Here is a 56,493-nt window from a genome sequence, read left to right as displayed (position 1 = left end):
GGCCGTAGCGGTAGCAGTCCTGGTCGCCCTGCTTCTGGAGCGTGAGCGGCTGGCCCAGCAGGCCGCCGACCTCCTGCGTCGTCATCCCCGCGCGCAGCACCTTGATGCCGTGCGGGGTGACGACGGAGAAGGACGTTCCGTTTGCACGCCAAAGAGCGAAGAAGCCCAGGGCCAGCACCACGGGCACCGCCGCGGCCACGAACCAGGTGAAGGTGAAGCGGTGGGACTTCTTCCGGGACCCTTCACGGAAGGCCGTGAACAGGGCGTCCGGAGAGGTGTCCGCCGGGGCACCGCTCTCGGCGGCGGGAAGTGGGGGATTGGGAACGCTCACCCTTCTTGAATGCCGCCAGTGCCGGACGGATTCAAGCGGTGGACTGCCGGAGAGTCCACAGCCCGCCCGGTTCGACGTCCACTGCCTGGGTCGTCCGGGGTGGGATACGCCCGGATGTCCGGTTCCGGTCCAGGCGTGCGAGTTCACAATCGGCGTGTTGCGGGACTGCTAGACGGGCACCACCAGAGGCTCATCTCGAGGAGTCACACAACATGGCGAAGCGCGCCGCTGCGAAGGGCACCCAGCAGAAGGTCGTGGACCGGGACGTGGTGCCCCCGGGCACGGAGGTGCCGGACAGCGACCTGTTCTTCAACCGGGAGCTGTCGTGGCTGGCCTTCAACGACCGGGTGCTGCAGCTGGCCGAGTCGCCCGAGGTGCCGCTGATGGAGCGGCTGAAGTTCATCTCCATCTACGCGCGCAACCTGGATGAGTTCTTCATGATCCGCGTGGCGCGGCTGCACGAGCAGATCGCCGCGCGCGTGGGCCGCCTGGTGCCGGACGGCGCGTCCCCGGGCGACACGCTGGACAAGCTGCACACGGGCATCCTGGACCAGGGCCGCCGCCACGCGGACTGCTTCGAGAAGGTCCTGCGCCCCGCGCTCGCGGAGAAGGGGCTGCGCATCCTGTCCATGAAGGAACTGGACGCGGATCAACGCGCGCAGGTGGATCAGCGCTTCCGCGAGCAGATCTTCCCCGTGCTCACGCCGCTGGCCATCGGGTTGGGGCGGCACTTCCCGTACATCTCCAACCTGTCCCTGAGCCTCGCGGTGCTGCTGCGGGACCCGGTGGCGGAGGAGGAGAGCGTGGCGCGGGTGAAGGTGCCCAAGGAGATATTGCCCCGCTTCGTGCCGCTCAAGGGGGGCACGCTCTTCGTGCCGCTGGAGGAGATCATCGCGCAGCACCTGGGGGACCTGTTCCCCGGGATGGAGGTCCTCAACTGGAGCTTGTTCCGCGTGACGCGGGACGCGGACTACACCGTGTCCGAGGACGCGGAGGACCTGCTCAAGGCGGTGGAGACGGAGCTCAGCCAGCGCCGCTTCGGGGACGTCATCCGGCTGGAGATCCAGGCGGGGATGAACGCGAAGCTGCTGGAGCCGCTGGTGGAGGCGCTGTCGCTGGAGCCCCGGCAGATCTACGAGGAGCACGGCCTGTTGGACCTGGCGGACGTGATGTCGCTGGCGATGACGCCGGGCTTCACGGAGCTGCGCGACCCGCCGTGGACGCCGGTGACGCAGGCGCGGCTGCGCACGGACAACGAGTCCGCGGACGGCGGCGGCACGGTGATGTCCGCGATGCGCCGGGGCGACCTGCTGGTGCACCACCCCTACGAGTCCTTCGCCAGCTCGGTGGAGCGCTTCGTCAGCGAGGCGGTGGAGGACCCGGACGTGCTGGCGCTGAAGCAGACGGTGTACCGCACGTCGGACAGTTCTCCGCTGGTGCCCGCGCTCATCCGCGCCACGGAGCATGGCAAGCAGGCGGTGTGCATGGTGGAGCTGAAGGCGCGCTTCGACGAGCGCACCAACATCCGCTGGGCGAACGCGCTGGAAGAGGCGGGCGTGCACGTCGTGTATGGGATTCCCAGCCTGAAGACGCACGCGAAGGCCATCCTCATCGTGCGGCGCGAGGGTGACCGGGTGCGGCACTACGTGCACATCGGCACGGGCAACTACAACCCGAAGACGGCGCGGCTCTACACGGACCTGGGGTTGTTCACCACGGATCCGGACATTGGCGCGGACGTGGCGGACGTCTTCAACTTCCTCACCGGCTTTGGCCGGCCGCGCTCGTTCCGCAAGCTGCTGGTGGCGCCGCTGACCATGCGGGAGGGGCTGCTGGAGGAGATCAAGAAGACGCAGGCGGCGCACACGCCAGAGGCGCCCGCGCGCATCCTGATGAAGATGAACGCGCTGGTGGATCCGGGCATCATCCGCGCGCTCTACGACGCATCCCGCGCGGGCGTTCGCGTGGACCTCAACGTGCGAGGCATCTGCTGCCTGCGGCCGGGGGTGCCCGGCGTGTCGGAGCACATCCGGGTGGTGTCCAACCTGGGCCGCTTCCTGGAGCACCCGCGCATCTACGCCTTCGAGCGGGGCGCCACGTCGCGCTGCTACATCGGGTCCGCGGACCTGATGCCGCGCAACCTGGACCACCGCGTGGAGATATTGGCGCCCGTGGAGGACCCGGCCCTGGCCGCGCAGGTGAAGGACGTGGTGGAGCGCTGCATGGTGGACACCAGCGGCGCGTGGGAGCTGGGCGCGGACGGCACGTGGCGGCGGCGCACCGCCGCCACGCCCAACGACAAGCGCTCCGCCCAGGGGGAGCTCATGGAGCGGGCCATCCGCATGATGCAGGTGCAGAGCGGACGGCCCGTGGGCTGAAGCCCCCGGGCCCGGTCAACGGCTCAAATCTCGTGGTTCACGAGGTTGAACACCGCCACGCGGTGCGACTCGGGGAACAGCACGATGAACAGGTGGTTCCAGTCGTGCGCGCCCGGGGCCACCAGGTCGCTGGAGTAGAAGTAGCGGATCTGCACCTGCTCCGTGCCGTTGCCCAGCTCCGTGAGCAGGTGCGGGTCCAGCGCGTCGAAGTAGAAGAGCGTGTCGGACAGCGTGCTGAACGGCACCGTGCCCCGGTCCGTCCAACGGATGCGGCTCTGCTCGCGCGGGTCCTGCATCATCGCGAACACCGACTCCACCGCGTCCGACAGCGTCGGCGTCTGCGGGGACGACCACGGGAAGGCGTACACGTCCAGCGTGCCGTCGCACCAGTTGTAGTACGCGTCACACTGCTCGTTGCCCGCCTCCATGTCCGCCTCCAGCAGCGGCGTCGGGCCCTCCCACTCCAGCTCGATCTGGCTCAGCTTCGACTCCACCGTGCGCACGGACTGGGTGGACTCGGGCGCCGGCGTGGGCTCCCGGGCCGGCTCGGACGGCGCGTTATTGCACGCACCCAGGAACAGCGCGGAGGCCAGCACGGACCACTTCAGGGTGTTTCGCGACATGTCGGCAACCTCGGGGGATGAAGCGAGGGAGCCCGCCTCTGCCACAGCCCGCTCCCCTCCCTCAAGCGACAACATGTTCCACGTGCGCGCGCCACCACACCGTGACCTCCGGGCTGCTGGAAATCTTCAGCCCCGCTCCCCCAGGACGCTGCGCGCGGCGTCCTCGCGGCGGTGGGCCTCCACCTCCGGGACCTCCTCCCAGCGAATCCACCCGGCGCGCGCCGCGTGCCGCGCGGCGGCCACCGTGTCGTCCACCGCGACCAGCTCGCTGCCCGCGTCCCGCACGTCCCGGGCAATGGCCTCCAGCTCCTGGCCGCGCTTGGAGCGCCCCGTCACGTTGCGGATGTAGACGCAGCGGATGCGGCCCGGGTACTCGCGCACGATGGTGCGGTAGTGCTCCGCGTCCTCCTGGCCACTGTCGCCAATCAGCACGAAGGGCAGGTGCGACAGCGTCTCCAGCACGCCGCGGATCTTGTCCAGCTTGTGCCCATGTCCCCCGCCCGGCGCGAAGCCGTGCCGTGAGAGGCCCCAGTCGCGAAGCAGCAGCGGACCAATGGGGATGCGGTGGATGGAGAGGAACTCGTCCAGGTGCTCGTAGAGGTTCCACGGGCTGCTGGACACGTAGAAGATGGGGTTGTCCGCCTGGCCGCTCGCGCCCGCCTGGAGCGCCGCGTAGAACGCGTCCACGCCCGGGAAGGGCAGCCGCCCCCGGTGCTCCGTGAGGAACAGCGCCCACGCGCGCTTGAGCGGATCCGTCACCCCCGTGGCGATGACCGTGTCGTCGATGTCGCTGATGACGCCCAGCTCCGCGCTCTTGCCCGCCACCCGCACCGGCGCGGACACGCGCGGCACCCCTTCGGCCTCCGGCGACAGGAGCTCCAGCTCCACCATGTGCCAGCCGGAGCGCACGCCCTCGGGCGGAGGCACCCACAGCTCCAGGAAGCCCTCCTCGTCCGTCACGCCCTCCCAGCGCTTGTCCCCCCAGCGCACCGCCACGTGCGCGCTGGCGATTTCACGCGTCATGTAGCGCTTGTAGGAGGCCACGGCGCTGCTCCACAGCGTGTGGCGCTGGCGCTGGGGCGTCACCTTGCGCTCCTCCAGCACGCGCGCCTTGATGACCACGCGCTCCGGGGTGCCGTAGCCCCGGTACGGCAGGATGCGCAGCGGCGGGGCGATGCCCAGCCCCTTGCGCACGCGGCGGCTCAACACGTCGTACTGGGCATCCGCCTTGACGGCGAAACGGAACAGCAGCGGGTACAGGTCGGGCATGGCGGGTGCGGGCGAGTCTACCGTTCCCTCCGTCAATCGTGGCGGCCCAACGTCCGGTCCAGGTTGTACGCGGCGCTGATGAGCGACAGGTGCGTGAGCGCCTGCGGGAAGTTGCCCAGGGCCTCGCCGGACAGGCCCGTCTGCTCCGCGTAGAGCCCCAGGTGGTTCGCGTAGCCCTGCATCCGCTCGAAGATGAGCCGCGCCTCGTCCAGCAGGTCCGGCCGCACGGTGCTCGCGCGCGTCATCGCCTCCACCAGCCAGAAGCTGCACAGGTTGAAGGTGCCTTCGCTGCCCTCGATGCCATCCAGCTTCTGGTCCGCCTGGTAGCGGAACACCAGGCCGTCCGAGGTCAGGCCTCCATTCCGGGGCGGCTTGCGGATGACGTCCAGCGTGGAGAGCATCCGCGGATCCACCGGCGACAGGAAGAACACCAGCGGCATCAGGAGGTTCGCCGCGTCCAGCGCGTCATTCCCGTAGGCCTGGATGAAGGCGCCCTTCTCCTGGCACCAGCCCCTGTCCATGATCTCCTCGAAGATGGCGTCGCGCGTCTTCAGCCACTTCGCCCGGTCCGCCGGCAGGCTGCGCTTGTCCGCGAGCCGGATGGCCCGGTCCACCGCCACCCAGCACATCAGCTTCGAATAGACGAAGTGCCGTCGCGAGCCGCGGATCTCCCAGATGCCCTCGTCCTCCATCTGCCAGTGGTCGCACACCCAATCCACCAGCCGCCGCAGGTGCCGCCAGAAGTCATAGGAGATGGGCGCCGCGTACTTGTTGGACAGGTACACGGAGTCCATCAGCTCGCCGTAGATGTCCAACTGCAGCTGGTGCGCCGCCGCGTTGCCGATGCGCACCGGCCGCGCGCCGCCATAGCCGCGCAGGTGCTTCAGCTGCTCCTCCGGCGGCACGGGGCTGCCATCCAGGCGGAACATCAGGGGCAGCGGCCCGTCCCCGTGGTCAGCGCAGCGCTTCTCCACCCAGCGCATGAAGGCGGCGGCCTCCTCGTTGAAGCCGATGCGGATGAACGCATAGACGGTGAAGGCCGCGTCGCGCAGCCAGCAGTAGCGGTAGTCCCAGTTGCGCGTGCCGCCCGCGGACTCCGGCAGGCTGCACGTGGGCGCCGCGATGATGGCCCCGGACGGCTCGAAGGTCATCAGCTTCAGCGCCAGCGCCGAGCGCTGCACCATCTCCCGCCACCGCCCCGTGTACTTGCACTTGGACAGCCAGTGGCGCCAGTAGTCCACCGTGTCGCGGAAGAGCTTCTCCGCGGAGTCGTGCGTGTGCAGGTGGTGGTGGCAGCCCTCCTTGCCCCCCTCGCGCAGGGTGAAGACCGCGGACTGGCTCTCCCGCAGCGTGAAGTGCGCGACGACGCCGCCCTTGTCCCGCTGGAGCGGCACGTTCGTCACCAGCTGCATGCTCAGGTTCTTGGACAGGAAGGCCGCGCCGCCCTCCACGATGTGCGTCTCGTGCTCGTCCCGGGCGTAGTTGAACGCCGGGAAGCACTCCATGCGGAAGGCCATCTCCCCGCGCACCACGCGGATGCGCCGCAACACCTCGCGCCCCTCCGCCTTCGCGCCCCTGCCCAGGGGCATCAGGTCGATGAGCTCTCCCACGCCGTTCGGCGTGTAGAAGCGCGTCACCAGCACGTTGGTGTCCGGCCAGTAGAACTGCCGCTTCTGGACGTGGTTCGGCACCGGGGACACGCGCCAGTACCCGCCCTTGTCGGGGTCCAGCAGCGCCGCGAAGAGGCTGGGGCTGTCGAAGTACGGAAAGCACAACCAGTCGATGGTGCCCTCGTAGCCCACCAGCGCCACCGTCCGCAGGTCTCCGATGATGCCGTGGTCCTCAATGGCCACGCCGCCCTTCAGGTCCGAGTGATGCAGGTTCACCGGGCATGCTCCTGGAATGAAATGACGTGCTTGATGCCGCCCTTCGCCTCCACGGCGTGCTTGAACTCCGACGGCGGGTGGCGCTGGGTGATGAGCGCCTCCACCCTCCCCGGCCACTTCGCGCGGAAGCGGGCCAGGTCCTCCAGCGCCTCACGGAAGTCGCTGTCCGCCGCGTTCACCGTGCCGAAAACCACCCGGTTGCCGAGCACGAGCTGCCCCAGCACCTGGTCTCCCCGCAGCTCGAGCGGCTCCTCGCGCCCGGGCACGCCGGTGAAGATGAGCACGCCGTTCTCCTCCAGCACCTGGAGCGAATCGAAGGCCACCTTCGCCGCCCCCGTCGCCTCGTAGATGACGCCCACGCCGCCCAGCTTCTGCTTCAGGGCCTCCACCGGCACCTCCTTCGAGGAGACGTACGGCGCGCCCACCGCCTCGGCCGCGGCGGCCTTCTCGTTGGGCTTGGGGCTGCGCGAGTACACCGTCACGTCGAAGCCCGCGCGCAGCAGCGCCATGGCGCCCAGCTGCGCCACCGGCCCCGCGCCCAGCACCAGCGCCTTGCCCGGGCTCACCTTCCACGGCAGGCGGGACTGGATGTGCGCCACCTGGCGCAGGCCCTTCTCCGCGATGGTGAGCGGCTCCGTGAGCACGGCCACGCCGCGCAGGCCGTCCTCCGCCTTGTGCAGGTAGGCCGCGTCCTCCACGAAGTGCTCCGAGCAGAAGCCGTGCACGCCCTGGATGCCGCGCTCCGTGTAGTCCCCCGTCACGCAGAAGTCCGGGTGCCCGTGACGGCACGCGGGGCAGCCCGCGTGCGGACAGGGCCTTCGCACCCGGGGCACCACCAGGTCCCCGGGCTTCAGCCCCTGCACGTGCGCGCCCACCTCCATCACCTCGCCCAGGCACTCGTGGCCCAGGATGAGGTGGTCCTCGCCCCTGGGCGGTGCGCCGTGGTGGCCCTCCAGGATGTCCTGGTCGGTGCCGCAGACGCCAATCTCCAGGGTGCGGACCTTGACCTGGGTGGGCACGTGCAGCCGCGGTTCGGGAACGTCGAGGACGCGCACCTCGCGCGAGGGGAACATGGCGGCCACGGCCTTCATGGGCTCAAGACTCCTTCCGGGCGAAGTGCTGCACGTCCCAGGACAAGGGGTGAGGACGTGGGACCCCTGCCGCAAGTGCCCGGCCGCCACCTCGTGCTTCGCCAGCCGGTCCGCCAGAGGGAAACGCCGCCGAAGCGCCCGGGCCGCCCGCCTGCCTGGAGGGCGGCACCCGCGGGCATGTGAAAGCACTGCCTCCCGGGGGCGCGCGGGTCTATAGAACCCGACCGTGCGTGCGCCCCCCGCCTCCCGACCCAGCCGCGCCACCGCCATCGGTGCCGCGGCCTTCCTGATGCTCGCCCTGCCCTTCCTGGTGCTGGGGGTGTTCTTCCTCGGTCAGAACGCGCGCATGGACCTGCGCTGCGAGCCCCAGGGCCCCTGTGTCCTCAGCCGCTCCAGCTGGCTGGGCGAGGAGGAGGTGGGCCGCTACGCGCCCCAGGACATCCTGGGCGTGGAGGTGGCCCGCAGCCGCAGCACCCGCAGGGGCGCCGCGCCCATCTTCCGGGCCCAGCTGCGGACGGCCTCGGGCGCCCAGCCGCTCGCCTTCCAGTGGACGGAGGACGAGGCGCGGGCCCAGGCCTTCGCGGACACCGTGCGGCGCTACCTGGCGGGTCCCCGCACGGACGCGCTCGCGGTGTTCCAGGACGACCGCCGGGCGGCGCTGGGCGTGGGCGGCGCCTTCACCGGCGTGGGCCTGGGCGCGCTCATCGCGGGCCTGTGGCTGTGCTCCCGCACGCTGGCGCACCGCGAGGCGGAGCGGGCCGCCACCCCCTGAAGCCCGGAAGACAGCCCCCGTTCGTTGGCGAGGCGAAAGAAGCAGCCGGCCCGCCGCCCGGGGCTTCACGGGCTGTCCTACAGTGAAAGGCGCTTGCCCGCTTCCAGGCCCCGCCTGTGCGACCGCGGGGTAGGTGAATAGGTTGTGGCGAATGTTTCGACGCCTCATCAAGCGGATGCGGGGCCTGCGTCAGGCGGCGCCCCACCTGCTGCGGCCCGCGAACGTGGACGCGGACCGGGCGAAGATCTCCATTGCCCAGCTGGATCACCACTACGCCAACAAGGTCGTGGCGCTGAAGGACGTGAACCTCAACGTCCGCTCGGGTGAGTTCGTCTGCCTGCTGGGCCCGTCCGGCTGCGGCAAGTCCACGCTGCTCTACGCGCTCGCGGGCCACGTGGCGCCCACCGGCGGCCGCGTGGCCATCGACGGCAAGCCCATCCACGGGCCCGGTCCGGACCGGCTGCTCATGTTCCAGGAGGCCGCGCTGTTTCCGTGGCTCACCGTGCGCGGCAACATCACCTTCGCGCTGGCCGCCCGGGGCGTGCCGCGCGCCGAGCGCCAGGCGCGGGCCAACGCCTTCATCCAGCGCGTGCGCCTGGAGGGCTTCGAGGACACGCTCCCCCACCAGCTCTCCGGCGGCATGAAGATGCGCGCCAGCCTCGCCCGGGCGCTCGCGGTGGACCCCACCGTGCTGCTCATGGATGAGCCCTTCGGCGCGCTGGACGCCCAGACGCGCGTGCACATGCAGGAGATGCTGCAGTCCATCTGGATGCGCTCCGGCAAGACGGTGGTGTTCGTCACCCACGACGTGCAGGAGGCGCTGATGCTGGGCACCCGCGTGGTGCTGATGGCGCCCCGGCCGGGCCGCGTGGTGGAGGACCTGGAGATCCACCTGCCCATGCCGCGCTCGCTGGAGGATCCATCCCTGGACGCCATGGCGCGCGACATCCGCCACCGCCTGCGCGCCGCGGAAGGGGCTGCCCAGGGCCCCCCGTCCGGGGAGCCCGCGCACCGCCGCACGCGCACGCCCCCCAGCCTGCCGCACGCCAGCGTCGTGACCGGCCGTTAGAAGGGACATCACCATGCTGAAGTGGGCGCAGAAGCTGGGGATGATCGCGCTGCTCTTCATCCTCTGGGAGGTGCTGTCGCGCTCGGGCGTGTGGAACAAGCACCTGTTCCCCGGGCCGGTGGAGGTGGTCCACACGCTCATCGCCATGGTCCGCGACGGACAGCTGGGGGGCGCCACGCTGCGCTCCCTGGGCCGGCTGACGCACGCCTACCTCATGTCCGTGGGCATCGGCGTCCCGCTGGGGCTGTGCATCGCGCGGCTGTCCTTCTTCCGCAACGCGGTGAAGCCGGTGGTGATGGGCCTGCAGGCCCTGCCCTCCATCTGCTGGCTGCCGCTGGCGCTGCTGTGGTTCGGCCTCAACGACCGCGCCATCCTCTTCGTGGTGGTGATGGGCAGCGTGCTGGGCATCGCCATCGCCACCGAGGACGCGGTCAACGGCCTGGACCCGCAGCTGGCCCGCGTGGCCCGCACCCTGGGCGTGCGCGGCCCGCGCTTCTACTTCGGCGTGCTCCTGCCCGGCGCGCTGCCCGGCATCGTCACCGGCCTCAAGCTGGGGTGGAGCTTCGCGTGGCGCGCGCTGCTCGCGGGCGAGCTGCTCTTCGTCTCCGGCGGCCTGGGCCAGCTGCTCACCATGGGCCGTGAGCTGATGGACGTGTCACAGGTGATGGCGGTGATGCTGGCCATCATCCTCATCGGCATCACGGTGGACCGCGTCCTCTTCCAGACGGTGGAGACGCGCCTGCGGCGCCGGTGGGGCCTGACGGCGTCCGTGTGAGCCTGGCAACGCTTGCGCCCTCGTGGGCATTGAAAACGGGCGGGGAATCACCATTAGCGTGACGCACATGTCTTCCGCGCGTCCTTGGTCCCTGCTCCTGGGTTTCTGCTGCGTCCTCCTGACGACGGTCACGTCCTGCAAGAAGGACACGGCCTCCGGCGCCAACGCGCCCCTGCGCGTGGCCTTCTTCCCCAACATCACGCACGCCCAGGCGCTGGTGGCGAACGCCGAGGGGCTCTTCGGCTCGCAGCCCGGCATGGGCCACGTGGAGGTGCGGCAGTTCAACGCGGGCCCCGCGGCCATGGAGGCGCTGGTGGCCGGCTCCGTGGACGTGGCCTACGTGGGCCCGGGCCCCGCCATCAACACCTACCTCAAGGCCGGCAAGGAGCTGCGCATCATCGCGGGCGCGGTGAACGGCGGCGCGGTGCTGGTGGTGAAGAACGCGAAGACGCCCCAGGAGCTCAAGGGCAAGAAGCTGGCCACGCCGCAGCTGGGCAACACGCAGGACATCGCCCTGCGCCACTGGCTGAAGGCCCAGAACCTGAGCATCGCCACCGACGCGGGCGGCGACGTGCAGGTGATTCCCATCAGCAACCCGGACATCCTCGCCCAGTACCTCCAGGGCGCCATCGAGGGCGCGTGGGTGCCCGAGCCCTGGGGCGCGCGCATGCTCGCCGAAGGGGGTGGCCACATCCTGGTGGACGAGCGCGACCTCTGGCCGGACAAGCGCTTCCCCACCACGGTGGTGGTGACGACGAAGAAGGTGCTGGAGACGCAGCGGTCGCGCATCGCGGCGCTCCTGCGCATCCACGTGGGGCTCACCGAGCGCTGGCGCGCGGATCCGCCCGCCTTCGCCACGTCCGTCAACGCCGCCTTCGGGCAGCTCACGCGCAAGCCCCTGCCGGCGCCCGTGCTCCAGGACGCGTTCTCCCGCCTGGAGCCGAGCCTGGACCCGGTGCCCGCCGCGCTGAAGACCTCGGCCGAGCACGCGAAGTCGCTGGGGTTCATCCCCAGCGATGACATCACGGGGCTCGTGGACCTGAGCGTCCTGGACGAGGTGCGCGGCGGAGCGAAGCCGAACTAGTCCTGCCTCTCCCCCTGGAGGGACAGGGCCACGTTGGCCGTGTCTTCCACCTGGAAGAGGGCCTGGACGTTCTGCCCCTTCTCCGGCTGCTTGAGGATGGTCAGGGCGGTCATGTCCAGCGGCACCACCGCCCCGGTGACATCATGCACGTACAGCATCATCCCGGACCGCTTCACCACCGGTCCGTTGACCTCTCGGACCCGATACGGGTCCAGGGTAATCTGCCGCACGGACTGGCCGGGGGAGATGAAGACCGGCGACGTACTGGGCACCGTGCTCACGACGTTCGAGGGACTGTGGCTCGCGAACTCGGTGTACTGCGACTGGTCGAGGGGGCCGCTGGCGCCCTTGCCCATCTCGGGTTCGCGCGCCAGGGTGGGGCCCGCGCACAACAAGAGGCCGAGCGTCGGCGCGGCCCACACCATGGTTCGCCAATGTCTGGTGAATCCGTGCATCATGGTGACACCTCCGTGTCACGGGGGCGCTGCCCCCGGGTCAGCTTCAACGTAGGGTGGCAGCACTGAATGTTCAGCGGCGGAACACGGACCGTGCGCGCGGTAGCATCCCCACAGTAGGGTGGGTGGAGCGCACGCGAGCCAAGGACCGCTCGCATACGAATACGAGGCACCTTTTGGCTGGACGTACCGACGAGCAGCACCGCATCGCCCTCTTCATCGACTTCGAGAACCTGGTCACCAACACCGGCATCAGCGCCAGCAACTTCGACTTGCAGCCCGCGCTGGACCAGTTGCTGGAGCAGGGCAAGGTCGTGTTCCGCCGCGCCTACTGTGACTGGTCTCGCTTCGCGGACGCGAAGCAGCGGCTGCACGACGTGGGCGTGGAGCTGGTGGACGTGCCCCCCTCCACCCGCGCCGGCAAGAACAGCGCGGACATGCGCCTGGTCATCGACGCGCTGGAGCTGTGCTACGCGCGCGAGCAGATCGACACCTTCGTCATCGGCTCCGGCGACAGCGACTTCTGCCCCCTGGCGTACAAGCTGCGTGAGAACGGCCGCACCGTCATTGGCCTGGCGGTGAAGGAGGCCAGCTCCCGCATGTTCGTGAACGCCTGCGACCAGTTCATCTACATGCGCCCCAAGGGCCGGGGCGAGTCCTCCCACAAGGACAAGGACCACGGCCGGGGCGCCCGCTCAGACGAGGGCAAGGGCGGCAAGCGCGGCGCCAAGGGCCACGAAGGCAAGGGGCACGAGACCAGGGCCCCCGGCAAGGAGGGCGCCGAGCCGAAGGGCGGCAAGCCCAAGGCGGAGGTGCCCGCCATCGCGCGCGAGGTGGTGCAGAGCCTGCTGCGCCGCGCGACGGGCCCGCTCAACCCGTCGCTCGTCAAGGAGACCATCGTCCGCAAGGAGCCCGACTTCGACGAGCGCGACCACGGCTTCTCCACCTTCGCGCGGCTGCTGGAGGCCCTGGAGCAGGAGGGGCTCCTGCGCCGCATCCAGCAGGGGCGCCAGGGCTACATCGTGGGCCCGGACTCGGACTTCGGCGCTCCGGCGCGCGAGGGCAAGGGCGCCAAGGGGCGCAACGCCAAGGCGCCCGCCCCGGTGGAGGAGGAAGAGGAAGAGGAGCTGGAGTCCTATCCGGACCCCGAGGACGAGGGGCTGTAGCCGCCCCTCGCCTGGGCTCGGCGAGCCGCCACTACGCCGCGCGCGGCGTGGTGGACTCGCAGAGGTGCTCCAGGAACTCCGGCAGCAGGCGGGCGGACATCACCCACAGCTTGCCGTCGCCCAGGTCCGCCAGGGACACGCGCTCCGCGTACTCCACGCAGGTGGCCTCCACGTAGTGGACGAACACCTTGCGGTCGCGCGCGCGGTACCACTCCGCCGCGTGGCCCAGCAGCGCCACGAACGCGTCCTGCACCTCCGGGCGCGCGTCGTCCTCCAGCGGCACCAGGCGCACGCCGTCCAGCACGTTGAAGAGGTTGAGGCCCGGCTGCGCGGACTCGAACACCGCGAAGGCCACGGCGCGGCCCTCGTGGCGGGCCACCACCAGCTCGCGCTCGCGGGACAGGCCCGCGTCACCCCAGCCGGTGCGCGTGGTCTCCAGGTCGAAGCGCTCCGGCACCAGGTCCAGCGCCTCCCGGTAGGCCTCCGGGCGGGTGTGGACGACGCGGGCGAAGAAGCTCGCGCGCTCCTCCTGGGTGGGCGTGCCCACCGCGATGTTCGCGGGCTTCGTCCAGGCGCTGTCCACCTCCCCCTCCATCAGGCGGAAGGGCACGAGGCACGTCTGGCCGGTGTGCGCGTACCAGGTGGCGAAGTCGAACTTCGTGTAGCGCACCCAGCGCACGTTGGCCTCGCAGTAGGCGAAGAACCACTTCACCTCGGGGTCCGCCTGGGTGGGCTCGTAGCCGCGCAGGTAGATGTCGCGCAGGGCCTCGCGCGCGGTGGAGCGGCTGCCCGGGGGCTGGTGCCGCGCCAGCTGGTGCGCCATCCAGCTGCCCGCGTAGGGCTTGAGCACGGACAGCGTGGCCTCCATGCCGTCCTCCGCGGGGCGCACCACGCGGTAGCCCAACAGCGGCGCCTCCTGGAGCTTGTCCTGCGTGCGGGAGAACTGGTCGCGCAGGCTGGTGAACTTCTCCGGCTCCTTGCCCGGGAGGCGGAAGTAGCCGGAGCGCTCGAAGAGCTTCCACGTCGCGTCGTTCCAGTCGCCCTCCACCTTCGTGGTGGGGTGGGCCTGGGTCTCCACCAGCGTGCGCCACGCGCGGGCCCCGTCCGCGTCCAGCGGCCGGACGCTCACGCCGCAGCGGCGGCCATGGGGCGTGCTGGAGATGTTGCGCACCTCCGCGCGCAGGCGCACCGGCGCGTGGCCCTCCAGCGAGACCTCCATCACCGGCAGGCGCAGGCCCGGGTACATCAGGTCCTCGCCGGGCTCGGTGAGGAAGGACAGGCCTTCGTAGGAGACATCCAGCAGGCCGCGGCGCACGTGCACCTGGGGCCAGAGCGGATGGTCGAACTCCAGCGTGCAGGACGCGCTGGCCTGCGTGCGGCGCAGCCAGCGGTGGCGGAAGCGCACGAGCGACGTGGGCGCCGGCATCAGCAACACGCCGCCCTCCACGCGCGCCGCGTCCGCGTCGAAGTGCACCACGCTGGAGTAGCCGAACGCCTCCAGGGTGAGGGGCCCCGGAGGAAGCGCGCCGTGCAGCTGCCAGCCGAACGCGTCCTGGAGCGGCTCGAAGAAGGCGCAGGTGACCTCCACCACGGCCTGGCCGTCGCGCGAGCGCAGGACTCCGCGGGCCTGGCGGGCGGCGAGCGCTTCACAGATGCGCGCCACGCGGTCCGCGCGGTCAATCTGCTCGCGCCACACGGGCCGCGTCTCCGGCGTGAGGAGCAGGCCGTTGTCGCGCAGCGACTCCAGGAGCCCCACGATGCGGCGGCCCGCGTCCAGCGGCGGCGCGACGAAGCGCAGGCTCACCTCCGGGCGTATGGCATTGACGCCAATCACCTCCGCGTCCAGCGCGGTGGCCCACCGCTCGCCTTCCCCCACCACCACGGACGCGGCCTGGCCCTTGCGGGGCACCGTGCGCGACTCCAGGTGCAGCGTCAGATGCTCCAGCGACAGCTGCACCAGACGCCCGGGGGAGAAGTCCGCGCCGAACGAGGCCGCCGCGCTGAGCGCCGTTCCCACCCGGTAGCCGAGGAGGGATTCACGGCCAGCGAGCACGTCGTGAGTGTCGGTGTGCATGGGGGGCTCCCTGAAGTGCTACGGGGCATGAATCTACGACGTCCGAAGAAACCGTGTTGTCCCTAAGTTACAGGCGACCCCGGGAACCCGGATTCCCGCACAGTGCAGATCATTCATCCCTTCTGCACTGGGACCTTCGGGCGGCGGCCCCGGCCACGCGTTGGACTGTCATGCATTGGTTTCTCACGGGCTGGGGATTTCCCGTCACGGACAGGAGCATGGCCTTCGGAGACAGGTGCAGGTGTGTCCCTCCCTCGGGTCGTGTGCAACCCGGAAAAGCAGGGCGATTCCGACACATGGAACACGAGGAACATGTCGCATGTCGTCTGGTGAGACATGACTTGCCTCGGAGGACAGAGGTCCGGGCGCACACCCGCCGGGGATGACTCGCGCCCCCGCGAGGCGTTATCCCGCAGGCCATGTCCTCCGACCTGTCCCGCCTCTGCCTCCACTGCGGCATGTGCTGTGACGGCACCCTCTTCACGCAGGTGCCGCTGCGGCCCGCCGAGGCGGACGCCCTGCGCCAGCGCGGCCTGTCGCTGGAGGTGAAGGAGGGCGGCGCGGTGGTGTTGCCCCAGCGCTGCGCCGCGTTGGAGGGTCTGTGCTGCACGGTGTACGCGGAGCGCCCGGAGGCCTGCCGGCGCTACCGCTGCCAACTCTTCAACGCGCTGGAGGAGGGGGAGGTGTCGCTGGAGGAGGCGAAGGGCGTGGTGGACGCCGCGCACGCGAAGGTGGACGCGGTGGTGGGCAATGTGGGTTCCGCTGAGGGTGGAAGGGGCTCCGCGATGCGTCAGGCGCGGGTGGCCGCGGCCTCGCTGGAGCTGCCCGCCGAGGCGCGCGAGTCCCTGGCGCACGCGGAGGTGTATCTCGACCGGCACTTCCGCGGTCGCTTCCGCCGCTCGGGGTGAAGGCGTGTACCCGGGGGCCTGGGTGGGGGCCTGGGTGACGCGGTGTCGCTCACAGCGGGCGTGGAGTCCACGGACGGGCTGCCGCTGGCGGGGTGAGTCACTCCGCCGCAGGCGAAGCACGCATGAGGAGGATGTTGCGAGCTCCGCACACGTCGCAGACGAGAAACCTCTCGAACCGTGTCGGGTCTTTTGAAGAGGCCTCATCGTGAACGGTGAGGAAGCCATCTGCCTTTTCCGGGCAGCGGACCCGCGCCTCCGGGTTCTCCGCGAGGAGCTTCCCTGCCTGGATCCAGGCCCTGCTCGTTTCAGAGATCATCGGGATTGCCGCCTCCGTTCAGCTTCTCCGCGTAGGCCTCCAGGTCCGCGTGCAACGGTTCCGCCGCCTTGACGGTCCCACTCCAGAGAGCATGGCCCGCGACGACGGACTTCGCATCATTGATGGACAGGCCATAGAGCGGAGTGAATCAATGACAGCGTCGTAGCTCTCATTGTTCATGATCAAGACCTCCGAAGGTTTGACCATTCCAGGTGGATTGAATCACCCAGGCGCAGCACCAGTCGGGCATCACTTCCTGCGGATGAGAAGTGGCAGGTCATCACCTTGCCCGAGACCGCCATGGAGATTGCGCCCTCATGGACAACGGTGATCAGCGGAGAGTCCATGACCTGGAGTGTCGTTTGTACCGACCGTTCGAAGAGATTGAACGAGAACCGCAGTCTGACGCCTCGGCGGTCCGTGACCTCGTAACACCAGTCGCCATCCTCGAGGGATCGTTCGACTGGGTCCGAGCTGAAGAACTCGAGAAGCTCCAGTTCGTCAGGAATCGAGAATATGTCGTTGCCCATCAAGCCCCCTTCGTCAGGATCCATTCCCAATGAGTTCCGCGGCAATCACTTTCAGACTGGGGAAGTCGAGCCCCGCCAGGGTGATACCGCCTGCCACCGCAGCGATGGACTCTGGAAGGCTCGTGATTCGGATGGGATTCGCTGGAGCAGCCACCAGTCGGTAGGGACCTCCATGTAGATCCGCGTCGAACGCGAACACGCCCCGCGCCGCCATCAACTGTCAGGTGTGATGGAACGGCGAGAGTGCCTGTGTTTCCGAGGAGCCATCCGTAAGCCCTGGCAACGCAAGGATTGCTTCAATCGCGTCGTAGTGAGCGTCCGTGTCCCGCAGGAACGCCTCGGGGGCATGGCCTCCACCCGCCGTACTGAAGAACCCGACATGGCCCGCGCCATCGCACGCGAGCCAGTCGTATTCGTATCCCTGGATTTCTCCTGCTGACTTCACTCCTCCACGCCGCCCTTCTGGGCACCGGTGGCGAGGTCGACCTCGAACGTCTGCATCGCTTCCTCCCGCATGTCCCAGTACTCACCGATGATGGAACGCTCCGTCACCTGGATGATCTTCATGCCATCCCATGACAGCCGCTTCGTCCGCCACCGCAGGCCTTCCGCGCCGTAGGCCACCAGCTCCGTGAAGTCCGCGAACACCACGATGCCCGCCGATGGCACGGCGCGGACATCCGTCACGGGCAGCGCCTGGACCGCCTCCCAGGCGCTGGGGTCCCGGACCGGGACGAGGTAGCCCGCGCCTCGTGACACGACGCAGAGCCTCTGCGGATCCGGCATGGCGAGGACGCGGCTGATTCCCGCACCCTTCACGTTTCCAAACGCGAACATCCCCAGCCAGGACGCACCGCCTGCGGGAGTGACGTGCGCCAGCAGGCCGTCCTGTCCCCCGGCGGTGTTGCCGGGGAAGAAATGCCGTGGGGACGTCTGGGTGCCGGGGCCTTCATCCAGCACCTCCCACAGGTAGTCGCCATGAAAGTCAGGGGTTGTTTTTTCACTCATGGCTTTACACTGGTTTGGTTCACACACGAGGCAGCCATATCGCTGGGTATCTTCAGCCGGATTCAAGGCAGGGCTTCATCCGGACCTGGCGACCATTACTATGTTTTTGAGACGCTCCAGGTCTTTGGACTTCCACCCCTGGTGCTCACAGGCCTTGACCACCTGACGTGCCGCCGCCACCAATCCCTCCATGAACACAGCGGAGGGCACGCGGCCTTCGAGAACCACCTGGGTCGCGTGCTGTCGCCGGCGTTGACACTTCAGCACAAACTCGCCGTTGCTCAGTGAAACATCGAATGACAACGGGCCATCCATGAACCGGCAGCACGCCGTGGCAGCATGCCCTGACTGAAGCCGTGTCAGCTCCTCCAACCACCACGCGAGCACAACGCGTCGTCCGGAAAGGAGCGGTCTTCTCCTCGGAGAAAAATCACACCCGAGTTCGTCCCCGACGCAGAGATAGCCAGGGTGTTGGGATTCACATGCACCGTGAGCATAGAAATCAGCCTCCTAGAAGACAGGGTACGCTGTCTTGAATACTTTGGCCTCTACAGCTACCCACATCTCAACCCTGAACCCAGAAGGGGTACTCGGCCGTGGTGCCCAGCACCTCCACCCGCCGCACCGCCCGGTGCGGCTTGATGAAGGTGCGTGTTACCGGTCGTAGAAGCTCACGGCCTACCACTGCACGAAATCTTCCCGCTCGTCGACTCCGTGCCCGTGGTGACAGGGCCCTGTCTGGAAAGGCCTTGCGGGGGTCCTTCGCTACTCGACCAGGGCGAACTCCACCCGGCCCAATTGCTCATCCGTGGAGACGACCTTCACGGTGACGGGCATGCCCACGGTGAAGGTCCGCGTCTTGCCCACCATGGACAGCTCACGGGTGTCCGGACGGTAGGGACCGCCGGCCAGTCCTTCCGCGGGCACCATGCCCTCCACCCACATGCCATCCAGTTGCGCGACGAGGCCAAAGGGCTTCACGCGCACGATGCGGGCGGGGAACTTCTGCCCGATGCGGGTGGACATGAAGCGCGCCTCCAACTCGTGGTGGCGGTCGCGCTCCGCGCGGTCGGCGGAGCGGGCGCGGACGTTGATGTGCTGGGAGAGCTTCTCAACCTCCGGGTCCTCGTGCACGAAGTCGCGCTTGCCGTGGAGGTACGCCTTGATGAGCCGGTGCACGGCGAGGTCCGCGTACCGGCGGATGGGCGAGGTGAAGTGCAGGTACAGGGGCGCGGCCAGCCCGAAGTGCGGCCCCGGCTTCACGGTGTAGCGGGACGGGCCCAGCGAGCGGCGCAGCACGGAGCGCAGCGCGGCCTCCGCCCTCGCGCCTGAAATCTGGCGGTCGAACGCGGCCAGGGCCAGCGGGGTGATCTGCGTGCCGAAGCCCGCCGCGAACCCCGAGTGCAGCGCGAACGCGTTCACGTCCGCCACGCGCTCCGGATCCGGCTGTTCGTGCACGCGGTACACGGTGGGCACGCCGCGGGTCATCAGCCAGGTGGCGATGGCCTCGTTGGCCGCGACCATGAAGCGCTCAATCATGTGGTGGGCGGAGGTGTCCTTCTCCCCGGCGAGTCCGGACACGGCGCCAGTGGCGGTATCGAAGGTGAAGCGGGCCTCGTCGCGGGACATGGTCATGCCGCCCCGGGCCGCGCGCGACACGGCGAGCCGCGCGGACGCCAGGCGGAACCAGGGCATGGCGTCGCGCACGGGCTCCATGGCGGGGGACACGACGTTGTCGTCGAGGAAGCCGGCGACCTCGTCGTAGTTCAGCCGCGCCCAGGAGCGGATGAGGCTTTCATAGACATCCGAGGCGGTGACGCGGCCGTCGGGGTCGATGCGCAACTCGACGGTGAGGCAGTGGCGCTCCTCGTTGGGGACGAGGCTGAGCCAGTGCGCGGACAGCTCCTCCGGGAGCATGGGGAGCACGCGGCCGGCCAGGTAGACGCTGGTGGCGCGGGCGCGGGCCTCCAGGTCCAGGAGGGTGCCCTCCTTCACGGACTCGCTCACGTCCGCGATGGACACGAGCAGGCGCACGGCGCCGTCCGGGCCGGCGGGCAGCACGGAGATGGCGTCGTCGATGTCGCGGGTGGACGGCGCGTCCACGGTGACGGTGGGAATGGAGCGCAGGTCGCGCCGGGCGCCGCCCAGGGCGTGCGGTGTGCCCTTCGCGCGACGGGCCTCGTCGATGACATCCGCGGGGAAGTCCCGGTGCAGGCCATGGCGGGCGATGACGCGCTCCAGGGAGCGGTCCGCGCCGGGCTCCAGGCGGTAGAGGAGGACGACCTTGCCGTCCGCGATGCGGGCGACGACGGCGTCATTGTGCTGGACGGGGGTGGTGCCCGGGTCCAGGGGCCAGTCGGTGTTGGAGACCTCGCGGTCGATGCGCAGGAAGAAGGCGCCCTTGCGCGAGACGACCTCGCCGTAGACGGCGGTGCGGGTGCGCTCCACGAGCGTCAGGCCGGACGCGGTCCACCGGTCCTCGCCGCTGGCCGTCACGGTGGCGGAGACGACGTCGCCCGCGAAGAAGGGGTTCAGGTCCGGAGGCGGGATGAAGGCGGACAGCACCTCCGCGGTGCCGGGCTTCTGCACGGTGAGAAAGCCGAAGCCACGGGGATGTACGTCGACGCGGCCGGTGACGGTGCGCGGGGAAGCAGAGGTGTCCATGTCAGCGCCGTCGTAACCCACCTCCAGGGCAGGCGGGGAGATCCTGGGATTCATATTGCGCTTGAGACGGCTGTGGTAGCCCATCCTGACGTGATGTCAGAGGGGTCCTTGCGTTTGCGTCGGATATGGCCATGATTCCCAGAGGGCCCCGCCAGGAGGAAGCCATGACTTCACCCACCGATGACCTTCCGCCCCGGGCGTCCGAGCCTGTCGCCGCCAGCGATGTGACCCTGGAGCAGGTACGGAAGCTCGCGCACCTCATCACCCGGGAGTTGAGCGACAAGGGTGGCAGGCACCCGCTCTTCTCACTGCTGGGCCCGAACCATGAGTCCGTGCCGTTGCCGACGGATGTGCTCACGTTGATGCAGCAGCTGCTCGCCATCCTCGCGTCGGGGGACGCCGTCACCGTGGTCCCCGTCCACAAGGAGCTCACGACCCAGCAGGCCGCGAACCTGCTCAACGTCTCGCGGCAGTACCTGGTGCAGCTGCTGGACGAAGGGCGGATCCCCTTTCACCGCACAGGCACCCATCGTCGCGTCTACAGCAAGGACGTCCTCGAGTACCGCGCACGGCAGAAGACGAACCGCCGCTCCCAGCTTGACGCGATGATGCGTGAAAGCCAGGACGCCGGGGGCTATCCCGAACTGGATTGACGAGCGAGGACGCCCCACTCCGTGCTCCATGCTCCGTTTCCTGTCGTCCTCGATGCGAACGTCCTGATTCCCCTCACCGTCTGCGACACCTTGTTGAGCGCGGCGCATGAAGGGCTCATCCAGATTCACTGGACGGAGCTCATCCTCGAGGAGACGCGCCGCAACCTCGTCAAGGCCATCGGATTGCCGGCAGAGAAGGCCGCCCGGCGCGTGGCTGCCATGAAGGCTGCCTTTCCCGAAGCCCTGGTGACGGGCCACGAGGGGCTCATCGCCTCCATGACCAACCCGGAGAAGGACCGGCATGTCCTCGCCGCCGCGGTCCACGTGGGCGCCCAGACGCTCGTCACGAGCAACCTCCGGGACTTCGAAGAACAACACCTGCCCGCGACGCTCCAGGCCCAGTCACCCGACACCTTTCTTCAACACCTGCTCAGCCAATCACCGGAGACCGTGCTGGAGATGCTCCGAGCCCAGGCCGAGGCCCTGCGCAATCCCCCCATCTCCCTGATGAGACTCCTGGACGGTTTGGCGCGCAGCGTGCCGGGCTTCGCCCGCGAGGTCCGTACACTGCTGCCTCCGTCCCTCGTCAAATGATTGTCACTGGAAGCCCGGGGGCCTGTCGCTGTCTGCCTTCAGCCGCGCTCCCGGGTTCAGATCGAAGACGAGCCCGAACTGCCAGAGGTTGATGTGCTCCAGGAAGAGGATGTTGTAGTAGTCCTGCCCCCGCACGTACCGGGCGAAGACGCCGAACCCCGCGCCCCACCGGGGATTCGCCGCCGCCTCCACGCTCAGCGTTCCCCCCTGCGCCGGCGTCTCCCCGAAGGGATGGGAGTACGACCCCTCCAGCCGGAAGCGGTGGCCGTTCACCATGCGCTCCCCCAGCAGCCCGAATCCCCAGTGGCCATCCCCATACACGTAGCGCTGCTCGGGGCTCATCCCTCCCGGTCCAATCGATGAGTTCAATTCGTAGAAGACATTCGCCCCCACCAGCCACGCGCTCAATTGATGCACATCCACCGCGAAGCCCAGCCGGCTGTGCAATTCGAAGCGCAGCAGGTTCGTGGAGAAGCTGCCCGTGATTTCATTCAATGGCAGCGTCCCCTCCGCGGGTTCGCAGTTCGGGTCCGTCCCCTTCTGGTTCGCGAAGAAGCACCCGTCCTCGCCGTTGGAGTAGTGCCCCGCGATGACGTTCAACCCCCACGCCCATACCCGGGGCAGCCCTTCCTTGTCCGGGTTTTGAAAGAGCCGCAGGTGCGCCACCTGGAGCGTCAACTTCAACAGGTACGACGGCGGCAGGATGGGCTTGCTGGGCGTGTTCACCATCCGCAGCCGGATGTTCGGCGTGAACACCGCGGAGAACAGCGTCTCCCGTCCGTCCTCCTTGAAGTCATCCAGCTTCAACTGGGGCAGGAAGAGGTTCGGCGCGAACTGACCCTCGAGGACCAGCGGCAGGGGTGAGTTCGGGTCCCCCTGCCGGTGGATGCGGCTGGGCGACACGAACAGGTACGTGCGGTCCAGGAACAGCGGCGTCGGCAGGTCATCCTCCACCTGGAGCCCCTTCGCCTGCGCCCCACCCCACCCCAGAAGCACGCTCAGCAGCGCGCCCACGCACTTTCCCCACGTCCCTGCCTGATGCGCTCGCAGCCCCATGGCACGCACCCTAGCCACGCCGCTCCCGCTGTCCGTCCGTCCCCGAGGCAGCCCTCCGGTGCCGGACAGTTCGCCCGCCCCGCTCCAAAAACCCTGTCCTCACCCCAACGGAGCCACATCCTCGTAAACCCTGGCATCCGGCCAGAAACGGGGGTCCAGGCCTTTCGCGCCGGTGCCCGCGCCGGTGTAGAGTCGGACCCCTTCAATGGCTGGGACGACGCTGACGCTCACCCCGGACGGGTTCCGCGGCCGGGTGCTGGGCAAGTACGAGGTGCTCTGCCGCCTGTCCACGGGCGGGATGGCGGAGATATTCCTCGCGGCCCAGCGGGGACTCGCCGGCTTCCGCAAGCTGGTGGTGCTGAAGCAGATCCTCCCCGACATCCGCGGCGAGGAGGAGTTCGTCCGGATGTTCCTGGACGAGGCCAAGGTCACGGCCGCGTTCAACCAGCCGCACATCGCCCAGGTGTACGACCTGGACGTGGCGGATGGCGAACTGTTCCTCGCCATGGAGTTCGTCCCCGGCGCCACGCTGGTGGAGGTGGCCCGCGCGTGCCGCTCCGTCCAGGAGCCCATCCCCATGGGCCTGAGCCTGATGGCCGTGCGCGACACGGCCGTGGCGCTCAACTACGCGCACAGCTTCACCGACCCGCTGGGCCGGCCCTCGCCCGTGGTCCACCGCGACATCGCCGAGAAGAACATCATGGTGACGTACGAGGGCGTCACCAAGCTGCTCGACTTCGGCATCGCCAAGAGCCTGGCGCGCGCGAGCCGCACCGCCGTGGGCATGGTGAAGGGCACCAGCGGCTACATGTCCCCGGAGCAGATCATGGGCGACCCGCTGGACGCCCGCAGCGACCTGTTCAGCCTGGGCGTGGTGCTGCACGAGTGCCTCACCGGCATGCGCCTCTTCTACGCGAAGAGCGCCGAGGCCATGATGAACGCCGTGCTCAGCGGGGACGTGCCCCCGCCCTCGCGCGTGAACAAGGAAGTACCGCCGGAGCTGGACGCCATCGTCCTCAAGGCGCTCGCGAAGCGGCGCGAGGACCGCTACGGCACCACGCTGGAGTTCGCCCGCGCCATCGAGCGCGCCGTGGGCCCGCGCATCTGGCACCCCGAGCAGAGCAGCGAGCTGATGCTGCGGCTGTTCACCGAGCGCCGCGACCAGACCCGCCTGCTGCTCATGAGCGCGCAGTCCTCCGGGGACGGCACCTCCAGCGAGACGCAGGTGGCGAAGGTGATTGCCGGGGGCGGAGACGTCCCGGAGCCGGTCGTAGCGCCTCCCGCCGTGGCGCCGCCGCCCCGGACGCCCGCGGCGCCTCCCAAGGCGCCCGCTCCGGCGAAGGCGCCGCCGGCGCCCGCGCCGGGCACGTCCGGACGCCGGAACACGACGGAGGAGCTGGCGGTCCGCAAGCCCGCTTCGACGGCGGCCTCGCGCCGGGTTTCGCCCGCGACGGAGCCGATCCGGCCCCCTCCTCCCACGAACGAGCTGTCCGCGCAGCCCGAGGACTCCGAACCCGGCGTGCGCACCCAGCCGGCCCTGCCGCCGGTGATGATGGATTCGTCGCTGCGCATCACGGCGCCCGTCACGGCGGCCCCCGGTTACGTCGAGGGAGAGACCATCCTCACGCCGCTGTCGCGCGTGGGCGCGCAGCCTCCGGAAGTGCCGAAGGCGCGGCCTCCGGCCTTCGTGCCTCCTGCCGATGAGGCCCGGGCGCGGAGTGGACGGGAAGGGCCTTCCGAGGACGGTCGCGCGCGGGCCGCTCGGGATTCCGCCCATGGCTCCGAGGAGCCGCGTTCGCGTTCTGCTCGGGATGCCGCGGAGGAGCCGCGGGGACGGGCCGCTCGGGATGCGTCCCATGCGGAGGACTCGCGTCCCCGTCCGCCGCGTGAGGCCTTCAACGTGCCTCCCGAGGACTCCCGGCCCCGCCCCTCGCGTGACGCCTCGAACTCCAGCGCCGAGGACTCCCGGCCCCGCCCCTCGCGTGACACCTCGAACTCCAGCGCCGAGGACTCCCGGCCCCGCCCCTCGCGCGCGTCCACGACGGACAGCCTCCGCGTCACCCAACCCCACACCGCGCCGCAGCCCCTGCTGAACGACGGCGAGACGGCCATCTCTCGCGTGCCGTCCCTGCCTCCCGAAGAGGCCCCGGAGAACACGCCGGCCGTCCGCCGCTCGCCGGCCTCGCGCCGCAAGCAGTCCTCGCCTCCCTCGCGCTCCACCCCGGCTCGCGCCTCCGGCCGCCCCACCGAACCGCACGACTTCATCAACGAGGGGCCCCCCGCTCCGCCCCGCCGTCGCACGGGCGCACTCATCGCGGCCGGCATCGGCATCCTCGGCATCGCGGGACTCGGCGTCACCGTCGCCCTGGGACTCGACGGGGGCCGCGTGTCCGCGCTCTGGAGCTCCGCGCCCTCTCACGGGCAGGACGCGAAGTCCTCCACAACTTCTCCACCGCCTCCCTCCCCTGAACCCGAGGCCCGGAAGCCGGCCACCGCCGAACCCGCCGTCGCCGACGCGACGCCTCCGCAAGCCGCGCCCTCGGACCCGGCGCCGGCCAGCACCGACACCGCCGACGACCCCCAGACTCCCAAGGGGAAGACGCGCCCCCCCGTCCGCAAGGGCAAGCGCGACGCCAGCGACCCCGCCACCCCGGCCCGCGCCAGGTCCCGCACCGCCGCCGCTCCCGCCGACGACGCGGAGAGCGACCTCCCCGCTCCGGACGACGGCGCCGCCGAAGCGGCCGTGCCCCAGGGCTTCCTCACCCTCATCACCGAGCCCTCCGCCCGCGTGACCCTGGCCGGACGCCCCCTGGGCGAAACCCCGCTCACCAAGGTCGCCCTCCCGGTGGGCAGGCACACCCTGAAGCTCGTGGACGGCACCGGCCGGCCCCTGAAGCTCGTGGTGGAGATCAAACCCGACGACACCACCTCCGTCCGGGTCCCCCTGGAGATGCTGGACAACCCCTGAGCCTGTCCTGCTGTCGGACAGGTTCTCGCCAGCCCCACGCAATCACCCGCCGGCCTCCTCCGTACCCGGGACATTCCGCGGAGGCGTGCTCCTACGTCCTCGCGCCCTGACTGGAGCCGCCCATGAGGATGCCCTCGCTGTCCCTGCTCGCCGTCTGCTGCCTCGCCGCCACCGCCTGCACCGCCCACGCGGCGGAGGCCACGAAGCCCTCCGCCTCCCAGGACGCCGGCGAGACGCGCCAGGTGGAGGACTTCCACGGCGTCTCCGTGAGCCACGGCATGCGCGCCGAAGTGAAGGTGGGGCCCAAGTCCGTCCGCCTGGAGGGCTCCCCGGAGAACCTCTCCCGCATCCAGCTGAGGGTGGAGGACGGCATCCTCACCACGCGCGTGGAGCGCAAGGGCTGGGACGGCCTCAACGGCCGGGTGAGGCTCATCGTGTCCTCGCCCCGCATCGACCACGTGGAGGCCAGCGGCGGCGCCCGCATGGACGCCGAGGCCACCGCGTCCGGTGAGTTCGGCGCCGAGGCCAGCGGCGGCGCGGTGGTCACCGTGCGCGGCGTGGACGCCAGGAAGGTGGACGCCGAGGCCAGCGGCGGCTCCGAGATCACCCTGAACGGCCGCGCGACGCGGCTGGACGTCGAGGCCAGCGGCGGCTCCCAGGTGCATGCCCAGAAGCTCCAGGGCCTGGAGCAGCTGGAGGCCGAGGCCAGCGGCGGCTCCATCGTGGAGGCCGACGCCCCCTCCAAGGTCTCCGGTGACGCGTCCGGCGGCAGCATCATCCGCCTGTCGAAGCGGCCCCAGAGCTCCAACGTCGACGTCAGCGGCGGCTCGCGCCTCGACGCTTCGAACTAGCCGCGGCACCGGGAAAGGTTAGCCGGGCCCCGGGGATGACCCGGGGCCCGGACAGGCCCCCCACGGAGCGAAAAGAGACGTCGCACACCGGACCTCCAAGGTCATCCGGGCGACTGTCCTTCCACGTGGATGCCGACCTCATGGGTGTGCTGCCGGCAGGCGCGTGGGCCCCATGGAACGCGCTCGGGTGACCGAACGCTTCGCACTCCCCAAGATATTGGAAGTCCGCCCCAATCCCAAACACCCTCCGTCTCTTTCGCCGCCGGACTCATAGGGGAACCTGCGTCACGCGCCGCCTGCCGCCCCTGACAGGCTGTAAAAACGAACGCACCGCGATCACACGGTGCGTCGTTGAGACGCGCCAGGTCGTGTCCATCCAGCGATTTTGGAAAACTCCGTGTGCGTAGGACTCCAGGAGCAACCGGTTCAGCGGGCCGGGGGCAGCCGGTCCGCGTTCTGACGCTCCACCATCCAGCCGGGGTACTCAGGGGGCAGCCGGGAGACGGCGTCCAGCTTCGCGAGGTGCTCGGGGCTGAGGCGCAGCTCGGTCGCGGCCAGGTTGTCCTCCAGCTGGGCCTGCGTCTTCGCGCCGAGGATGACGGTGGTGACGTGCGGCTGGTGCAGGAGCCACGCGAGCGCCACGCGCGCCACGGTGGCGCCTGTCTCCTTCGCGACCGCGTCCATCACGTCGATGGCGTTGTACGCGCGCTCGCGGTCCACGGGCGGGAAGTCGAAGGTGGTGCGGCGGGCGCCCTCGGGGCCTTCGGCGTTGCGGCGGTACTTGCCGGACAGGAAGCCGCCCGCGAGCGGGCTCCACACCATCAGGCCCACCTGCTGGTCCTTCAGCAGCGGCACCAGCTCGCGCTCCAGGTCGCGGCCGGCGATGGAGTAGTAGGCCTGCAGCGATTCGAAGCGGGACAGGCCGCGGTGGTCGCTCAGGCCCAGCGCCTTCATCAGCTGCCACGCGGCCAGGTTGGACGCGCCCAGGTAGCGCACCTTGCCCTGGCGCACGAGGTCGTCCAGCGCGCGCAGCGTCTCGTCCAGCGGGGTGGCCGCGTCGTAGCCGTGGATCTGCAAGAGGTCGATGTGGTCCGTGCCCAGGCGCTTGAGGCTCGCGTGCACGGAGTCGAAGACGTGGTAGCGCGACAGGCCCACCTCGTTCTGGCCCGGGCCCATGCGGCCGCGCACCTTGGTGGCCAGCACCACCTGCGACCGCCTCGCCGCGAGCGCCTTGCCGAGCAGCTCCTCCGACTGCCCATACGAATACACGTTCGCGGTGTCGAAGAAGTTGATGCCCGCGTCCAGGCACCGGCCCACCAGCGCGTCGGCCTCCGCCTGGCCCTGCTGCCCGATGTTCTTCCAGTAGCCTTCGCCACCGAAGGTCATGGCGCCGAAACACAGTTCAGAGACAAACAGGCCGGTGCGGCCCAGCGGACGGTAGTGCATGTGCGTGTCACCTTGGGTGGAAGTGAAGGCGACCCCTCCTAACGCCCGGTGTCCGGCCCCGCAGCAGGAAGGCACGCGATGACGGACGCGCACCGCTTCGTGGGCTGGGACCTGACAGACCCCTTCGCCCGCGCGCCCCGCCCCGTGGACGAGGCCGTGGTGGACCGCGACGGCCGCGTTCGCTTCTCCCAGCGCGCGTGGCCCGTGCCACGGGCACGCCACGCGCTGGACCCGGAGGCGCTCGCGGAGGCCTTCGCCGTGGGGCCCGGCGACGTGGTGGTGGTGGACGGGCCGCAGGCGCTGGCGAGCCCCGGCGCCCGGGTGCGGGACGCGGAAGCGCGGCTGCGCGCTCCGGGCCGGACCCCGGACGTGCTGCCCCTGCCCGGTGCGCCCTTCGCGGGCTTCGTGCGCGGCGGCGTGCTGCTGTTCGCCGCGCTGCGGACCCATGCCCGCGTGCCCATGCTGGACCTGGACACGCCGGCGCTGTCCCGCGCGCGCCTCCTCGAGGCCTTCCCCGGCGCCACCTGGCGCGCGCTGGCTGTGGAGAAGTTGGGGGCAAAGGCCTCGCCGGAGGGACGCGCGCGAAGACAGGCCCTGCTGGAGGCCGGGGGTCTGCGCTTCATGGACGCGGGGACATGCACGCACGACCAGCTGGACGCCGCGCTCTGCGCCTGGCTGGGGTGGCTCACGCGCACCCGGCCCGGGGACGTCACCGCGGTGGGCCTGCCCCTCACGCGTGACGCGGATGGAACATTGCGCGAGGGGCGCATCCTGGATCTCGCCGCCCTGCGGTAATCACCTATTGCCAATTTTACTGCTTAAGCTGTTTTAATCCCTCTCAACTCCAGACGGAGAGGGAAGACCCATGCGTGGAACGTCGTGGAAGACCGTGGCGGTGGTGGCGGGGCTGGTGGGCGCGCCGGTGCTGGCGGAGGACGCGACTGCGCGGCTGCCGTATGGCGTGCCGGTGCCGGAGGGGCAGGCGCTGACGGCGGCGCCGCAGCCCTTCGACGAGAAGGTGCACGGCCAGCCCCTTCCCAACACCCAGCCGCAGGCGAACGAGGTGTTGAAGGGCGCGGCGGCGCGGCTGCCGGAGCGCTCCAGCCGTCCGCGCCCGCGCGACCCCATTCCGGACATCTTCCCGGGCTCCGGGGACCGGGGCTTCTGGGTGAACCAGGGCCAGGGCATCTTCGCGGCCAACGACGCGCAGACGGACCTGGTCATCCCGGACAACGCGATCGGGACGACGATCTATGCGCCCACGCACATGCCGGCGGGCAATTCATGCGTGGAGACGGTGACGGCGCACTGGCGCTATTCGGGCATGGCGACGACGGCGCACGCGCATGGCTTCTGGGACCACTGCGGCTTCGACGGCGCCACGGGCTGGCAGACCTTCGAGGGCATGGACGCGACGTGGAAGGGCAAGTACGTGCGCGTGCTGGACGGCGAGGAGCGCTACTTCACGGAGGTCTACAAGGACGGCAGCGGCTGCGCGCACGGGCTGCTCTACAACTTCACGCAGGGGCTCTGGGAGGAGAAGCTGACGCCCATCTGCGGCAGCTCCGGCTTCGCCACCGGCTGGACGATGTGGGAGTCGCACTACCTGATGGACGTGGCGCAGCGCTGCCCCGCGTTCCCCCGCGTGCGCGCCTCCGGCATCCAGATCTACATCGTGAGCGCATGGCCCGCGCTCGACGCGAGCAACAGCAGCCAGTTGGGCCCCTACGGCCTGTGCTGGACCAACGGCACGTACAACTTCCAGGTGTCCGTGCCCAACAGCGACTGGACCGCGCTCACGCCGTGAGCCCGTGTGGGCTTCAGCGCCCGCGCACCGGGTCCTCGTGATGGTCGTGCCCTGGCCCGCCAAACGTTCCGGGCCAGGGCTCCTCCGCGGGCTTCAGGCCCGGAATCGGGAAGCGGCGGAAGCGCGCCTGGCTGTACGCGTAGGGTGGATCGCACTCGCCGCACGTCGTCGCGTTGTCCATCAGCACCACGCTGTCCGGCCCCAGCTCCAGGAACTGCGCGGGCGTCGCCGCGTGGGGCACCCGGCACTGGAACACCTCGCTGCCATCCTTCGCGCTCACCGCGAACAGCACCGGCCCCTGCGCGTCCATGCCCGTGCCCACCACCACCGTCTCCGGCGGCTGGCCCGGCCAGGTGGTCCAGCTCGCCAGCCGCGCCTCCGGCGCCACCGGCCCCGGCCACCCCCGGAACCCGTGCGTCCAGGACGGCGCGAGGTCCGGCAGCGCATAGCCCTCCAGCCGCCACTCGTTCGCGGTGTCGTCCTCGGACGGCGAGGGGATGAGGTGCGTGGAGGTCGCCAGCGCGCGGCCCAGCTCCCTCGGGAAGGTCCGCGAGGCCACCGGCTGCCCGTCCCGCGTGCGCAGCGCCTGCGTGGAGCGCTCGTTGAGCAACAGCCCGTTCACGATGGCCAGCTCCCCCGCGGCGAAGGCCTCCGTCTTGCGCCAGCGCGGCACGCCGTCCTGCGAGAACGCCATCAACAACGTGGGCGCTCCCGGATACAGCGGCGCGCCCACGTTCTGCGTGGGCCCGAACGCCACGTACAGGTCGCCCGCCACGTCGGACGCGACGCCGTACGGGTGCGGGTGGTTGCACTCGGCGAGCAGCGGATCCTTCAACGCCTGCGCGGACACCATCCCGCCAAAGGCATCCAACACCACCAGGAAGTACTCCCGGCACAGCGTGTCGCGCGACGTGCCCGCCGGGTACGCCTCGAAGAGCGCCGCCAGCCGGTCCGGCTGCATCACCCCCAGCCGCGCCATGAACAGCGTCGTCAGCCCTTGCGTGAAGTCGGGCCGCACCGTCGTCAGGTCGAACGTCCACCTCGGCGAGCCCGTCACCCGGTCCAACAGCGACACCTGCCCGGACAGCGGCAGGTCCATGCACAACAGCCGGTCGTTCCACAGCATGCACCGGCGCCCGGCCACGCGCGCGCGCACCGGCACCGGGCCCGCCGCGTCCAGCAGCGCCGGCACGAAGAAGCCCACCAGCGTCACGTCCCCCGTGGGCCCCACCAGCAGGTCGTGCAGCGCCTCGCCGTTGGAGGCCGCGTCGTAGGTCCAGTCCGGCGCCAGCGCCGTCGCGGTGGGGCGCTCGCACACGGAGCCCCTGCACCTCCCCGGCCCCTGGCAGGGGCTGGCCGGCGCGCACTGGAAGCCGTCCGGCGGGTCGCGGCGCTGGCACATCCCGTCCAGGCACACGTCCGCCGCGTCACAGCCGCGCTCGGGGCCGCAGAACGTCCCGTCCGGCGCCTTCGCCAGCGTGCACCCCACCTTCGGATCGCACACGCCCACCTGGCACCTGCCGTCCCCCGGACACGGCGGCGCCGGCACCGACGTGCACCCATCCAGCGGGTTGCACACGTCCGTGGTGCACGCGTCGCCGTCGTCGCAGACGCGCTCCTTGCCCTTGCACCGCCCCGCCGCGCACGCCGCGTCCTGGATGCATGCGTTGCCCGGGTCGCACGCCGTGCCGTCCGGCAGCTGCGTCTCAACGCACCCTTCCGCCGCCACGTCGAACGTGGAGGCGTGGCAGGCCACCGGCGTGGGGCAGTCCGGGAGCGGGTTCGCCTGGCCGCGCAGCTCCACCCGCACCTCGCCGCCCCCCGGCGCCCGCCCCACCAGCGTGGCCGTCCGCACGCCCGTGGCCTCCGGCTTGTAGGTCAGCCGGACCGGGACCTCGCCCGGGTCCATCCGCGTGGGCAGCCCCACCGCGGCGAAGGGCGGCGTCAGCTGCGTCCACTCCACGTCCAGCGTCGTGCGGCCCGCGTTCATCACCCGGAGCTCCACCTGCCGCTCCACCTGGGGGTAGCTGGCCGGGAACTCCACGGACTCCTGGGAGACCCGCAGGAGGCTCCGCGCGCCCGTCAGCGGGGGTTGCTCCCGGCAGCCGCCTCCGAAGGCCAGGAAGGCCGCCAGGGCCATTGCCAGGGCCGTCAGGCCCCCACTGCCCACCGTCCGCGTGCGCGCCATCGTGCCTCCTGCCGCCTGCCTTTACACCCCTCGCCATCCCCGTGTCCCACGGCATCCCACCCGCCAGGGTTTCAGGATTGGGCACTTCCGTGCCTGAGCTTTTTTCAGCCCCAAGGGTCCCGAGTCGCTCCAACCCCCCGGAACGACAGACCTGTCGCAGGGTATGGTTCTGGCAACGGGCGCGGGCATGACCCTGGCCGGCCCGCCGCGCGATGCTCCCGGATTGAAGGCCTTCACCGTGCTCATCGCCCGGGGTGTGCAAGCCACCGTGGACGGGCTGTCGGCGGAGGTCCGGCGGGCGGTGCTGGCGGAGCTGTTCCGCATGGGCGCTCGCGCCTGTGAGGCGCACACCGGGGCCGCGGCGACCTGCCCTCCCTACACCCTGCGCCTGGACGTGGCGGATTGCCGGATGCACGTGGAGCTGGACCCCATGCGCACCCGCCTGTCCCTGACGGGCCTGACCCGGCCCCGGCCGCACTAGAGGACCTGGTGAGCGAGCGGTGGACGTATGGGCAGATGCTGCCCCGGCGCGCGGGCTACGAGGAGAGCTGGGAGCTCACCTACCGCGTGGAGCAGCTGCGGGAGCTGGTGGGCCAGGAGCTGCACCTGGACTCGGAGCTCGCGGAGGAGCTGGACGACACCCTGGCCCGCCTGGTCCAGCGCAACCAGCGCCTGCGCGGCCTGCAGCGCATGATGGCCGCGGACCGCGAGCCGGAGGACCTGGTCCTGCACCGCGCCGCGCTGGAGGACCTGGACCGGCAGCTGCTCCATGAACTGCCCGGGCTGCTGGAGCGGCTGCGCGCCACGCTCCTGTAGCGTGCTGTCCCGCGTCGCTCACCGTCCCGCGGAGGCCTGTCGGTTTCCCGGCTGTGCGCAGGGCCCGCTTCTTTTCACCAGTCTAATTGGAGTGTTGATCAACTGGTGGAAGCAGTAGGGAGAGCCGAGTTGGGGACAAGTCAGCAAGCCGCCGGATTCATTCACGAATCGGCGATCTGCTACATGTGGGCAAGTTGCCGGTTTCCCCCGGGCATCCACAGCGCGGCCTCCGGGCCCCCGGTTGTCCACAGGGCGCTCCACACCATCCACAGGTGATCCACAGGGGTTTGGGGGGTTCGCGGGCCGGCGTGCGAGCCCTCTCCTCCCGGGCTCCGCCGCCAAGAAGGGCCCCGGATGCAACAGCCCTGTTATGGTCCGGCCCGGTCTTCTTCACGACGCGGGCGCCATCCTTCGCTGGCGCTGGAGGATGAGCCCATCGACTTCTATCGAGGCGAGCGCATCGGGAAGTACGAGGTGCTCACGCAGCTGACCGTGGGCGGCATGGCGGAGCTGTTCCTGGGCTACACGTCGGGCCCGGGCGGCTTCCGCAAGTACGTGGTCATCAAGCGCATCCTCCCGGACGCGCGCTCCAATGAGCAGTTCGTCCGCATGTTCCTGGACGAGGCGCGCATCACCGCGGCCTTCAACCACCCGAACATCGCGCAGGTGTTCGACCTGGGGGAGGAGGACGACGGGCTCTACCTGGCCATGGAGTTCATCGGCGGGCAGAACCTGAACCAGGTGACCAGCGCGTGCCTGAAGAAGCGCCAGCCGGTGCCGCTGGCCTTCACCCTGTCCGTGGCCCGCGACGTCTGCCTGGCGCTGCACTACGCGCACACCTTCACGTCCCCCGGCGGCGAGGCGAGCCCCGTCATCCACCGCGACGTGGCGCAGAAGAACATCATGGTGACCTACGACGGCACCGTGAAGCTGCTGGACTTCGGCATCGCCAAGGCGAAGAACAGCCTGGAGCGCACCAGCGTGGGCACGGTGAAGGGCACCACCGGGTACATGTCCCCGGAGCAGGTGCGCGGCGATCCGCTGGATGGCAGGAGCGACCTGTTCTCCGTGGGCGTGGTGATGCACGAGCTCATCACCGGCGAGCGGCTCTTCGCGGGCAAGACCGAGCGCGACGAGATGGTGAAGATCCTCGAGGACCCCATCCCGTGGCCCTCGGTGCTGCTGCCGCACATCTCCGAGGACATCTCCCGCGTGGTGATGCGCGCGCTGGAGCGCAACGTGGACCGCCGCTATCCGTCCGGGCGGGACATGGCGCGCGCCATCGAGAAGGCGGCCGGCGGCAAGCTGATGGACGCGGACCAGCGCGCCGCGCTCATGAAGGGCCTGTTCGCGGAGCGCATGGCGGCCACGCGTGCCCTGCTGGAGAGCGCGGACGTCACGACGAGCAGCCAGGTGCTCGCGTCGGCGAAGCGGGCGCTCCAGAAGGATGACGGCCCCTACCTGCCGGAGCGCAAGGCCACCGCGCTCAGCGTGGTGGAGGCGCGCAAGAAGGCGGAGATCGCGAAGCTGCGCGCGGAGGGGCCCGGCAGCGACGAGACCGCGCCTCCGGTGAGGCGCTCGAAGCTGGGCGCGGTGTGGGCGCTCCTGTCGCTGTCGCTGTTCCTGGGCCTGGCCTACGGCGCGTTCCGGCTCACCCAGCTCCTGGAGGCCGAGGAGAAGGCGCCCCCTCCCCCACCCATGAGCCTGGGCGCCATGGTCCCCATCCGGCCGCCCGAGTCCCCCGCGCCCGACGCGGGCGTGGCCGTCGCGGAGGCGGACAAGGACGGCGAGAAGGACCGGGGGGCGCGGGACCGGGATTCCGGCCGGGACGACGCCCCCACCCGGGGCAACCGGGGCCGCAAGAACAAGGGCGAGGTGACGCTCTTCCTGGATGAGCCCGCGGAGATCTTCCTCAACAACAAATCCCTGGGCCTCACGCCGCTGGTGAAGAAGTCCCTGCCGGTGGGGCAGGCGGAGCTGGTCCTGGTGGGCGCGGACAAGAAGCGCCGCGTGCTCGCGGTGCCGGTGGAGGCGGGCAAGCCCGTCCGTCTGAACCTCAAGCTGAAGGAGCTGCCGGGCCGCTGAGCTTCCGGGGCGGGGTCCCCTGCCCCGAAGGGGACCCGCGTCCGTTCCGGCGCGGACGGACGCGCGTTCGAAGGAGCGGCATGGGCGGAGGGCGTTCGCTATCCTCGCCCCTCATGGCTCTCTCCCTTGGCTTCCTGATGGACCCGCTCGAGAGCGTGCGGGTGGACCACGACTCGACGTTCTCGCTGATGCTGGAGGCGCAGCGGCGGGGGCACCACGTCTACTACTTCGAGCAGGGATGGCTGCGCTTCAACGGCCGGTGCTCGGAGGCGCGCATGCGCCGGGTCCAGGTGCGGCGTGAACCCGGCCGCCACTTCGACGTGCTGTCCGAGGACGTGCGCCCCCTGTCCAGGCTGGACGTGCTCTTCCTTCGCAAGGACCCGCCGGTGGACGCGGACTATCTGCACGCCACGCAGCTGGTGGAGCTATGTCCGGATCGCGCTCCCATCTTCATCAACAACCCGTCCGGCATCCGCGACGCGAACGAGAAGCTCTTCACCCTGAACTTCCCGGACCTGATGCCGGAGACGCGCGTGACGCGGGATTTGTCCGTGGTGCTGGAGTTCGCGGCGAAGAACCCGCAGGGCACCATCCTCAAGCCCATCGACGGGTTCGGGGGCAAGGGCATCCTGTTCCTCGCCCCGAGGGACCGCAACGCGCGCTCCATGGTGGAGCTGCTCACGCAGGGCGGGAAGGAGCCCATCCTCGCGCAGGCCTACGTGCCGGAGAGCCGCCTGGGCGACAAGCGCATCATCCTGGTGGACGGAGATCCGGTGGGCGCGGTGCTGCGCGTGCCCTCGGACGCGGACCACCGGGGCAACATGGCCGCGGGCGGCACGCCGATGAAGGCGGAGATCACCGACCGCGACCTGCTCATCTGCAAGCGCCTCAAGCCGTCGCTCCAGGAGAAGGGGCTGACGCTGGTGGGCATCGACGTGCTGGGCGACTACCTCACGGAGGTGAACGTCACCAGCCCCACGGGCCTGGTGGAGGCCAGCCACCTGGACGGCGTGTCCTGCGAGGCGCGCGTGCTGGACGTCGCCGAGCGGATGCACGGCGCTCGCTGAACGTGGCCGCTCCCCACGGGATGCCGGAGGACGGCGAGACGCTGGACTCCATTGGCACCGCGGACGTGCGCGTGTTCCAGCGCCGCACGGGCTACCGCTTCACGCTGGACGCGGTGCTGCTGGCGCACTTCGCGGCCACCGAAAGCGGCGACCTGCCCGGGCCCGTGCTGGAGCTGGGCGCGGGCAGCGGCGTGGTGTCGCTGCTGTTGGTGAAGCAGTTCGGCATCGCGGGCCCGGTGGATGCGCTGGAGCTTCAGCCCGCGGTGCACGCACGGCTGACGCGCGCGGTGGCGCTCAACGGGTGCGAGGGCCGGGTGAGGCCCCTGCTCGGGGACCTGCGGCAGGCGCGGACGCTGCTCACGCCCGGGGCCTACGGGCAGGTGGTGTCCAATCCCCCGTTCCGCAGGGCCGAAGCAGGCGTGGTGAGCCCGGACCTGGAGCGCGCCGTGTCCAAGTCGGAGGTGGCGTGCGACGCGCCATCCGTGGCCGCGGCGGCGCGGCATGCCCTGCGGCCCGGAGGCGGCGTGAGCCTGGTGTATCCGGCGGCGCGGCTGGTGGAGGTGCTGGGCGTGCTCGCGGGCGCGCGGCTGTTCCCCCGGGTGCTGCGCGCCGTGCACGCGCGGGTGGATGCGCCCGCCACGCGCTTCCTGGTGCAGGCGCTGCGCGACCAGGACCGGGGCCTGTCCGTGCGCCCGCCGCTCGTCGTGCACGGCGAGGGGCCGGGCGGGTACAGCGCGGAGGTGGCGGCGCTGATGGACGTGCCGCTGGCGGAGCGGAGCGGGGGTTGAGCGGTCGTCCGCCGGGCATGGGGCCCTGCGAGCGTCGGGGCCGGATGGGCGGATGCATCACAACGTAAGGGCACTTCACCCACCGGACGTCCGCGTCCCGACGAGGAGAGCGCCATGAACGTGACGATGCTCAACGAACAACCGTCGCTGCTGAAGTCGGCCGCGCTGCTGCCCGCGCGCCTGTCGCTGGGCGCGACGATGCTCCAGCACGGCCTGGCGAAGCTGAAGAAGGAGGGCATCGAGCAGCACGCAGGCATGTTCGAGCAGCTGGGCATCAAGCCCGGGAAGCGGTGGGTGCTGGCCACGGGCATCACGGAGCTGGCGGCCGGGGTGAGCTCCATCCTGGGCATCGCGACGCGCCTCACGGCGCTGGGGGTCATCGTCACGCAGGCGGTGGCCATCGCGAAGGTGCACGGGAAGAACGGCTTCGACATCACCAAGGGCGGCTACGAGTTCAACGCGGCGCTCATCGCCATCGCGCTCGGGACGCTGATGCGCGGGCCGGGGCGGCTGTCCCTGCACAGCGCGCTGGAGCAGCGGGTGAAGCGCCGGGAGCTGAGGCACTTCCGGCTGCTGCCGCGTCAGCGCCGGGGCTCCCTGCTGCTCGACGCGCTCGGGTAGGCAGGGCCTCGGAGGGGTGTGTGGGTGTTGCCTGCCCGGCTGCTGCCGAGCCGGGCCCGTGGGCAGCGCCCCCGCCCCCGCTTCATCCCGTAAGATGCGCGGGCCATGGCCCCCCCGTCCGTCCTGTTGATGCTGGCGCTCGCCGCGCCCGCCGCGTCCGTCCCCAACTTCTCCACAGCCGAGTCCTCCGGCACCGCGCGCCTCGCCGAAGCGGGCCTGGCCTCCGTGCGCTCCGTCATCCGGGACGCGAGCACGGAGCGGCTCGAGGCGGCGGGCCTCGCGTCGGTGCGACGGGCCGTGGACTCCGGTACGACGGTCTCCCTGAGGATGCCCGCGGGGCTCGCGGAGGCCGGACCGTCATCTCCCGCCTCGAGCACGGCGCAGGCCACGGGCACCGCGCCCGCCCCGGCGCAAGGCCAGACGGAAGCCCTCTCCGAGGCCGGCCGCATCGCCGTGGAGGCCAGCATCGGCGCCCTCCGCGCCGCCGCCATCGCGATGCATGGCGGGCCCGGCACCGCGCCGGCGCTCGCCGCGGGCAACCCGGACGAGCACTACGCCCGGGGCGTGGAGGCCCTCAAGGCCAGGGACTCGCGCGCCGCCATCGCGGAGCTGTCCGCGTGCGTGCAGGCCGCGCCGTCCCGCGCCGACTGCCGCTGGGAGCTGGGCTGGGCCTATTCCGTCGAAGGCCGCTGGGCGGACTCGCTCACGCAGTGGACGCAGGTGCGCGCGCTCAACCCCAACCAGCCGGACCTGGAGGGCGCGCTCACGCAGGCCCGCAACCAGGCCGCGCTCCAGGCGAAGCTCGCGCAGCCCGTGGACAGCGCGCCCCGCCCTCCCCCGCCGCCGGGCGCGAAGCTGCGCATCCGCGCCGCCGGTGACCTGATGCTCGGCACCACCGTGCCGGAGGGCTACCTGCCCCCCGAGGGCGGCGGCAGCGTCATCGCGGCCGTGCGCCCGCTGCTGGAGGACGCGGACCTCACCTTCGTGAACCTGGAAGGCCCGCTCTGCGACACCGGCCGCACCACCAAGTGCCGCTCGCCCGCGAACTGCTACGCGTTCCGCTCCCCCACGTCCTTCGGCGAGTACCTGAAGCAGGCCGGCGTGGACGTGGTCTCCACCGCGAACAACCACTCCGGCGACTTCGGCGAGGAGTGCCGCCGCGCCACCGAGTCCACCCTGGACGCGCTGGGCATCGCGTGGAGCGGTCCGCCGGGCAGCGTGGCCACCGTGGAGCGCAACGGCTTGAAGATCGGCCTCATCGCCTTCCACACGTCCGCGGGCTGCAACCACCTCAACAACCTGCCCACCGCCACCGCGCTGGTGAAGCAGACCGCCGCCACGCACGACATCGTCATCGTCTCCTTCCACGGCGGCGCCGAGGGCGGCAAGGCCCTGCACGTCCCGCCCGGCAAGGAGATGTTCTTCGGCGAGGACCGCGGCGACCTGCGCGCCTTCACCCACGCGGTGGTGGACGCGGGCGCGCACCTGGTGCTCGGCCACGGCCCGCACGTCGCGCGCGCCATGGAGTTCTACCAGGGCCGCCTCATCGCCTACTCCATGGGCAACTTCGCCACCTACGGCCGCTTCAACCTCAAGGGGCCGCAGGGCCTGGGCATGATCCTGGAGGTGGAGCTGGACGCCCAGGGCCGCTTCTCCAACGGCCGCATCCTCCCGACGAAGCAGCTTGGCGAGGGCATCACCCAGCCGGATCCCGACGCCAACGTCGTCTCGCTGGTGCGCAAGCTCACCACCGAGGACTTCCCCGACACGGGCGCCCGCATCGCCGACGACGGCCGCGTCACTCCGCGCAGGTCGCCCGTCACGGCCAGCAACACCGTGCCGTAGCGCCGCGTGTCCCCACAACGCCGCACCAACACCCACGGACACGTGCCTCCGTGGGTGTTTTGCGTGTCACGCATCGCGCCTCACCGTCAGGGATTTCGCGCTGGGGTGAAGCCGGGCTGCTGCCTGGGCTGGCGTGCGCTTCATTGCGCCACCAAGGGTACCGCGCCGTGCAACGCACGAGGATGCGGCGTGCGCTAAGACAGACTCCGACGTGCCTGCCCATCGACTTCCAAGACTGACTTCGCTGCGGCCGTTCGACTACCCCGGCTACTTCGCCGTGTGGTTGGGCGCGCTCGTCTCCAACATCGGCACCTGGATGGAGACGGTGGCGATGGGCGTGTACGTCACGCAGACCACCGGCAAGGCCGAGTGGACGGGCGCCATCGTCGCGCTGTCGTTCCTGCCCGCGGTGTTGCTGGCGCCGGTGGGCGGCGCGCTGGCGGACCGCTTCGACCGGCGCCTGTACGCGGGGCTGGGCGCGCTGCTCCAGGCGGTGCTCGCGGCCGTGCTGACGGTGCTGGCGTTCCGCGGGCAGCTGTCGGTGCCCGCCATCGGCGTCATCTCGTTCCTCAACGGGTGCGTGAGCACGCTCACCAATCCGGCCTTCTCCGCGCTGCTGGCGGAGCTGGTGCCGCCGCACGAGCTGCACCTGTCCACCAGCCTCAACTCCGCGCAGTTCAACCTGGGCCGCATCCTGGGCCCCACGCTGGCCGCGGTGGTGTTGCAGGCGGGCGGGCCCGCGTGGGCGCTGCTCGCGAACACGCTGTCCTTCTTCGCGGTGCTCGTCGCGCTGTGGCGCGTGGTGACTCCCGCGCGGGACACGTCCGCGAAGCGCGAGCCGCTCTGGGAGGGCATCCGCCGCGGCATCACCGTGGCGCGCGAGGACGAGGACATCTCGCTGGTGCTGGTGGGCACCTTCTTCGTGGCCGCGCTGGTGGCGCCCTTCATCGGGCTGGTGCCGGTGTTCGCCATCCGCGAGCTGGGCCAGGGCGCGGCGGCCACGTCGCTCCTGGTGACGTGCCAGGGCGCGGGCGCGGTGACGGCGGCGCTGTGCGTGGGCACGCTCGCGGAGCTCTTCGGCCAGCGCAAGCTGCGCGGCTACGCGGCCACCACCATCGCGGTGCTCGCGGGCGTGTACTGGCTGGCGCCCACGCTCCAGGTGGCGGCGGTGTGCATCTTCTTCCTCGGCGCCAACTACCTCGTCCTGATGAGCAGCCTGAGCGCGGCCTGCCAGAACCGCGTGCCGCGCGAGCTGCAGGCGCGCATGAGCAGCCTCTACAGCATGGTGCTGGGCGCGGGCTATTCGCTGGGCGTCTGGTTCCAGGGCGCGCTGGCGGACCGCATCCACCTGCGCTTCGTGACCATCGGCTCCGCGGCCATCTTCCTCGCGCTGGTGCTCACCACGCGCCTGCTCAAGCCCGCCCGCTTCGAGAACGAGCCCCTGGTCCAGGCGGACGTACAGCCGTTCTCCGACAGCGCGCACTGACGCTGTTTCAGTCCTCCTCCAGGTCCCGCTTCAGCTTCGTCAGCAGCTTCATCGCGTTCGCGGCATAGGAGCTGATCCACCGCGAGTGGATGTGCTGGATGGGCGCGGCGTTGAGGTAGTTCCACCGCGTCCGCCCCTCCTTGCGCGACAGCACCAGCTCCGCCTTCTCCAGCACCTTCAGGTGCTGCATCACGGTGCAGCGGTCGAGCGTCTTCTCGAAGTGCTCGCACAGCTCCCCCGTGGTCCGGGGCGCGTCCTTCAACAGGTCCAGGATGGCCCGCCGGCGCGAGTCCGCCAGCGCCTTGAAGATGAGGTCGTCCGGGTCACTGCTTGACATGTTATATTTATATAACATATCTGCGGGCGGGACCAGTTCACGACGAGGGGTGGCCCATGGAGCCGAAGTTCCAGGTGCAGCTGAAGATCCGCAAGCCGGTGGCGCAGGTGTTCGAGGCGGTGGTGAACCCCGCGAAGCTGAGCGGCTACTTCGTGAAGACGAGCAGCGGTCCGCTGGTGCAGGGCACGACGGTGAAGTGGAGCTTCGCGGAGGCGCCGGGCGAGTTCGACGTCATCACGCGCGAGGTAACCCCCAACGAGCGCATCGTCTTCGAGTGGCCCGCGGACGCGAGCTACAACACGCGCGTGGAGATGAGCTTCGTGCCGTTGGACGCAAGCAACACGATGGTGAAGATCAGCGAGTCTGGCTGGAAGCCGGATGAGAAGGGCATCCAGGCGTCCTACGGCAACGCGGGCGGCTGGATGCACATGATGCTCTGCCTCAAGGGCTACCTGGAGTACGGAATCAACCTCCGGGAGGGCGGGGCCTTCTGAAAACCGCGCCGCGGGGGAATGTCACGGCCAGACTGCCGTTCCCTCGCGTCCCGTTCCTTCAAGGAGCCCTGATGTCGTCCGTCCGCGTCCCCACCCTGCTCCTGTCCGCCCTGCTGCTCTCCGTGCCCGCCGCGAACGCGCAGGAAGCCAGGCGCGCCCCGGAGGCGCTGGGCATCGCCATGGAGGGGTACCCCTACCCGGCGCCCGTGCAGTTCCTGTCCGTGAGGCTGGAGGGCCAGGACCTGCGCATGGCGTACATGGACGTGAAGCCCACGGGCAACGCCAACGGGCGCACCGTGGTGCTGCTGCACGGAAAGAACTTCTTCGGCGCGTATTGGAAGGACACGATCCGCGTCCTCACCGGCGCGGGCTACCGCGTCGTGGTGCCGGATCAGATCGGCTTCGGCAAGTCGTCCAAGCCGGCCATCGCGTACAGCTTCCACACGCTGGCGTCGCTGACGAAGCAGGTGCTGGACGAACTGGGCGTGAAGCAGGCCGCGGTGGTGGGCCACAGCATGGGCGGCATGCTCGCGACGCGCTTCGCGCTGATGTACCCGGAGGTGACGACGCAGCTGGTGTTGGAGAACCCCATTGGCCTGGAGGACTACCGCGAGGCGGTCCCCTGGAAGTCCACCGAGGACCTCTACCAGGAGAACCTGAAGGCCACCGAGGAAGGGCTGCGCAAGTACCAGCGCGGCTACTACGTGAAGTGGAAGCCCGAGTACGACGAATACGTCCAGGTCCTCTACCGCCAGACGCTCAGCGGCGAGTACCCGCGCCTGGCCTGGGTGTCCGCCGCCACGCAGACGATGATCTACGAGCAGCCGGTGGTGCACGAGTTCCCGCGGGTGAAGGTGCCCACGCTGGTGGTGATTGGTCAGGAGGACCGCACGGTGGTGGGCAAGGGCAGCGTGCCGCCCGCGCTGCTGCCGAAGCTGGGGCAGTACCCGGCGCTGGGGAAGAAGACCGCCGCGGCCATCCCGGGCGCCACGCTGGTGGAGATTCCGAACGTGGGCCACATCCCCCACTTCGAGTCGCCGGAGAAGTGGCACACGGCCCTGCTGGGCTTCCTGAGCAAGGTTTCGAAGTAGCCTGCCCGGCATGCATCGCATCCGCGTGGTGCGCCACGCGTCCGAGCGGGGCGGTTGGGAGATGGCGCTGGCCACGCCGCCACCGGCGCTGGCGCCGCTCATCCGGGATTACTGCGGCTACCGCGAGGCCATGCCCCAGCCCATGCGCAGGCAGGAACTGCCCGGGGTGCAGGTGGTGCTCATCCTGGAGTTCGGCCCGCTGCTGAAGCACCTGGACGACGCGGGCCGGGTGACGCGGCATCGCTCCGGCTTCGTCGCGGGGCTGGACGAGCGCTGGAGCACCACCGAGCACAACGGCGAGTCCCACGGGCTCCAGGTGAACCTCACACCGCTGGGGGCGAGGCGCCTCTTTGGATTGCCCATGCATGAGCTGTCCCACCGGGTCACGGGCCTGGAGGACCTGTGGGGCTCGGAGGCCAGGAGGCTGGTGGAGTCCCTGGCGGAGGCGCCGGACTGGGCGGCGCGCTTCGCTCGTGTGGATGCGTTTCTCTTGAAGCGCGCGGAGCGGGGGCCCGCGGTGGACGCGGGCGTGCGGTGGGCGGTGGAGCGCATCCAGCGGACGGGAGGCCAGGTGGACATCGCCACGCTGGCGAGCGAGCTGGGCCACAGCCACAAGCACCTCATCCACCAGTTCCACGAACAGGTGGGGCTGCCTCCGCGCCGGCTGGCGCGCTTGCTTCGCTTCGACCGGGCCGTGGCGCGGATCAAGGCCGGAGGTCCGGTGCGCTGGGCGGAGCTCGCGGTGGAGCTGGGCTATTTCGATCAGGCGCACCTGAACCGGGACTTCCGCCAGTTCACGGGCGGGCCGCCGTCCGCCCTCCTGCGCCGTGCGCTGCCGGACTCGGGCGGGTTCGAATCCGGCGCGTAGGTAAAATCCGTCCAAGAAGGGCCGCGGGCGGATGGGCAGGATGCGCGGTGAAAGGAGGACATCTCCATGTCCCAGTCCCTGCCCAGCATGTATCCCTTCATCCGCTACGCGGACCCCGAGGCCGCCCTGCGCTTCCTCAAGCAGGCCTTCGGCTGCGAGGAGCGGGTCGTCTACCGCAAGCCTGATGGTGCCATCGCCCACGCGGAGCTGACATTGGGCCACGGGCTGGTCATGTTCGGGAGCGCGGAAGGCAGCCGGTTGAAGATGGTGGTGTCGAAGGACGTACCGTTGAAGAACCTGGGCATCTACGTGGTGGTGACGGACCCGGATGCGCTGCATGCGCGGGCGAAGGCGGCGGGCGCGACCATCGCGATGGAGCTGCACGACACGGACTACGGCTCAAGGGACTTCAGCGCGCTGGACCCGGAAGGAAACATCTGGAGTTTCGGCACGTACCAGCCGCTCGCCGCGCCTCCTCCGAAGGGGTGAGCCCGCATCGACGGCGGGAGGGCGTCCATGCAAGGCTTTGCCCATGAAGCTCTTGCTGGGGCCCATTCTGTACGCCAGGGCGCAGGCCACGCCGGATCCGAAGTCCCATGACGTGTGGAGCTTCTTCGTCAACGTGTTCCTGGACAGCACGTCGGCGAAGGAGGCTCCGGCGTTGAGGCTGTGTTTCCGGGACGCGAAGGGTGAGCAGGTCGCGGCCTTCGACGACGTGAAGCCCGCCGCGGACCTCACCGCCCTGCCCCAGGACACCCGGGGCGTGGTGTGGCGGTGGGAGGTCGTCCTGCCGCGCACGGACGTGGCGCAGCGGCTGTCCTACCAGTTTGAATCGCCAGACACGCCCGGCGTGCCGGTGACCTTCGAGCGTCCGTCGCCGCGCGATGCCCGGCCATGGTCCTCGAAGGTCATCCCGCCGGAGCCGCTGGTGGTGTCCGACGTGGTCATCCCCGCGCGGGGCGTGTCGCCGAACATCGCGTTCTTCTCCTGCAACGGCGCCAGCCGTGCGAGTGATTGGAGCGACCTGGCGCAGCCCTTCGCGCTGTGGGAGCGGATGCTGCAGCAGCACCAGAAGGACCCGACGGATCCGGCGAAGACGCCGGGCTTCCAACTGCTCATTGGTGGTGGGGATCAGCTCTACGCGGACTCGTTGCACACCACGGTGGATGTGTTGAACGCGTTCATGAAGCTGCCGCGTTCGGAGCGGTTGAAGCTGCCGGTGCCGGAGGGGCTTGGGGATAAGTTGTTCACGGAATACGTCTGGCTCTACCGGGAGCGATGGGGTGGCAGCCAGGGCATCGCGCCGGTGCTGCGGCGGGTGCCGGGCCTGTTCATGTGGGACGACCACGACATCTTCGACGGGTGGGGTTCGCACGAGGAGCTCCAGCAGGCGCCCTGGTACCGGGCCCTCTACAGCGCGGCGGCGCGCGCGTTCGAAGCCTTCCAAAGGGGCTGGCTGGAGCAGCCGACGCGGGCGCGCGAGCCGGACGACCGGGGCGTGGTGGAGCCCGTGCAGCACTATTTCCAGACGTCCTGTTTCTCCACGGCGGACTGCGACCTGGACGTGGTGTTGCTGGATTTGCGCAGCGGCCGGTCCAGCCGGGTGCTGGAGACGGACGAAGCGCATCCGCAGACCGAGTTCACGGTGATGAGCCGGTCGCAGTGGGACGCGTTCGACGCGTGGCGCGAGGAGCACCGTCAGCGGCCGGAGAGCGGCAAGAAGGCCCGGCACGTGCTGGTGGTGTCATCCATCCCGCTGGTGCACCTGCGCTTCGGTCCGGCGATGGAGCGGATGAGCGGCGGGAGCATGGGCCTGCGCGACGACCTGTTGGACCAGTGGGAGTCGTCGGTGCACCGGGGCGAGCGCACGCGGATGTTGATGAACCTGTTCTCGCTGGCGAAGAAGTCCTACTGCGCGGTGACGGTGTTGTCCGGGGACGTGCACGTGGGAGCGAGGGCGCGAGTGCGTTCCCGCAATCCGGACCACCTGGTGCCCGCGCTGGGCACGGTGGGAGAGGTGTTCATCGAGCAGGCGACGTCGTCCCCCATCGTGCATCCCCCGCCGGGGTGGCTCGCGTTCAAGGGGATGCTGGCGTTGTCGGAGGATTCGAGGGAGGACCTGCCGGGGTTCCTGCAGACGGAGCTGTTGCCCGTGGGCAAGGAGCTCTACCTGCGAGACCGCAACTGGCTGTCCATCCGATTGGAGCGGCCAAAGTCCCACGACACGACCGCGCGTCCGAAGCTGTGGGTGAAGTGGATCGCGGAGAAGGAGAACCTGCCCATGGAAGTGGTGGTCGAGCCACCGCCCTTCCCCGCTGCGAGCTGAGAGGGTTTCAGCGGACCGGGAGCTCGCGGAAGGAGATGCCGGTCCAACCACCCTGCTCCACCGCGTCCTTGAAGCGGTCCGTGCCGATGATCATGGTGCTGAAGTTGCCCACGCGGAACAGGTCCCTGTCCGTGGGCAATGAAGCACCGTCGAGGATGGGATCGTCCGGACGGCGGAAGGCCTGCCGCCCGCAGGTGGGACAGGGCGGCTCCAGGTCGGGAGGAAGGCAGTCGCGGTGCAGCAGGCCGCGCGGTTCGATCTGGAGCTCGAGGATGTCCGGCGGCGTCTTCTGGCGGAATCGAAGCTCCGTCTTGCAGCCCATCAGCCCACGGATGCCCGCAGCCAGGAGTCCGTCGAGTGCGTCGCGGCGGATGAGCATCAGCGAGTTTCCCAGCCACGTGAAAGGACCGAACTGACCGGAGGCTTGGCCTACGAGGGGGCCGAAGTTCGTCCCGGGAGGGAGCTCGACATGTGGAGGGACCAATGGACGTACCAGGGCCTGAAGGCGCATGAACTCGTGAAGGGGTTCAGGTCGAGGCTCTTCAAACTCCGGATGCTCGGGGATGAGCGAAAGATCCACGGCCGGATACTCGTGTCCTGCCTCAGACCAAGTTGCGCCACACTGCGGGCAGTTCTTGAGACCCGGCAGTCCCCACTTATGTGCTGCGTCGAAGTCCGCGCTATAGCGCGCTGTTGCCACCTTGTCGTTGCGCATCCAGTAGAAGAGGGACATGTGCTGGTGGGTTCGATCGAAGCTCAGTGGTACTGCTGGATGGGTCCGCCCAGAAGCTGGAAGCGATAAATGAGTTCTCCGGCGTGCCGGAAGATATCTTGCGGCGAAGCGCCTCGATTCTGTTCCTTGAAGTCTCGCCAGGCTTCATTCCACATGCCCCCGCTGGGCCCATTGCTGTGGATGCGCCGGTGGACGTGGACGGGGATGGGGATCGTGTACTGGTGGATGTCGACGCCTCGCTCCTTGAACCACTGGGCCAGGTCCGGGGCCTGCGGGAAGATGTGGTGCTTCTCGAACTTCCCCGCCGGTAACTGCCGCTGAGGAGGCACGGGCTTGGGTGTCCCGTACCAGGGGAACACCATCACCGGTTCCGCATCACCCGGCAGCCCCATGCTGCCGCCCCAGTTGCGCCGAGGCCCACTTCCCGGCGCGGGAGCCACCGCCACAGGAGGCGGCCGGGGTGGCAGTCCGCGCGCCAGCACCACCTCCCCAGGCACGTCCTCGCATCGGAAGAAGCCGCACGCCGTGTCCCCACAGACCAGGGTCACACATGCATCCGCGCTCGCGTCACCACACTCCGCTTCGGCGTCATCCCACCGCTGCTGGAGCGGCGTGCTGGAAGCGCACGCCGCCATCCACAGCAACAGCACACAGAACGTCAGGCTCTTCCTCATGGCGGAAAAGCCTAACATCGACGCTCAGGGCAACGGCCCCTCCACCAATCGCAACACATCCGCCAGCACGCCCGCCGCAGTCACCGCCGCGCCCGCGCCATACCCCCGAATCACCAGCGGCGTGGGGCTGTACCGCTCCGACAGGAAGCTGAGCGCGTTCTCTCCGCCCTTCACCGCCGCCAACGGATGCTCCAGTGGCACCGGCACCAGGCCCACGCGCACGCCCTCCGGTCCCACGCTGCCCACGTAGCGCAGCACCTTGCCTTCCTTCCGGTATCCGTCCACCCGCTTCTGGAAGATCTCATCCGCCTGCGGCAACCGCTCCAGGAACTCCGGCAGCGGCCCCTTCGCGTCGAACTCCTCCGGCAGCAGCGATGCCAGTGCCACCTCCTCCAACTCCAACGAACGCCCCAGTTCACGCGCGAGGATGAGCACCTTGCGCGCCACGTCCGTGCCCTCCAGGTCGTCGCGTGGATCCGGCTCCGTGAAGCCCTTCTCCATCGCCGTCCCCACCGCCTTCGACAGCGGCACACCGGCCTCCGTCAGCCCCAGGATGAACGACAGCGAACCCGACAGGATGCCCTCCACCCGGTGCACCGTGTCGCCCGTGCGCAGCAGGTTCTTCAACGTGTCGATGACCGGCAGCCCCGCCCCCACGTTCGTCTCGTAGAGGAACCTGCGCTGGTGCCGCGCCGCCGTCTCCCGCAGCGTCCTCCAGTGCTCCTGCCGGCCCGCGTTGGCCTTCTTGTTCGCCGTCACCACGTGCAGCCCGGCTGACATCAACGCGGGATAGCCCAACGCCACGTCCTCGCTGCTCGTGCAGTCCACGAAGATGGGGCGGCCCGGCCGCCGCGCCTTCGCCCACGCCCGGAACGTGTCCAGCGTGAAGCCGGACTCGCTCGCCTCCAGCTTCGCCTTCCATCCGTCCAGCGCCACGCCCTCCGGCGCCACCAGGCTGTGTCTGCTATTGGCAATGGCACACACGCGCAAATCCAACCCGTGCGCCCGCAGCTTCGGCGCCTGCTGGTGGATCTGCCGCAAGAGCTCCCCGCCCACCGTGCCCACGCCCGCCACCAGCAACTCCACCACCTCCGTGGTGCCAAAGGCCTTGCGGTGCACGTGCGCCATCGCGCGCGGCCCGTCCTCGCGTGAAATCACCGCGGAGATGCTCCGCTCGCTCGACCCCTGCGCGATGGCCGCGATGCTGCAATCCACGTCCGCCAGCGCGCTGAAGAACGTCCCCGCCACGCCCACCCGGTGCCGCATCCCATCACCCACGATGCTCAACACCGCGAGCCCCGGCTGGTGCTCGATGGGGTCCACCTTCGCCGCCTCGCGCTCCACCTCGAACGCCTCTTCCAATGCCTGCACCGCCCGCGTGGCGTCCGCCTCTCCCACGCAGAAGCTGATGGAGGCCTCGCTGGAGCCCTGCGTGATCAGCACCACGGAGATGGAGGCCCGCGCCATCGCCTCGAAGACGCGCGCCGCCGTGCCCGGCACGCCCTTCAATCCCGCGCCCGCGATGTTGATGAGCGCGATGTCCGGCAGGAATGACAACCCCCGCACCGGGTGCCGGGACGCCGCCGCCGTGGCCGTCACCCGCGTGCCCGGATGCTCCGGCCGGAAGCTGTTGCACACCCGCACCGGGATGCCCCGCTCGCGCGCGGGGGCAATCGACTTCGGATGCAGCACCTTCGCGCCGAAGTAGGCCAGCTCCATCGCCTCCTCGAAGCTCACCTCCTCCAGCGCGAACGCCTCCGGCACCAGCCGCGGATCCGCGCTGAAGATGCCGTCCACGTCCGTCCAGATCTCCAACAGCCGCGCGTCCAGCGCCGCCGCCACCAGCGCCGCCGAGTAGTCCGACCCACCCCGCCCCAGCGACATCGTCTTGCCGCGCGCGTCCCCACCGAAGAAGCCCGGCATCAACATCAGCCCCGGCCCGTCCTCCCGCAGCGCCGCGAACCGCGCGCGGATCTCCTCCACCCGGGGCGTCGCCTGCAGCGGATCCCCCGAACACACCAGCACCCGCCTCGGGTCCACGCTCACGGGCGCCAGGCCCCGCGCCTCCAGCAGCGCCGCGAGCAGCAGGCACGACGCCCGCTCCCCCAGCCCCGACAGGTGCGCCAGCACCGACGGCGAGCACTCGCGCAAGAGCCCCACGCCCTGCAACAACCCACGCAGCTCGACCCCCAGGGCCACCAGCCCCTCCGCGAGCGGCCGCGTCTGCGCGGGCTTCAGGTCCGCGCTCAGCACCTTCGCGATGGCGGAGTGCGTGTCATCGAACCGGGCGCAGGCCTCCTGTACGGACTCGCCCTCCTGGGCCACCTTCGCGGCCTCCACCAGCAGGTTGGTGATGCCCGACACGGCGGACGCCACCACCATCACCCGCTCGGTCTTGCGCGCCTCCTCCACCAGCGCCACCACGCCGCGCATCCGCTCCGCATCACCGACACTGGTGCCACCGAATTTCATCACGCGCATGACACGGCCTCCTTCCGGAACGGCGGGACTCGGTGGCTGGGGCGGCACATCGGAAGCGGCGTCATGCGGGTCCTCGGTGGTGGCGGCTGACTGCGGTGGGGAGACGAAAAAGCCCCGCGCTCGGGAGGAGCGCGGGGCCGGGTTCAGAAGGGGGACCGGGTGGCAGGTCCACTTCGGAAGTCAGGCGGTCCGCGCTCCGCGAGGAGTCAGGCCGGTGCGAGTGTGAGTCTCGGTCAGGACGGTCCGCACGCGCGCGCCCGCGGAGGACGTCGTCCCCTCGTGCCGCTGGCTGTCCCCGCTGCGTCCGGCCATGGAGTCCCCATCCTAGCCGCTTCCGCGCGCCCAGGTCAGGAGGCAGGCGACCAGCCCCCCGCTCCGTGGTCTCCACCGTGGTGCATGCACCCCGGGCTGCGGAGATTGAACGGGTGTGAGCTGTCCCACCCCCTTCAGGAGCAACCATGGCCACCCACAAGAAGAGCGACACCGCCCACAAGCCCGGCTTCGCCAAGGACCGCGTGGAGAGGGGGCTGGAGGCGGACGACACCAAGCCCCTGTACGCGGACGACGCCAAGCACTCCTCCGAGGAGGAGAAGTTCGCCTTCGACAGCGACGGCCCCGTTGGAGGCCCCCGCAACAACCCGCAGAGCGTCATCGACGACATCGACGACGAGGAGCGCGAGGAGCGCGGCCGCCGCAAGGCCGAGGCCCGCCAGGAAGAGAACGAGCCCACCCGGGAATGAAAAAAACCGGGGCCCCGACACCCACGTCGGGACCCCGGCTTCACCGCCTCGAAGGGAAGCGCTCCGCTACCTGGAAGCAGGCTCCGACGCCGGCGGCTCCACCAGCGTGAGCTTGCCCAGGTTCAGCGGCGTCACCTGCTCCTGGATGACCAGCGGGTCGCCCACGAGCACCACCTGCATGTTGGCGGGGTCCAGGTAGAACTCGGCCACGCGCTGCACCTCCGCGGCGCTGGCGTTCTGCAGCCCCTCCACGGTGCGCTTGAACTCGTCCATGGGGCGGCGGTGGAAGTAGAGCTGCGCGGCGCTGCCACCCAGGCCCTCCACCGTCTCGAAGGCGCCCGGGAACGCGCGGATGAGGCCCTCGCGCGCGGCGGCCAGCTCCTTCTCCGTGATGGGGTTGGACTTGATGCCGGCCAGCTCCTTGATGAACTCGCTGAGCGCCGGCCCCGTCACGTCGCGCCGCACGGCCGCGTACGCGGTGAGCGGACCCACGCCCAGGCGCGTACCCAGGTGCGCGTTGGCGCCGTAGCTGTAGCCCTTGTCCTCGCGGATGTTCATGTTGAGCCGGCTGCCGAAGAAGCCGCCGAACACCGTGGTGGCCAGCTCCAGCGGGTACTCGTCCGGGTGGCCCGAGGCGAGGCCGGGACGGCCCACCAGCACCACCGTCTGCTCCAGGCCCGGCTTGGGCACCACGCGCACCTGCTGACGCGGAGGCGCGGCCGGCGCGGGTGGCGGCTTGGGCGCCACCGCCCCGCCCTTCCATCCGCCGAAGTACTTCTTGCCCCACGCCACCGCCTGCTGGAGCGTCACGTCGCCCGTCATGATGAGCGCCGCGGCGCGAGGGCCCGTGTTCTTCGTGTAGAAGTTCTTCGCGTCCGCCAGCGTGAGCGACTCCACCGTCTTCGGCGTGCCGCCGGACGTGTGGCCGTACGGGTGATCCGCGCCGAACACGGCCTCGTAGTAGGCCTGCTGCGCCAGGAAGTTCGGGTCGCCCATGCGGCGCACCAGCTCACCCAGCTGCTGCTTCTTGCGCCGCTCGAAGGCCTTGGGGTCGAAGGTGGGCCGCAGGACGACGTCCGACAGCAGGCTCATCGCCGCGTCCACGTTGGTCGTGAGCACGCGCGCGCCCACGAAGGCGCCGTCGGGGTCCACCGACATCGCGGGCGACACGCCCAGGTCCGCGAACGCGTTGTCCAGCGCCACCGTGTCGCGCTTGCCCGCGCCCTCCAGCAGCATGCGGTAGGACAGGTCCGCGATGCCCAGCTTCGCGGGGGGCTCCTGCGACACGCCCGCGGCGAAGGCGATGCCCACGAACACCAGCGGCAATTCCTTGCGCGTGCTGACGATGACGGTGAGGCCGTTGTCCAGCTTCGCCTGCTCGAACGTGGGCAGCACCAGGTCCGGTGGGTTGCCGGGCTTGGGCGGCTGGTCGCGGAACGCCTCCGCGTCCGGAGCGGGTGTCTGGGTTTGCGGCTGCGCGGCGGGCGCCGGCTCCGCGGGCTTCGTCTCCGCGGGCCTGGTGGTGGCGCAACCGGCGACGGACAGCGTGAGGAGGGCAGTCAGGATTCGGCGGTGCATGGCTTAACGGGTCTCCTTGCCCGGAGCGGAAGACGGCGCGGCCTTGTTGGCGGACGGCACCGCGTGGAGGACGACGCGCGCGTCGGGGCGCAGCACGTCGTTGGCGAACTGCTTCACCGCCTCGGGGGTCACTTCCTGGTAGCGCGCCAGGTCCTGCGCGACGTAGCTGGGCTCGCCCACGAACTGGTTGTACGTCTGGAGCGTGTCGGACTTGCTGCCGGAGCCGCCCACGGCCTGGAGGCCCGCCAGCTGGCGCGTGTCATAGCGGGTGCGCGCGCGGACGATCTCCTCCTGCGTGACGCCGTTCTTGCGGACCTCGTCCAGCACCTCGTCGATCTCCTTCTTCAGCATGTCCGTGGTGACGCCGGGCCGGGCCACCGCTTCGATGGAGAAGACGGACTGCGCGCCCTGGCTCTGCTGCACGGCGTCCACGCTCTGCGCCAGCTGCTTGTCCAGCACCAGCCGGCGGTACAGGCGGCTCGCGCGGCCGGTGCCCAGCGCGGTGGCGAGCACGTCCGCCGTCGCGTCCCCGGGCTTCAGGTACGGAGCGGTGAGCCAGGACATGGTGAGCAGGGGCAGCGTGGCCACCTTCTCGTCGTGGCGGATGGTCGTCTCGCGTGTGACCTTCACCGGCTTCACGTCCGGAGGCTGGGGCTTGGGGTGCGAGGGCAGCGTGCCGAAGTACTTCTCCACCAGGGCCTTGGTCTTCTCGGGGTCGAAGTCGCCCACGATGGCCAGCGTCGCGTTGGAGGGCGCATACCACTTGCGGAAGAAGGCCTTCACGTCATCCACCGTGGCGGCGTCCAGGTCCTTCATGGAGCCAATCACGTTGCCGGAGTACGGGTGCGGAGGCGGGAACAGCGCCTGCCACGCCTTCTCCTGCGCCTCGCCGTAGGGAGCCGTCTCCACGCTCTGGCGGCGCTCGTTCTTCACGACCTCCTTCTGCGTATCGAGCTTCTTCTGCGTGAGCGCGTCCAGCAGGAAGCCCATGCGGTCGCTCTCCAACCACAGCGCCGTCTCCAGCAGGTTGCTGGGCACGGTCTCGTAGTAGTTGGTGCGGTCGAAGCTGGTGGTGCCGTTCAAGTCCGTGGCGCCCGCCTGCTCCAGCAGGCCGATGTGCACGTCGTCCGGCACGTGCTTGGAGCCCTGGAACATCATGTGCTCGAAGAGGTGCGCGAAGCCGGTGCGGCCCGGCTGCTCGTCGAAGGCGCCCACGTGGTACCAGACGTTGACGGCCACCACCGGGAGCTTGTGGTCCACGGAGAGGATGACCTCCAGTCCGTTGGGCAGCGTGTATTTCTCATACGGGATGGCCAGGTTTTCGCGGCCGGGCTCCAGCGGCTTCGCCTCGGGGGTCTGCGCGAGCGCCGGAAGCCCCATGAACAGGGCCGCGGCGGCGAGGGCCTTCAATCGGGACAAGGTTCCTCCACGGTTCAGGACGTCGACCCGCGCGCTTAGCACGCGCCTCGGGGCCTGTAAGCCCGAAGGCGACCGGGTGGGCTCCGGGGTGCCGGGTGTTGCTCGCCGTGCGACACTGCGGCCATGAGCCTGGAGGTGCCCCTACCCCCGCTGGGACGCTGCGCCGTCCACCCGGACCTGCCCGCGGGCGGCACGTGTACCCGCTGCGGGAGCTTCATCTGCGCGGACTGCGCCACGTCCGTGTCGGGCCTGGGCGCACGCCTGTACTGCAAGGCCTGCGCGGAGCGCCCGGACGTGAACTACCTGGAGGCGCTGCGTCAGCGCTACCAGGGCAAGCGCGATGAATGGGCGTGGGTGGTGGGAGGCGTGACGCTGCTGCTCTGCGTGGCCACGGCCGCCGCCCTCGCGCAGTGGGGACTGCGCGCGACGAGGGAGTCGCTGTTCACGCTCCTGCTGCTCCTGCCCGTGCCGGTGGGCGTGGCCTTCTTCCTGGGCCGGCGCTGGGCGCGGCATGCCCTGCTGTTCACGCCGCTGGTGATGGCGGTGGCGGCGGATGCCCTGGTACCGACCGGGCGCTTCCTCTTCTTCGCGTGTGCCATCCCCGCGTTCGTCACCGGGCTGCGCATCCACCGCGACGTGCGCAATCAGCTCTTCTTCCGGCTGCCGGTGCCGCCCGGGATGTTGAAGCTGCTGTGGAACGAGCGCTTCAACAATCCGATGGCGCGTCAGGCGGCGCGGTTCGGTTTCAGCGCGCTGCTCATGCCCCTGCTCGCGCCCGTCGCGGTGATTTGCGGCGTGGTGGCGCTGACGCGCGTGGATTCGAAGGCCACGCCACCCATTGGCCGGAAGGACCAGGCCATCACGGGCCTGGTCCTGGGGCTCGCCAGCCCGCTGCTGTGGGGTTTCTTCCTGCTGCCCTGGCTGGCGGAGCGGCTCCACTTCTGACCGCGGCGGTCAGTAGAAGCGGGTCTCCAGCTTGAGCCGGGTGCGGATGGCGTCGCGCGCCCACCCGAAGGGGTCGCGGCGCTCATCCGAGGACGGACACAGCGCGGCGACAGCAAGGCCGGAAGCTCGCAACCCGTGAGTGGAGGGCATGTCGGAAGCACCGCGTGAGGCGGAACGCCTCCGGCCGGGCGTCCCGATGCGCGAGCCCCGGAGGGCCCACGAGGCCGCAGCATGCTCGAGCCCCGGGGAAATGGACAGACACGCCGATGACGGGTCATGCCAGCGGACAGACGGGTGCTCACGCTGAGGGAGGAACCCGCATCAGGAGAGACGCCATGGCAACGCAACGAGTGGGTGACGTGATGACCCCGGATGTGGAGGTCATCCGCCCGTCGGATTCCCTGAAGGTCGCCGCGGAGAAGATGCGCGCGCTGAACGTGGGGCCCATCCCCGTGTGTGAAGGCGACCAGCTGGTCGGCATCGTCACGGACCGGGACATCGTGGTTCGAGCCATCGCGCAGGGGCTGGACGCCGAGCGCACCCAGGTAGCCCAGGCGATGACCCGGGGTGTCGAGTTCGTCTACGACGACGACGACCTCACCCAGGCGGCCGAGAAGATGAGGGCCTCGCAGATCCGCCGCATCGCGGTGCTGAACCGGGCCAAGAAGCTGGTGGGCATCCTCTCGCTGGGAGATGTCGCGGCGGAGCTCAGCGACCAGGAGAGCGGCAGGACGCTGGAGGAGGTGTCCGCGCCGTCACAGCCGGCCGCGCACTGAAGCGGCTACATGCCGCCGAGCTTCGCTTCCAGTTCGGACAGGTCGCGGTGCACGGCCGCGTCCGTCTCCCGCAGGCCCTCCACCTTGCGCACGGCGGAGATGACGGTGGAGTGGTCCTTGTTGAAGCGCGAGGCGATCTCCGGGAAGGAGCTCTTGGTCAGCTTGCGGCTCAGGTACATGGCCACCTGACGCGCGTGCGCGAGCGCCTTGTGACGGCGGTCCTCCTTCAGCGCCTCCACGGTGACCTTGTAGAAGCGGGCCACCTCGCGCTGGATGGCCTCCACGTCCACGGTGCGCTGCGCGGGCAGGATGTCGCGCAGCACCTGGGACGCGAACTCCTCCGTCACCGGCTGCTTCGTGAGGCTGTGCATCGCGGACAGCTTCACGAGCGCGCCTTCCAGCTCGCGCACGTTCTTCTGAACATGCTTCGCGATGAAGTGCGCCACCGGGTCCGGCAGGTTGAGGCCCTCCTGTTCGGCCTTCTTCTGGAGGATGGCGACGCGCGTCTCGTAGGTGGGCTCGCGGATGTCGGCCATCAGGCCCATGGCGAAGCGGCTGCGCAGGCGGTCCTCCATGCCGGGGACCTCCGCGGGCACCATGTCGCTGGTGAGCACGATGGCCTTGTTGAGGCCGAAGAGCGTCTCGAAGGTGTAGAAGAACTCCTTCTGCGTCTCCTCGCGCTTGCCGAGGAACTGGATGTCGTCGATGAGGAGCACGTCGCACTCCTCGCGGAACTTCCGGCGGAAGTCCGTCATGCGGTGCTCGCGCACGCTCTCCACGTACTCGTTGGTGAACTGCTCGCTGGAGAGATAGACGATGCGCTGGGTGGGGTCCTTCTCCCAGATGTGATTGCCCACGGCCTGGAGCAGGTGCGTCTTGCCCAGGCCGGTGCCGCCGTAGATGTAGAGCGGGTTGTAGTTGTGGCCCGGCCGGTGGGCCACGGCCTGCGCGGCGGCGGCGGGCAGCTGGTTGCTGTCCGCGACGACGTAGGTGTCGAAGGTGAAGCGCGGGTTGAGGCGCGCGGGCCGCGTCGAGTTCACCTTGATGGTGGGCGTGGGCGGCAGGTCCGCGGTGGGCGGAGGGCCGACGACGACTTCATAGGCGACGCGGCCGAGCGACGGCTCCAGGCGGGAGAGGTGGCTCTCCAGCATGGAGCGGTAGTGGTCATCCACCCAGTCGCGGAAGAAGCGGTCCGGCACGCCCAGGACCAGGGCGTTCTCGCGCACCTCCATGGGGCGCATCCGCTCCAGCCAGGTGAGGGCGTAGTGCAGGCCCTCCTGACGGATGGCTTCCAGCGTGCGGGTCCAGATGACGCCGGCACTGGGCAGCGAAGGCGAAGGGGCTTGGGCGAGGGCGTTCAC

General features: G+C 70.0%; 50 protein-coding genes (1 of these 50 only partly in view). 29 read left to right on the top strand and 21 right to left on the bottom strand.

Annotated elements, in window-relative coordinates; translation table 11 throughout:
• Positions 1–331, bottom strand: partial view of a hypothetical protein gene (locus KYK13_RS00250; RefSeq protein ID WP_223640714.1) — the 5' portion only. 170 nt of this gene lie to the left of the window's left edge; only the first 331 of its 501 coding nucleotides appear in the window; the start codon lies at positions 329–331; the stop codon falls past the left edge of the window.
• A 212-nt stretch (positions 332–543) separates the two neighbouring features.
• Between KYK13_RS00250 and ppk1 the strand changes: the two genes are divergently transcribed.
• Positions 544–2,709 (top strand): polyphosphate kinase 1, encoded by a 2,166-nt coding sequence (ppk1, locus tag KYK13_RS00245; protein ID WP_223640712.1) that lies wholly within the window; start codon positions 544–546, stop codon positions 2,707–2,709.
• A 23-nt stretch (positions 2,710–2,732) separates the two neighbouring features.
• On the opposite strand, the gene KYK13_RS00240 is transcribed toward ppk1, so the two are convergent.
• The 4 genes from KYK13_RS00240 to KYK13_RS00225 form a co-directional block, all read right to left on the bottom strand.
• On the bottom strand, positions 2,733–3,332 hold the full coding sequence (locus tag KYK13_RS00240) for a hypothetical protein (RefSeq protein WP_223640710.1): 600 nt from the start codon (positions 3,330–3,332) through the stop codon (positions 2,733–2,735).
• A gap of 126 nt (positions 3,333–3,458) precedes the next feature.
• The gene (locus KYK13_RS00235) at positions 3,459–4,601 is read right to left on the bottom strand and encodes an App1 family protein (protein ID WP_223640708.1); all 1,143 of its coding nucleotides are present in this window, start codon (positions 4,599–4,601) and stop codon (positions 3,459–3,461) included.
• Between the two features lie 32 nt (positions 4,602–4,633).
• Complete coding sequence (locus KYK13_RS00230; RefSeq protein ID WP_223640707.1) at positions 4,634–6,487, bottom strand: glycoside hydrolase family 15 protein; 1,854 nt, start codon at positions 6,485–6,487, stop codon at positions 4,634–4,636.
• A complete protein-coding gene (locus tag KYK13_RS00225) occupies positions 6,484–7,578 on the bottom strand; it encodes a glucose 1-dehydrogenase (protein WP_223640705.1) in 1,095 nt (364 codons plus the stop codon). Before KYK13_RS00225 ends, KYK13_RS00230 begins: the two co-directional genes overlap by 4 nt.
• 226 nt (positions 7,579–7,804) lie before the next feature.
• Between KYK13_RS00225 and KYK13_RS00220 the strand changes: the two genes are divergently transcribed.
• The 4 genes from KYK13_RS00220 to KYK13_RS00205 all read left to right on the top strand — a co-directional run bounded on the left by KYK13_RS00220 (position 7,805) and on the right by KYK13_RS00205 (position 11,278).
• Positions 7,805–8,350, top strand: a complete 546-nt coding sequence (locus tag KYK13_RS00220; protein ID WP_223640703.1) for a hypothetical protein — start codon at positions 7,805–7,807, stop codon at positions 8,348–8,350.
• 151 nt (positions 8,351–8,501) lie between these two features.
• Positions 8,502–9,419, top strand: a complete 918-nt coding sequence (locus KYK13_RS00215; protein ID WP_223640701.1) for an ABC transporter ATP-binding protein — start codon at positions 8,502–8,504, stop codon at positions 9,417–9,419.
• 13 nt (positions 9,420–9,432) lie between these two features.
• Positions 9,433–10,194, top strand: a complete 762-nt coding sequence (locus KYK13_RS00210) for an ABC transporter permease (protein ID WP_223640699.1) — start codon at positions 9,433–9,435, stop codon at positions 10,192–10,194.
• A gap of 67 nt (positions 10,195–10,261) precedes the next feature.
• Complete coding sequence (locus tag KYK13_RS00205; protein ID WP_223640697.1) at positions 10,262–11,278, top strand: ABC transporter substrate-binding protein; 1,017 nt, start codon at positions 10,262–10,264, stop codon at positions 11,276–11,278.
• Here the strand turns inward: KYK13_RS00205 and KYK13_RS00200 are convergent.
• Positions 11,275–11,736, bottom strand: coding sequence for a hypothetical protein (locus KYK13_RS00200; RefSeq protein ID WP_223640695.1), 462 nt, complete (start codon positions 11,734–11,736; stop codon positions 11,275–11,277). The two genes, KYK13_RS00205 and KYK13_RS00200, sit on opposite strands and share 4 nt — an antisense overlap.
• A gap of 173 nt (positions 11,737–11,909) precedes the next feature.
• On the opposite strand from KYK13_RS00200, the gene KYK13_RS00195 reads away from it, so the two are divergent.
• Positions 11,910–12,899 (top strand): NYN domain-containing protein, encoded by a 990-nt coding sequence (locus KYK13_RS00195; protein WP_223640693.1) that lies wholly within the window; start codon positions 11,910–11,912, stop codon positions 12,897–12,899.
• 31 nt (positions 12,900–12,930) lie between these two features.
• Here the strand turns inward: KYK13_RS00195 and KYK13_RS00190 are convergent, their stop codons facing one another.
• Positions 12,931–14,973 carry a PilZ domain-containing protein gene (locus KYK13_RS00190; RefSeq protein WP_223640691.1) on the bottom strand — a complete coding sequence of 681 codons (2,043 nt, stop codon included), beginning with the start codon at positions 14,971–14,973 and terminating at the stop codon, positions 12,931–12,933.
• 419 nt (positions 14,974–15,392) lie between these two features.
• Between KYK13_RS00190 and KYK13_RS00185 the strand changes: the two genes are divergently transcribed.
• Positions 15,393–15,881, top strand: a complete 489-nt coding sequence (locus KYK13_RS00185) for a YkgJ family cysteine cluster protein (RefSeq protein ID WP_223640688.1) — start codon at positions 15,393–15,395, stop codon at positions 15,879–15,881.
• A gap of 498 nt (positions 15,882–16,379) precedes the next feature.
• Here the strand turns inward: KYK13_RS00185 and KYK13_RS00180 are convergent, their stop codons facing one another.
• From KYK13_RS00180 to KYK13_RS00170, 3 genes are all read right to left on the bottom strand, one after another.
• Entirely contained in the window at positions 16,380–16,751 is a 372-nt protein-coding gene (locus tag KYK13_RS00180; protein WP_223640685.1) for a hypothetical protein, read from the bottom strand.
• Positions 16,752–17,168: 417 nt separating this feature from the next.
• Positions 17,169–17,735, bottom strand: a complete 567-nt coding sequence (locus KYK13_RS00175) for a hypothetical protein (RefSeq protein WP_223640683.1) — start codon at positions 17,733–17,735, stop codon at positions 17,169–17,171.
• Between the two features lie 765 nt (positions 17,736–18,500).
• Positions 18,501–20,399 carry a ribonuclease R family protein gene (locus KYK13_RS00170; protein WP_223640681.1) on the bottom strand — a complete coding sequence of 633 codons (1,899 nt, stop codon included), beginning with the start codon at positions 20,397–20,399 and terminating at the stop codon, positions 18,501–18,503.
• A gap of 164 nt (positions 20,400–20,563) precedes the next feature.
• Between KYK13_RS00170 and KYK13_RS00165 the strand changes: the two genes are divergently transcribed.
• Both KYK13_RS00165 and KYK13_RS00160 read left to right on the top strand, forming a co-directional pair.
• The gene (locus tag KYK13_RS00165; protein WP_223640679.1) at positions 20,564–21,052 is read left to right on the top strand and encodes a helix-turn-helix domain-containing protein; all 489 of its coding nucleotides are present in this window, start codon (positions 20,564–20,566) and stop codon (positions 21,050–21,052) included.
• A gap of 21 nt (positions 21,053–21,073) precedes the next feature.
• Complete coding sequence (locus KYK13_RS00160) at positions 21,074–21,646, top strand: PIN domain-containing protein (protein ID WP_223640677.1); 573 nt, start codon at positions 21,074–21,076, stop codon at positions 21,644–21,646.
• Between the two features lie 3 nt (positions 21,647–21,649).
• Here KYK13_RS00160 and KYK13_RS00155 read toward each other — a convergent pair whose 3' ends face one another.
• Positions 21,650–22,660 carry a hypothetical protein gene (locus KYK13_RS00155; protein ID WP_223640675.1) on the bottom strand — a complete coding sequence of 337 codons (1,011 nt, stop codon included), beginning with the start codon at positions 22,658–22,660 and terminating at the stop codon, positions 21,650–21,652.
• Positions 22,661–22,907: 247 nt separating this feature from the next.
• Here KYK13_RS00155 and KYK13_RS00150 point away from each other — a divergent pair, with 247 nt between their 5' ends.
• Positions 22,908–25,670: a serine/threonine-protein kinase gene (locus KYK13_RS00150; protein WP_223640673.1), complete on the top strand. Its 2,763-nt coding sequence runs from the start codon at positions 22,908–22,910 to the stop codon at positions 25,668–25,670.
• Positions 25,671–25,792: 122 nt separating this feature from the next.
• Positions 25,793–26,521, top strand: a complete 729-nt coding sequence (locus KYK13_RS00145) for a head GIN domain-containing protein (protein ID WP_223640671.1) — start codon at positions 25,793–25,795, stop codon at positions 26,519–26,521.
• 426 nt (positions 26,522–26,947) lie between these two features.
• Here the strand turns inward: KYK13_RS00145 and KYK13_RS00140 are convergent, their stop codons facing one another.
• Positions 26,948–27,967, bottom strand: coding sequence for an aldo/keto reductase (locus KYK13_RS00140; RefSeq protein WP_223640669.1), 1,020 nt, complete (start codon positions 27,965–27,967; stop codon positions 26,948–26,950).
• Positions 27,968–28,045: 78 nt separating this feature from the next.
• On the opposite strand from KYK13_RS00140, the gene KYK13_RS00135 reads away from it, so the two are divergent.
• Together KYK13_RS00135 and KYK13_RS00130 are read left to right on the top strand one after the other, a co-directional pair.
• Positions 28,046–28,762, top strand: coding sequence for a DUF429 domain-containing protein (locus tag KYK13_RS00135; protein WP_223640667.1), 717 nt, complete (start codon positions 28,046–28,048; stop codon positions 28,760–28,762).
• Between the two features lie 70 nt (positions 28,763–28,832).
• On the top strand, positions 28,833–29,774 hold the full coding sequence (locus KYK13_RS00130; protein ID WP_223640665.1) for a hypothetical protein: 942 nt from the start codon (positions 28,833–28,835) through the stop codon (positions 29,772–29,774).
• Between the two features lie 13 nt (positions 29,775–29,787).
• On the opposite strand, the gene KYK13_RS38985 is transcribed toward KYK13_RS00130, so the two are convergent.
• A complete protein-coding gene (locus KYK13_RS38985; protein WP_304504080.1) occupies positions 29,788–31,962 on the bottom strand; it encodes a tenascin-X in 2,175 nt (724 codons plus the stop codon).
• 187 nt (positions 31,963–32,149) lie between these two features.
• Here KYK13_RS38985 and KYK13_RS00120 point away from each other — a divergent pair, with 187 nt between their 5' ends.
• The 8 genes from KYK13_RS00120 to KYK13_RS00085 all read left to right on the top strand — a co-directional run bounded on the left by KYK13_RS00120 (position 32,150) and on the right by KYK13_RS00085 (position 40,670).
• Positions 32,150–32,443 (top strand): hypothetical protein, encoded by a 294-nt coding sequence (locus KYK13_RS00120; RefSeq protein WP_223640662.1) that lies wholly within the window; start codon positions 32,150–32,152, stop codon positions 32,441–32,443.
• A gap of 8 nt (positions 32,444–32,451) precedes the next feature.
• Positions 32,452–32,778: a hypothetical protein gene (locus KYK13_RS00115; protein ID WP_223640659.1), complete on the top strand. Its 327-nt coding sequence runs from the start codon at positions 32,452–32,454 to the stop codon at positions 32,776–32,778.
• 354 nt (positions 32,779–33,132) lie between these two features.
• Positions 33,133–34,863 carry a serine/threonine-protein kinase gene (locus KYK13_RS00110; RefSeq protein WP_223640656.1) on the top strand — a complete coding sequence of 577 codons (1,731 nt, stop codon included), beginning with the start codon at positions 33,133–33,135 and terminating at the stop codon, positions 34,861–34,863.
• 113 nt (positions 34,864–34,976) lie between these two features.
• Complete coding sequence (gene gshB / locus KYK13_RS00105; RefSeq protein WP_223640654.1) at positions 34,977–35,930, top strand: glutathione synthase; 954 nt, start codon at positions 34,977–34,979, stop codon at positions 35,928–35,930.
• A 20-nt stretch (positions 35,931–35,950) separates the two neighbouring features.
• Positions 35,951–36,718: a tRNA1(Val) (adenine(37)-N6)-methyltransferase gene (locus KYK13_RS00100; RefSeq protein WP_223646953.1), complete on the top strand. Its 768-nt coding sequence runs from the start codon at positions 35,951–35,953 to the stop codon at positions 36,716–36,718.
• Between the two features lie 114 nt (positions 36,719–36,832).
• Positions 36,833–37,339 (top strand): DoxX family protein, encoded by a 507-nt coding sequence (locus tag KYK13_RS00095; RefSeq protein ID WP_223640651.1) that lies wholly within the window; start codon positions 36,833–36,835, stop codon positions 37,337–37,339.
• 105 nt (positions 37,340–37,444) lie between these two features.
• Positions 37,445–39,184 (top strand): CapA family protein, encoded by a 1,740-nt coding sequence (locus tag KYK13_RS00090; RefSeq protein WP_223640648.1) that lies wholly within the window; start codon positions 37,445–37,447, stop codon positions 39,182–39,184.
• A gap of 211 nt (positions 39,185–39,395) precedes the next feature.
• Positions 39,396–40,670 carry an MFS transporter gene (locus tag KYK13_RS00085; protein ID WP_223640645.1) on the top strand — a complete coding sequence of 425 codons (1,275 nt, stop codon included), beginning with the start codon at positions 39,396–39,398 and terminating at the stop codon, positions 40,668–40,670.
• A gap of 7 nt (positions 40,671–40,677) precedes the next feature.
• On the opposite strand, the gene KYK13_RS00080 is transcribed toward KYK13_RS00085, so the two are convergent.
• Positions 40,678–41,007 (bottom strand): helix-turn-helix transcriptional regulator, encoded by a 330-nt coding sequence (locus tag KYK13_RS00080; RefSeq protein ID WP_223640642.1) that lies wholly within the window; start codon positions 41,005–41,007, stop codon positions 40,678–40,680.
• A gap of 56 nt (positions 41,008–41,063) precedes the next feature.
• Here KYK13_RS00080 and KYK13_RS00075 point away from each other — a divergent pair, with 56 nt between their 5' ends.
• The 5 genes from KYK13_RS00075 (at position 41,064) to KYK13_RS00055 (ending at position 45,786) form a co-directional block, all read left to right on the top strand.
• Positions 41,064–41,501 carry an SRPBCC domain-containing protein gene (locus KYK13_RS00075; protein WP_223640639.1) on the top strand — a complete coding sequence of 146 codons (438 nt, stop codon included), beginning with the start codon at positions 41,064–41,066 and terminating at the stop codon, positions 41,499–41,501.
• 71 nt (positions 41,502–41,572) lie between these two features.
• Positions 41,573–42,592, top strand: coding sequence for an alpha/beta fold hydrolase (locus KYK13_RS00070; protein ID WP_223640635.1), 1,020 nt, complete (start codon positions 41,573–41,575; stop codon positions 42,590–42,592).
• A 10-nt stretch (positions 42,593–42,602) separates the two neighbouring features.
• Positions 42,603–43,460: a helix-turn-helix domain-containing protein gene (locus tag KYK13_RS00065; protein ID WP_223640633.1), complete on the top strand. Its 858-nt coding sequence runs from the start codon at positions 42,603–42,605 to the stop codon at positions 43,458–43,460.
• Between the two features lie 66 nt (positions 43,461–43,526).
• On the top strand, positions 43,527–43,949 hold the full coding sequence (locus KYK13_RS00060) for a VOC family protein (protein WP_223640628.1): 423 nt from the start codon (positions 43,527–43,529) through the stop codon (positions 43,947–43,949).
• Between the two features lie 43 nt (positions 43,950–43,992).
• Positions 43,993–45,786 carry an alkaline phosphatase D family protein gene (locus KYK13_RS00055; RefSeq protein WP_223640625.1) on the top strand — a complete coding sequence of 598 codons (1,794 nt, stop codon included), beginning with the start codon at positions 43,993–43,995 and terminating at the stop codon, positions 45,784–45,786.
• 7 nt (positions 45,787–45,793) lie between these two features.
• Here KYK13_RS00055 and KYK13_RS00050 read toward each other — a convergent pair whose 3' ends face one another.
• The 3 genes from KYK13_RS00050 to thrA are packed head-to-tail and all read right to left on the bottom strand — an operon-like array spanning position 45,794 to position 49,674.
• Positions 45,794–46,519 carry a double-CXXCG motif protein gene (locus tag KYK13_RS00050; protein WP_223640622.1) on the bottom strand — a complete coding sequence of 242 codons (726 nt, stop codon included), beginning with the start codon at positions 46,517–46,519 and terminating at the stop codon, positions 45,794–45,796.
• Positions 46,520–46,542: 23 nt separating this feature from the next.
• Positions 46,543–47,193, bottom strand: a complete 651-nt coding sequence (locus KYK13_RS00045; protein ID WP_223640619.1) for a TIGR02269 family lipoprotein — start codon at positions 47,191–47,193, stop codon at positions 46,543–46,545.
• Positions 47,194–47,217: 24 nt separating this feature from the next.
• Positions 47,218–49,674: a bifunctional aspartate kinase/homoserine dehydrogenase I gene (gene thrA, locus KYK13_RS00040; RefSeq protein ID WP_223640616.1), complete on the bottom strand. Its 2,457-nt coding sequence runs from the start codon at positions 49,672–49,674 to the stop codon at positions 47,218–47,220.
• 458 nt (positions 49,675–50,132) lie between these two features.
• Between thrA and KYK13_RS00035 the strand changes: the two genes are divergently transcribed.
• On the top strand, positions 50,133–50,414 hold the full coding sequence (locus tag KYK13_RS00035; protein WP_223640613.1) for a hypothetical protein: 282 nt from the start codon (positions 50,133–50,135) through the stop codon (positions 50,412–50,414).
• Between the two features lie 66 nt (positions 50,415–50,480).
• Here the strand turns inward: KYK13_RS00035 and KYK13_RS00030 are convergent, their stop codons facing one another.
• Together KYK13_RS00030 and KYK13_RS00025 are read right to left on the bottom strand one after the other, a co-directional pair.
• Positions 50,481–51,992, bottom strand: coding sequence for a pitrilysin family protein (locus tag KYK13_RS00030; protein WP_223640611.1), 1,512 nt, complete (start codon positions 51,990–51,992; stop codon positions 50,481–50,483).
• A gap of 3 nt (positions 51,993–51,995) precedes the next feature.
• Entirely contained in the window at positions 51,996–53,402 is a 1,407-nt protein-coding gene (locus tag KYK13_RS00025) for a pitrilysin family protein (protein WP_223646951.1), read from the bottom strand.
• 132 nt (positions 53,403–53,534) lie between these two features.
• Between KYK13_RS00025 and KYK13_RS00020 the strand changes: the two genes are divergently transcribed.
• Positions 53,535–54,356: a hypothetical protein gene (locus tag KYK13_RS00020; protein WP_223640608.1), complete on the top strand. Its 822-nt coding sequence runs from the start codon at positions 53,535–53,537 to the stop codon at positions 54,354–54,356.
• Between the two features lie 9 nt (positions 54,357–54,365).
• Here the strand turns inward: KYK13_RS00020 and KYK13_RS00015 are convergent, their stop codons facing one another.
• The gene (locus KYK13_RS00015; protein WP_223640605.1) at positions 54,366–54,506 is read right to left on the bottom strand and encodes a hypothetical protein; all 141 of its coding nucleotides are present in this window, start codon (positions 54,504–54,506) and stop codon (positions 54,366–54,368) included.
• 185 nt (positions 54,507–54,691) lie between these two features.
• Here KYK13_RS00015 and KYK13_RS00010 point away from each other — a divergent pair, with 185 nt between their 5' ends.
• Positions 54,692–55,132 carry a CBS domain-containing protein gene (locus KYK13_RS00010; protein WP_223640603.1) on the top strand — a complete coding sequence of 147 codons (441 nt, stop codon included), beginning with the start codon at positions 54,692–54,694 and terminating at the stop codon, positions 55,130–55,132.
• A gap of 5 nt (positions 55,133–55,137) precedes the next feature.
• On the opposite strand, the gene dnaA is transcribed toward KYK13_RS00010, so the two are convergent.
• Positions 55,138–56,493, bottom strand: coding sequence for a chromosomal replication initiator protein DnaA (dnaA, locus tag KYK13_RS00005; protein WP_223640601.1), 1,356 nt, complete (start codon positions 56,491–56,493; stop codon positions 55,138–55,140).

The sequence above is a fragment of the Corallococcus sp. EGB genome (genome assembly GCF_019968905.1).
Lineage (GTDB): Bacteria > Myxococcota > Myxococcia > Myxococcales > Myxococcaceae > Corallococcus.
This window is presented reverse-complemented; position numbering and strand designations above follow the sequence as displayed.

Excerpts from the sequence above, each read along its gene's own strand:
- gshB (WP_223640654.1), top strand. The coding sequence starts at position 34,977 with ATGGCTCTCTCCCTTGGCTTCCTGATGGACCCGCTCGAGAGCGTGCGG.
- KYK13_RS00225 (WP_223640705.1), bottom strand. The coding sequence starts at position 7,578 with ATGAAGGCCGTGGCCGCCATGTTCCCCTCGCGCGAGGTGCGCGTCCTC.
- KYK13_RS00145 (WP_223640671.1), top strand. The coding sequence starts at position 25,793 with ATGAGGATGCCCTCGCTGTCCCTGCTCGCCGTCTGCTGCCTCGCCGCC.
- KYK13_RS00015 (WP_223640605.1), bottom strand. The coding sequence starts at position 54,506 with ATGCCCTCCACTCACGGGTTGCGAGCTTCCGGCCTTGCTGTCGCCGCG.
- KYK13_RS00150 (WP_223640673.1), top strand. The coding sequence starts at position 22,908 with ATGGCTGGGACGACGCTGACGCTCACCCCGGACGGGTTCCGCGGCCGG.
- KYK13_RS00165 (WP_223640679.1), top strand. The coding sequence starts at position 20,564 with ATGACTTCACCCACCGATGACCTTCCGCCCCGGGCGTCCGAGCCTGTC.
- KYK13_RS00080 (WP_223640642.1), bottom strand. The coding sequence starts at position 41,007 with ATGTCAAGCAGTGACCCGGACGACCTCATCTTCAAGGCGCTGGCGGAC.
- KYK13_RS00135 (WP_223640667.1), top strand. The coding sequence starts at position 28,046 with ATGACGGACGCGCACCGCTTCGTGGGCTGGGACCTGACAGACCCCTTC.
- KYK13_RS00205 (WP_223640697.1), top strand. The coding sequence starts at position 10,262 with ATGTCTTCCGCGCGTCCTTGGTCCCTGCTCCTGGGTTTCTGCTGCGTC.
- KYK13_RS00110 (WP_223640656.1), top strand. The coding sequence starts at position 33,133 with ATGCAACAGCCCTGTTATGGTCCGGCCCGGTCTTCTTCACGACGCGGG.
- KYK13_RS00130 (WP_223640665.1), top strand. The coding sequence starts at position 28,833 with ATGCGTGGAACGTCGTGGAAGACCGTGGCGGTGGTGGCGGGGCTGGTG.
- KYK13_RS00175 (WP_223640683.1), bottom strand. The coding sequence starts at position 17,735 with ATGAGTGAAAAAACAACCCCTGACTTTCATGGCGACTACCTGTGGGAG.
- thrA (WP_223640616.1), bottom strand. The coding sequence starts at position 49,674 with ATGCGCGTGATGAAATTCGGTGGCACCAGTGTCGGTGATGCGGAGCGG.
- KYK13_RS00120 (WP_223640662.1), top strand. The coding sequence starts at position 32,150 with ATGACCCTGGCCGGCCCGCCGCGCGATGCTCCCGGATTGAAGGCCTTC.
- KYK13_RS00020 (WP_223640608.1), top strand. The coding sequence starts at position 53,535 with ATGAGCCTGGAGGTGCCCCTACCCCCGCTGGGACGCTGCGCCGTCCAC.
- KYK13_RS00210 (WP_223640699.1), top strand. The coding sequence starts at position 9,433 with ATGCTGAAGTGGGCGCAGAAGCTGGGGATGATCGCGCTGCTCTTCATC.
- KYK13_RS00035 (WP_223640613.1), top strand. The coding sequence starts at position 50,133 with ATGGCCACCCACAAGAAGAGCGACACCGCCCACAAGCCCGGCTTCGCC.
- KYK13_RS00235 (WP_223640708.1), bottom strand. The coding sequence starts at position 4,601 with ATGCCCGACCTGTACCCGCTGCTGTTCCGTTTCGCCGTCAAGGCGGAT.
- KYK13_RS00215 (WP_223640701.1), top strand. The coding sequence starts at position 8,502 with ATGTTTCGACGCCTCATCAAGCGGATGCGGGGCCTGCGTCAGGCGGCG.
- KYK13_RS00055 (WP_223640625.1), top strand. The coding sequence starts at position 43,993 with ATGAAGCTCTTGCTGGGGCCCATTCTGTACGCCAGGGCGCAGGCCACG.
- KYK13_RS00050 (WP_223640622.1), bottom strand. The coding sequence starts at position 46,519 with ATGTCCCTCTTCTACTGGATGCGCAACGACAAGGTGGCAACAGCGCGC.
- KYK13_RS00180 (WP_223640685.1), bottom strand. The coding sequence starts at position 16,751 with ATGGATCCTGACGAAGGGGGCTTGATGGGCAACGACATATTCTCGATT.
- KYK13_RS00045 (WP_223640619.1), bottom strand. The coding sequence starts at position 47,193 with ATGAGGAAGAGCCTGACGTTCTGTGTGCTGTTGCTGTGGATGGCGGCG.
- KYK13_RS00185 (WP_223640688.1), top strand. The coding sequence starts at position 15,393 with ATGTCCTCCGACCTGTCCCGCCTCTGCCTCCACTGCGGCATGTGCTGT.
- KYK13_RS00090 (WP_223640648.1), top strand. The coding sequence starts at position 37,445 with ATGGCCCCCCCGTCCGTCCTGTTGATGCTGGCGCTCGCCGCGCCCGCC.
- KYK13_RS00010 (WP_223640603.1), top strand. The coding sequence starts at position 54,692 with ATGGCAACGCAACGAGTGGGTGACGTGATGACCCCGGATGTGGAGGTC.
- KYK13_RS00200 (WP_223640695.1), bottom strand. The coding sequence starts at position 11,736 with ATGATGCACGGATTCACCAGACATTGGCGAACCATGGTGTGGGCCGCG.
- KYK13_RS00240 (WP_223640710.1), bottom strand. The coding sequence starts at position 3,332 with ATGTCGCGAAACACCCTGAAGTGGTCCGTGCTGGCCTCCGCGCTGTTC.
- KYK13_RS00170 (WP_223640681.1), bottom strand. The coding sequence starts at position 20,399 with ATGGACACCTCTGCTTCCCCGCGCACCGTCACCGGCCGCGTCGACGTA.
- KYK13_RS00095 (WP_223640651.1), top strand. The coding sequence starts at position 36,833 with ATGAACGTGACGATGCTCAACGAACAACCGTCGCTGCTGAAGTCGGCC.
- KYK13_RS00140 (WP_223640669.1), bottom strand. The coding sequence starts at position 27,967 with ATGCACTACCGTCCGCTGGGCCGCACCGGCCTGTTTGTCTCTGAACTG.
- KYK13_RS00100 (WP_223646953.1), top strand. The coding sequence starts at position 35,951 with ATGCCGGAGGACGGCGAGACGCTGGACTCCATTGGCACCGCGGACGTG.
- KYK13_RS00060 (WP_223640628.1), top strand. The coding sequence starts at position 43,527 with ATGTCCCAGTCCCTGCCCAGCATGTATCCCTTCATCCGCTACGCGGAC.
- KYK13_RS00075 (WP_223640639.1), top strand. The coding sequence starts at position 41,064 with ATGGAGCCGAAGTTCCAGGTGCAGCTGAAGATCCGCAAGCCGGTGGCG.
- KYK13_RS38985 (WP_304504080.1), bottom strand. The coding sequence starts at position 31,962 with ATGGCGCGCACGCGGACGGTGGGCAGTGGGGGCCTGACGGCCCTGGCA.
- KYK13_RS00030 (WP_223640611.1), bottom strand. The coding sequence starts at position 51,992 with ATGCACCGCCGAATCCTGACTGCCCTCCTCACGCTGTCCGTCGCCGGT.
- ppk1 (WP_223640712.1), top strand. The coding sequence starts at position 544 with ATGGCGAAGCGCGCCGCTGCGAAGGGCACCCAGCAGAAGGTCGTGGAC.
- KYK13_RS00065 (WP_223640633.1), top strand. The coding sequence starts at position 42,603 with ATGCATCGCATCCGCGTGGTGCGCCACGCGTCCGAGCGGGGCGGTTGG.
- KYK13_RS00190 (WP_223640691.1), bottom strand. The coding sequence starts at position 14,973 with ATGCACACCGACACTCACGACGTGCTCGCTGGCCGTGAATCCCTCCTC.
- KYK13_RS00070 (WP_223640635.1), top strand. The coding sequence starts at position 41,573 with ATGTCGTCCGTCCGCGTCCCCACCCTGCTCCTGTCCGCCCTGCTGCTC.